The organism is Nocardioides sp. JS614, assembly GCF_000015265.1.
In the GTDB taxonomy this organism is placed as follows: domain Bacteria; phylum Actinomycetota; class Actinomycetes; order Propionibacteriales; family Nocardioidaceae; genus Nocardioides.
In genome coordinates, this window is the sequence record NC_008699.1 from 2,715,287 (window position 1) to 2,769,874 (window position 54,588).

Below are 54,588 nucleotides of genomic sequence, written 5' to 3' on the forward strand. Positions count from 1 at the left end.
CCAGCCCCCGTCCGGTGAGCTGGAGGAAGACGTCCTCGAGGTTGCGCTGTCCCAGCGTGAGGGACTCGGGGAGCACGTTGTTCTCCTCGCACCAGCGCGAGACCTTGGCGAGCGTGGAGGCGTCGGCCGGGCCCGTCACCATCAGGCTGAGAGCGTCGAGCTGGGTGACCTCGGTGTGCTCGCCGAGGGTGTGCGCCAGCGAGTCCGGCGAGCCCGGGGGGAACGGCCTGGTCACCACCAGCCGGATCGTGGCGTGGGTGCCGCCGCGGGTCAGCTCGAGCGGCGTCCCGGAGGCGATCAGCCGGCCGTGGTCGATGATGTGGATCCGGTCCGCGAGCCGCTCGGCCTCGTCCATGTAGTGGGTGGTGAGCACCACGGTCACGCCGTCGCCGCGCAGCTCCTCGAGCAGCTCCCAGGTGGTGCGCCGTGCCTGGGGGTCCATGCCCGCGGTGGGCTCGTCGACGAACACGACCTCAGGCCGGCCGACCAGCGCCATCGCGAGGCCGAGGCGCTGCTGCTGCCCGCCGGAGAGCCGGCGGTAGGGCGTGCGCCCGCAGTCGGCCAGGCCGAGGCGTTCGGAGAGCATCTCGGTGTCCAGCGGGTGGGCGTGCAGCTTCGCGACGTGGTCGAGCATCTCCCGGGCCCGCACGCCGCTCCAGGCACCGCCGCCCTGGAGCATCACGCCGATCCGGGGCAGCAGCTCGGCCCGGTCGCGGATCGGGTCCAGACCGAGCACCCGCACTGTGCCGGCCTGCGGGCGGCGGTAGCCCTCGCAGGTCTCGAGCGTCGTGGTCTTCCCTGCCCCGTTCGGGCCGAGGACGGCGGTGATGGTGTGCCGCTCCACGTTCAGCGAGAGCGCGTCGACGGCCACCTTGTCGCCGTAGCGCATCTCCAGGCCGTCGACCGAGACCGCGGGAACGGTGGGGTCGGGCGCGGGCACCGCACCAGTCTAGGGAGAGCGAGTGGTGGCCGCTCTGACGGGTCAGGCCCTGCGTCGGCGCACTTCACGCAGGATCTCCGGCTCGTTGGTGATCACGCCGTTCGCGCCGAGCCCCACGACGCGGTCGAGCCACTCGAGGTCGTCGATCGGCCAGGTCATCACGACCTCGACGGCGCCCCGCAGCCGGCCGACCAGGTTCGCGTCCAGCAGCGAGCGGTGCAGCGAGACGCCGTACGGCGCCGGCCGGTCGGACCGGTCAGCCCGGTCGATCCAGCGGAGCAGCGCGGCGCGCTCGGCGCGGTTGCGCGCGGAGAGGACGGGACGGACGTAGGGCAGCCGGGCGACGGCCTCCACCGCCGGCCAGAACCGTCCGCAGGCGAGCACGGGGTGTTGGTGCGCGCGCTCGTGCAGCAGCCCGGCCACTGCCAGGCCGGTCGACACCGAGCGTCCCTTCAGGTCGAGCATGAACGTCGTCCCGCGCCGGTCGGCGTCGAGGAGCTCGGCGAGCCCGAGACGAGGGGCCGCGGCGGAGGCGAGCTCCCATCGGTCCCACAGGAAGGGCAGCGGTCCGGCCGTCTTGAGGTGCCGCACCTCGAGACGCCCCCGGTGGGCGTGCACGTCGCACTCGATCACGTCGGCGCCGAGCAGGTTCGCCTCGTGCAGGCCGGCGAGGGAGTTGCCGGCCCGGTGGGCGATCGCGAGCGGGCTCATCCGACCGGCTGCCGGTTCTCGACGCGCGCCGGTCGTTCGCGTCGGCGCGCGAGAAGGATCGCCGCGAGATGACCGATGAGGGCGAGTCCGAGGCCGGCCACGACGTCGAGGACGTAGTGGTTGGCGGTGGCCACGACCGAGAGCGCCATCAGCGCCGGGAGCACGAACCCCACCCACCGCAGGGCGAGCGTGGTCGCGGCCGTGGCGATCGCGAGGCCGACGAGCAGGTCCCAGCCCGCGTGCAGGCTCGGCATCGCGGCGTACTGGTTGACGAAGTTCGGCGGCTGCAGCACCCGGTAGGCGTGGGAGCTCTCGGTGACGGTGTCGACCAGGTCCGGGTCGACCAGCCGCGGCGGGGCCACCGGGTAGGTGACATAGACGATCAGCCCGAGCCCCCCGGAGACCAGCATCCCGTCGCGCAGGCGCAGGAACGCCGGACGGTGGTGCCACACCAGCCACGCCATGGTCAGCACGATCACCGGCCAGTGCCCCCAGATGTAGACCCAGTTCGCCGCCGTCTCCAGCACGGGGGACAGGGTGACCGGGGCTTGGATCGCCCCCTCGACGTCGATCCCGAGCCGCTCCTCGACCCGCACGATGTCACGGGCATGGGCCTCGGCCGTCGACGGCTCGGTCGCAGTCAGGCCGCGCACCTGGAAGTAGCAGAAGAGCCCGAGCAGCACGATCGCGACCTGGCCGAGGACCCAGCGCACCCTGCGGCGCCGGAGCACGCTGGGGTGCGGCATGAACATTCCCCTGGCCTCCTGCCTGCGCTCGGGTGTCGGCGTCGGGGTGGCCCACGATCGATGCTGCCGTGCCGGCGCCCCCGCGTCGTGGGGCGAAGGTCCCGAGTTGGCTCGGACCGGGGCCGGGTCAGGCCGCCACGGTCGCCGTCCGGCGACCGGCGAGGAGGCTGGTGCCGCCGAGCGCCAGTGCGGGCAACCAGGCGACCGAGGCCTTGAGGGTCACCGCGGCGGCGGCCGCCGCGAGGGGTACGCCGGCGGCGACGAGCGCGACCACGAGCGCGCCGTCGCGCGGACTCGCGCCGTTGGGGCCGGGGACCGCTCCGGCCAGCTGGCTGGCCCCGAACGCGCCCAGCACGGCGAGCGGGGACACGGTGTTCCCGGTGGCGGCCACCGCGCCGAGGAGCAGCGCGGCGATCGAGAGCTGGTAGCCCGCGGAGAGCACCAGCCCGTGGAGCAGGGTGCGCCACGGGGGCAGCGGGCGGCTGGGGAGCAGGTCGGGCCGGACCCGGCGCAGCACCAGGACGGCTACGACGGCGGCCAGGGACAGGAACGCCACCGGCAGGATCAGGTCCAGCGGCAGCGCCGTACCGGCGCACGCGACGAACGCGGCGAGTCCCAGGGCGCCGACCAGGCGGTCGGTGCCCACGCTCAGGACCGCGTCGCCGCGACCGAGCCCGGTGCCGGTGAGCCGCTTGAGCCGCCACAGGTCGGCGCCGACGTGGCCGGGGGTGAGCAACCCGAGGAGCTCGGACTCGGCGTAGGCACGCAGGTGCCAGCGGCGCGACAGGTCGGCGTCCGTGAGCGCCCGCCAGCGGAGCGGGCAGAGCAGGTACTTGCCGACCACCCACGGGAGCAGCCCGGCGAGCACCGGCCAGAGCGAGACCTCCGGGAGCCGGGGGAGCGTGAGCACGGGGACGAGGATGCTGACGAGCACCCCGAGAGCCAGCACGGTGCGGGAGCCGAGAACGGCGCGAAGACGGGCGATCATGCGGGAGGCAGGAGACCTTCGGGTCGGCGTGGTCGCGGCGTCGTTGCGGCGTGGATCTCCAGTGTCACCCACGGGAGGCGGATGGCAAAACAGGGTTAGGCTCACCTTACTTGAAGCGTCCCGGTCAATAACGGCACACTGGCGTTGTGGAATTCCACGAGGTCCCTCCTGACGCGGCGTCGGCCGGGCACGACCAGCCCACCCGCCAGCGCGTGGCGCGGTCGATCCTCGACAACGGACCGTCCACCGCCGCGGCGCTCGCCGAGCGGCTCGACCTGACGCCCGCCGCCGTGCGGCGCCACCTCGACCAGCTCCTCGAGGAGGGCGCGGTCGAGGCCCGGGAACCGCGGAGCCTGACCGGCCGTGGCCGGGGTCGACCGGCGAAGGTCTTCGCCCTGACCGAGTCCGGCCGGGACGGCTTCGACCAGCAGTACGACGACCTCGCCGTGCAGGCGCTGCGCTTCCTCTCCGAGACGGGCGGCACCGACGCGGTCCGCGAGTTCGCGGTCCGCCGGGCCTCCTTCATCTCCGAGCGCTTCGAGCACCTCCGTGCCGACCGGCCCGAGCTGGCCCCGGCCGAGATCCTGGCCCGGGTGTTCACCGAGGAGGGGTACGCCGCCGCCGTGCGCGACGTGCCCGTGGGGGAGCAGCTGTGCCAGCAGCACTGCCCGGTCTCCCACGTCGCCCACGAGTTCCCCCAGCTGTGCGAGGCCGAGACCGAGGCGATCAGCAGGGTCCTCGGCCGGCACGTCCAACGCCTGGCCACGATCGCCCACGGCGACGGGGTCTGCACCACCTCCATCCCCGATCTTCCCGCATCCGCCGAGAAGCCCATGACCACCGAGAAGAAGGAGCACGTCAGCAGATGACCTCCATCGAAGAACTCAACCCGGAGCTCAAGGGCATCGGTCGCTACGAGTTCGGCTGGGCCGACTCGGACGCCGCCGGCGCCACCGCGCAGCGCGGCCTCAACGACGCCGTCGTGCGCGACATCTCGGCCAAGAAGGGCGAGCCGCAGTGGATGCTCGACCTCCGGCTGAAGGGCCTGAAGCTCTTCGACCGCAAGCCGATGCCGTCGTGGGGCTCCGACCTCTCCGACATCGACTTCGACAACATCAAGTACTTCGTGCGCTCCACGGAGAAGCAGGCGACCTCGTGGGAGGACCTGCCGGAGGACATCAAGAACACCTACGACCGGCTCGGCATCCCGGAGGCGGAGAAGCAGGCCCTGGTCGCCGGTGTCGCCGCGCAGTACGAGTCCGAGGTCGTGTACCACCAGATCCGTGGGGACCTGGAGGAGCAGGGCGTGATCTTCGTCGACACCGACACCGCACTGCGCGAGCACGAGGACCTGTTCAGGGAGTACTTCGGGACGATCATCCCGGTCGGCGACAACAAGTTCGCCGCGCTGAACACCTCGGTGTGGTCGGGCGGCTCGTTCGTCTACGTGCCGCCGGGCGTGCACGTGGAGATCCCGCTGCAGGCCTACTTCCGGATCAACACCGAGAACATGGGCCAGTTCGAGCGGACCCTGATCATCGTCGACGAGGGCGCGTACGTGCACTACGTCGAGGGTTGCACGGCGCCGGTCTACAGCTCGGACTCGCTGCACTCCGCGGTGGTCGAGATCATCATCAAGAAGGGCGGCCGGTGCCGCTACACGACCATCCAGAACTGGTCGAACAACGTCTACAACCTGGTCACCAAGCGGGCCACCTGCGAGGCCGGCGCCACCATGGAGTGGGTCGACGGCAACATCGGCTCCAAGGTGACCATGAAGTACCCCGCCGTCTACCTGATGGGCGAGCACGCCAAGGGCGAGACCCTGTCCATCGCGTTCGCCGGCGAGGGCCAGCACCAGGACGCGGGCGCCAAGATGGTGCACGCGGCGCCGCACACCTCGTCCTCCATCCTGTCCAAGTCGGTCGCGCGGGGCGGTGGGCGTACGTCGTACCGCGGCCTGATCCAGGTCAACGAGGGCGCCCACGGCTCGAAGTCGAACGTGCTCTGCGACGCGCTCCTGGTCGACCAGATCAGCCGCTCCGACACCTACCCCTACGTCGACATCCGCGAGGACGACGTCTCCATGGGCCACGAAGCGAGTGTCTCGAAGGTCTCCGACGACCAGCTCTTCTACCTGATGTCGCGCGGCATGGAGCAGGACGAGGCGATGGCGATGATCGTGCGCGGCTTCGTCGAGCCGATCGCCAAGGAGCTGCCGATGGAGTACGCCCTGGAGCTCAACCGGCTGATCGAGCTCCAGATGGAAGGAGCCGTGGGCTGACGCGTCGGCTTCGCCGCCGCGCCGGCCCCCGATCCTGTTCCGCGGGGGGAGTCAGTCCCCAGCCTTCCGCACGTAGTAGAGAAAGTAGACGTAGTCACGTGACAGTTACTGAGACCGCTATCGAGAGTCTGTCCGCTGCTCTCGAGGTGGATCGGGTGGAGAGCCACCTGAACCCGCCCGCGTCCTACGACCTCGAGGACCACCCGGTCCCGAGCGGTCGCGAGGAGATCTGGCGGTTCACGCCGCTCAAGCGGCTGCGCGGGATCCTCGACGGCGCGGCGTCCGAGGCGCACCTGACCTGGGAGACCACGGTGCCCGACGGGGTCACCCTGCGCGAGGTGGCGGCGGAGGAGGTCCTGGCGCTCGGGGAGCTCGCCCCCAACGACCGCCCGTCGGCCCTGGCCGCCGCCAATGCCGGCCGGGCAATGCTGCTGGAGGTGCCCGCCGAGGCGGCGATCACCGATCCGGTCGTGCTGCACCTGCACGGCGAGTCCGTCGAGGACCTGGTCTGGGGTCGGCTGCTGGTCCGGGTCGGCGCCAACGCCGACGTGACGATCGTGGTCAACCACACCGGCTCCGCGCGCTACGCGGCGATCACCACGGTCCTCGTGGGCGACGGCGCGCGGGTCAACGTGCTCACCCTGCAGGACTGGGACGACGACGCGGTGCACCTGGGCCGCGACGCCATCCGGGTCGGCCGCGACGCGAGCGTCAAGCACACCTCGATCTCCTTCGGCGGCGACCTGGTCCGGATGCACGCCAACGTCGAGTACGCCGGGCCCGGCGGCGAGGCCGAGCTGCTCGGGCTCTACTTCGCCGACGAGGGTCAGCACCTCGAGCACCGCCTGTTCGCCGACCACACGGCCCCCAAGACCAAGAGCCACGTGCTGTACAAGGGCGCGCTCCAGGGTCAGGGGGCGCACACGGTCTGGATCGGCAACGTGCTGATCCGCAAGGTCGCGGAGGGGATCGAGACCTACGAGGAGAACCGCAACCTGGTGCTCACCGACGGCTGCCAGGCCGACTCGGTGCCCAACCTCGAGATCGAGACCGGTGAGATCGACGGGGCCGGACACGCCTCGGCGACCGCCCGCTTCGACGACGAGCAGCTGTTCTACCTGCGCTCGCGGGGCGTGTCCGAGAAGGAGGCCCAGCGCCTGGTCGTGCACGGCTTCTTCAACGACCTGATCCGCAAGGTCGGGATCCCGTCGGTCGAGGAGCGGCTGCTCGCCACGGTCGAGGTCGAGCTCACGAAGAACGTCCTGCACGCCGGCGCCGACGGCCCGGCCGAGGAGGCGTCGTGAGCTTCGAGCGTGCCTGCGCCGCCGACGAGGTGCCGACCGACGAGGCCCTCGCGGTCACGATCGGTGCGTACGCCGTCGCGGTGGCGCGCCACGAGGACGAGTTCTTCGCGGTCCAGGACCTCTGCTCCCACCAGGCCGTCCCGCTCAGCGAGGGCGAGGTCAGCGACTGCACCGTCGAGTGCTGGCTGCACGGCTCCCGCTTCGACCTGCGCACCGGCAAGCCCACCAGCCTCCCCGCCACCGAGCCCGTCTCGACCTTCCCCGTGGAGGTCCGGGCGCTGCCCGACGGCACCCACGACATCTACGTCGACACCACCACCACCCTGAACGGAGTCACCCCTACATGAGCACGCTCGAGATCAAGGACCTTCAGGTCTCGGTCCACACCGAGGACGGTCCCAAGGAGATCCTCAAGGGCGTCACGCTGACCATCAAGGCCGGCGAGACGCACGCGATCATGGGGCCCAACGGGTCGGGCAAGTCCACGCTGGCCTACTCGATCGCCGGCCACCCGAAGTACACCATCACCGGCGGCAGCGTCACCCTCGACGGCGAGGACCTGCTCGCGATGACCGTCGACGAGCGAGCCCGCGCGGGGCTCTTCCTGGCGATGCAGTACCCCGTCGAGGTGCCCGGCGTCTCGGTCTCGAACTTCCTGCGTACGGCCAAGACGGCGCTGGACGGCGAGGCGCCGAAGCTGCGCACCTGGGTCAAGGACGTGAACAGCGCCCTGGCGAACCTGAACCTGGACCCGTCGTTCGGCACCCGGTCGGTCAACGAGGGGTTCTCCGGCGGCGAGAAGAAGCGCCACGAGATCGCCCAGCTCGAGCTGCTGAACCCGCAGGTCGCGATCCTCGACGAGACCGACTCCGGCCTGGACATCGACGCGCTGAAGGTCGTCTCCGAGGGCGTGAACCGGTTCCGCGCCCAGGAGGGCAAGGGCGTCTTGCTGATCACCCACTACACGCGGATCCTGCGCTACATCACCCCCGACCAGGTCCACGTCTTCGTGGACGGCAAGGTCGCGGAGTCCGGCGGCCCCGAGCTCGCCGAGCACCTTGAAGCCCACGGCTACGAGAAGTACGTCGCTGGGGCGGCGGTCTGAGATGACGACGACCCAGCTGGCCGGCCTGCTCCCCGAGCTGGAGGTGATCCGCGCGGACTTCCCGATCCTGGATCGGACCCTCGCGGGTGGTCTGCCGCTGGTCTACCTCGACAGCGCCAACACCTCGCAGAAGCCGCAGGTCGTGATCGACACCATGGTCGACCACCTCGAACGGCACAACGCGAACGTCGCCCGGGCCATGCACCAGCTCGGCGCGGAGTCGTCGGAGGCGTTCGAGGCGGCGCGGGACAAGGTCGCGGCGTTCATCAACGCGCCGAGCCGGGACGAGGTGATCTTCACCAAGAACGCCTCCGAGGCGCTCAACCTGGTGGCCAACACCCTGTCCTGGGCGCGGGGCGACCGGGTGAACGGAGTCGGGGCTCTCGGCGCGGGCGACGAGGTCGTCATCACCGAGATGGAGCACCACTCCAACATCGTGCCGTGGCAGCTGCTGACCGAGCGCACGGGCGCGACCCTGCGCTGGTTCGGTCTCACCGACGACGGCCGGCTCGACCTCTCGAACATCGACTCGCTGATCACCGAGCGGACCAAGGTGGTCGCCCTCACCTGGGTCTCGAACATGCTCGGCACGATCAACCCGGTCGCCGAGATCGCTCGGCGGGCCCACGAGGTCGGCGCGCTCGTGGTGGTCGACGCCTCCCAGGCCGCTCCTCAGCTGCCCGTGGACGTGGTCGCGTCGGGTGCCGACCTGCTGGCGTTCACCGGCCACAAGGTCGTCGGGCCGACCGGCATCGGCGTGCTCTGGGGCCGCCGCGAGGTGCTCGACCAGCTACCGCCCTTCCTCGGTGGCGGCGAGATGATCGAGACGGTGCGGATGGAGCGCTCGACGTACGCCCCGATCCCGCACAAGTTCGAGGCCGGTACGCCGCCCATCGTCGAGGCCGTGGGCCTCGGCGCAGCGGTCGACTACCTCTCGATGATCGGCCTGGACGCGATCCACCGGCACGAGCAGGCGATCACGGCGTACGCGCTCGACGGGCTCGCCACCGTGCCCGGCCTGCGAGTCCTCGGTCCGCTCTCCGCGAAGGACCGCGGCGGAGCGATCGCCTTCGAGATCGACGGGGTGCACCCGCACGACGTCGCGCAGGTGCTCGACTCGCGCGGGGTCGCGGTCCGGGCCGGCCACCACTGCGCGAAGCCCGCGCACGCCCGCTTCGGCGTGCAGAGCTCCACCCGGATGTCGTCGTACCTCTACACGACGCCGGCGGAGATCGACGCGCTCGTCGAGGCCCTGGAATACACCCGCTCGTACTTCAAGTTGGGTTGAGTGATGAGCCAAGATCTCGACTCCCTGTACCAGGACATCATCCTCGACCACGCGAAGCGTCGGCTGAACTCCGGCCTGCGCGAGCCGTTCGAGGCCGAGGTCCACCACGTCAACCCGACGTGCGGCGACGAGGTCACCCTCCGGTTGCACCTCGACGGCGACGTCGTGCGCGACATCTCCTACGACAACCAGGGCTGCTCGATCTCGTCCGCGTCGGCGTCGGTGATGTCCGACCTGCTGATCGGCAAGACGACGGCCGAGATCCGACCGATCTTCGACGCCTTCCTCGAGATGATGCGGGGGAAGGGCCGGGTCGAGCCCGACGAGGACGTCCTCGAGGACGCGATCGCCTTCGCCGGAGCGGCCAAGCTCACGGCCCGCATCAAGTGCGCACTACTGTCGTGGATGGCTTACCAGGACGCCCTCGCCCGAGCCCAGGAGGATTCCCATGTCTGACCACTCTGACCTGCCCGAGGTCCCGGAGGCGACCGGAGGGGTCGCCACCTCCACCGTCTCCGTGGATGACGTCACCGAGGCCATGAAGGACGTGATCGACCCCGAGCTGGGCATCAACGTCGTCGACCTGGGCCTGGTCTACGGCGTGCACGTGGACGAGACCACCAACGTCGTCCTGGACATGACGCTCACCTCGGCGGCCTGCCCGCTCACCGACGTCATCACCGACCAGACGGTGGGTGCCCTGGAGGGCCTCGTCAACGACGTCGCGATCAACTGGGTGTGGATGCCGCCGTGGGGTCCCGACAAGATCACCCCCGACGGCCGCGAGCAGCTGCGCGCCCTCGGCTTCAACGTCTGAGGCGTGAGGCAGAGCGAAGCTCTGCCTCACGACCCGAAGTGGTCGGGCGCCGCGTCACTAGGCTTGCTCCGGTGAACACGGTCCGGGTGCCCGCTGAGCGCCTCGAGCGTTGGGTCGCGAACTTCACGACCCGGCACGGCACGACGCTGTTGAGCGTCGATGACGGCGCGCTGTGCGGTGCGGCCGAGGACGGCTCCACGTTCGACGCGCGGCTGCCGTTCGCCACGGCGTACGGCGGCCCCGCCGACCCGGCCGTGTTCGCGGGCAGCGTCTCGGTCCCCGGCGACTGGGGCGTGCTGCTGGTCCGCAAGGGCGGCTTCGCCGTCGCCCGCCTGGCTGGGCTCCGGATGACCGACAGCAAGGTCGGGCAGCGCCACGTGCAGGGCCGCACCAAGGCCGGCGGCCAGAGCCAGCAGCGGTTCGCCCGCCGCCGCGACAACCAGGCGCGGCAGGCCTACGAGGCCGCGGCCGACCATGCCGCCCGGATCCTCGCGGGTCTGCGCGGACCGCTCGCCACGGGCGGGGACCACACCGCCGTCGAGGAGGTGCTCGCCGACCCACGCCTGCGCGGCCTGGAGGTGACCGGGCCGTGGCTCGCCGTACCGGACCCGCGCCGGTCGGTGCTCGAGGAGGCGGTTCGGGAGGCGTGCGCCGTGGGCGTCGACGTCGTCAACGCCTGACCGGGACCGCTCAGAGACCCAGCTCCTTGACCCGGGCCGCCCACCGCTCGTTCATCGCGGCGAGCTCGTCGAGGATGAAGCTGAGGAACTCGTCCGAGAGCCGCAGCCGCCGGTGGGCCGGATCCTCGGGCGCGAGCTCCTCCAGTGCCCGTCGCAGGGCGGCCCGCATGGGAGCGTAGATCTGGTCGGCGCGCATCAGGGTGTCGTGCCAGGCGTCGTCGTCGACCACGAAGATGTCACGCCGAGAGCCGCGGTCCCGCTCCCGACGGATCATGCCCACACCGTCGAGGTAGCGCACCGCGCCGGAGACCGAGGCCGGGGAGACCCCGAGGACCGCGGCCAGCTCGGCCGCCGTCATCCGGCCGTCCTCGTCGATGAGCAGCGCGGCGAACATCCGTGAAGGGAGGCGCGCGAGCCCGGCCGAGGCCAGCGCGCCGCCCATCCGCTCCACGAACCGGTCCCGCTGGTGGTCACTCGCCATGTCCTGATGTTACTAGATTCAGAATAAACTGAAACGGGTGTACCGTCGGCGGCGTGACCGAGAGCGTGATCGAGATCCGCGGCCTGGTGAAGGAGTTCGGGAGCCTGCGGGCGCTCGACGGCCTCGACCTCACGGTCGAGCGCGGCGAGGTGCACGGCTTCCTCGGACCGAACGGCGCCGGGAAGTCCACGACCATCCGGGTGCTGCTCGGCCTGCTGCGCAAGGACGGGGGCGAGGCCCGGCTGCTCGGCGGCGACCCGTGGCGTCAGACCGCCGAGCTTCACGCCCGGCTCGCCTACGTGCCCGGTGACGTCAACCTGTGGCCGAACCTGACCGGCGGGGAGGTGATCGACCTGCTCGGGCGGCTCCGCGGCGGGCTCGACGAGCGGCGCCGGGCCGACCTGCTCGAGCGCTTCGACCTCGACCCGACGAAGAAGGGCCGCAGCTACTCCAAGGGCAACCGGCAGAAGGTCGCCCTGGTCGCCGCCCTCGCCTCCGACGTGGAGCTGCTGCTGCTCGACGAGCCGACCTCCGGGCTGGACCCGTTGATGGAGGCCGTGTTCCGCGACTGCATCGACGACTTCCGAAGCGAGGGCCACTCGGTGCTGCTGTCGAGCCACATCCTCGCGGAGGTCGAGCACCTGTGCGACCGGGTGAGCATCATCCGGGCGGGTCGCTGCGTGGAGTCCGGTACGTTGGCCGAGCTCCGGCACCTGACCCGTACGTCGATCACCGCCGATCTCGCCACCGTCCCCGCCGGTCTGCCCGACCTGCCGGGCGTGCACGACGTGGACATCGACAACCACCGGGTCCATCTCGAGGTCGACACCACCGAGCTCGACGCCGTCCTGGACCTGCTGCAGACCGGCGGGGTGCGCTCGCTGGAGAGCCAGCCGCCGACCCTCGAGGACCTGTTCCTGCGCCACTACGGCGACCACGTGACGGCCGACCCCACGGACCCGGCGAGGGAGGACCTGCGCTAGTGACCGGGACGCTGGAGCTCCTGCGGGCGTTCCTCCACAGGGACCGCTGGATGTACCTGTGGTGGCCCGTGGGGATCGCGATCCTCTACGTCAGCCAGGGGTGGAGCGTGGACGGGCTCTATCGGACCCAGGCGGAGTTCGACCAGGCGGCCGCGGACATGGAGGGCAACGCCGCGCTGATCGCGATGGCCGGACCGGCGCGCGCGCTCAACACGACGGGGGGCCAGGTCGCCTGGCAGGCCGCCGCGTTCGGCGCGATCCTCGTCGGCCTGATGAGCATGTTCCTGGTGGGTCGGCACACCCGGAGCGAGGAGGAGTCCGGGCGCGACGAGCTGCTCCGGGCGGCCCCGGTGGGCCGGTATGCGGCCCTGGCGGCGACGGTCCTGGACGCGGTCCTGGCGAACCTGGTCGTGGGCCTCCTGACCGCGGCCGCGCTGGCGGCGTACGGCCTGGCGGTCGCGGACTCGTTCGGCCTCGGCCTGGGACTGACGCTCTGCGGATGGTTCTTCACAGGCGTCGCGCTGATCGCCGCCCAGCTGACGACCACCACCCGCGCCGCCTACGGGCTGACCGGCACCGTGCTCGGGCTGTCCTACGCCCTGCGCGCCTTCGGGGACGTGAGCGCGGAGGCGCTGAGCTGGCTCTCACCGATCGGCTGGTACCAGGCGATGCACGCGTTCTCGGGTCTGCGCTGGTGGCCCGCGCTGCTGCTCCTGGTCGGCGCCCTCGCCGGGCTGCTGGCGGCGTACGCCGTCTTCGACCGGCGCGACTACGGGTCGGGCGTCCTGCCCGCCCGCCCCGGACCCGCGCGCGCCGGGCGCGGCCTCGCCAGCGGCCTCGGCCTGGCCTGGCGGTTGCAGCGTCCTGCCGTGCTCGCCTGGACGCTCGGACTGCTGCTCGGCGGCCTCGGCTTCGGCACCATGGGGGACGACGTCGGCGACCTGATCGGGGACTCCCAGAGCTCGCGCGACCTGATGGTGCAGGGCAGCGCCGACCTGGTCGACGGCTTCTACGCCACGCTGATGCTGATGCTCGCCCTGCTCGCCGCCGGCTTCACGATCTCCTCGGCGCTGCGGCCACACGGTGAGGAGGACGGCGGCCGGGTGGAGACCCTGCTGGCGACCGCGCTCCGACGGCCGACCTGGCTGGGCGGTCACGTCGTGGTCACGATCGCCGGCACGGCGGCGACGATGACCGCCGCCGGTCTCGGCCTCGGCACCAGCTATGCGCTCGTCACCGGTGACGGGGGAGCGGTGCTGCGGATGACCTGGCAGGTCCTCTCGCTGACACCCGCCGTGCTGGTGCTCGGCGGCTTCGCCCGGCTGGTCTACGGCGCCCTGCCTCGCGCCGTCCTGGTCTCGTGGCTGGCGCTGCTGCTGGCGTGCGTGGTGCTGTTCTTCGGCGAGCTGCTCCGGCTGCCGCAGTGGTTCCAGGACCTCTCGCCGTTCGAGCACCTCGCGCTGGTGCCGCTGGAGCCGTTCCGGTGGGCGCCGTTCCTGGTGCTCACCGGTGCCGCAGCCGCCTTGAGTGTCGCGGGCCAGATCGCCTTCAGTCGGCGCGACGTGCACTAGCGTCGGGGCCATGTGGCAGCCCGAACCGGGGTGGCTCGCCCTCCCGGGCAGCTCGAGCGCCTCGACGGTAGGCGTGTGGCGCACCGTGCTCGGTGACCAGCCCGTCGTCGTCAAGCGCCTCGCCGCGCCCCTCGAGCACGATCCGGCGGAGCTGAGCAACCCGCGGCACTTCGCCTACTGGCGGCGCGCCGCGGACGTGGTCACGAGTGGGCTCGTGGTCGCCACGCCCGGTGTGCGCGCGCCCCGTTTGGCGGCCGTCGACGAGGACATCGAAGGGATCACGATCACCGAGGAGTGGGTCGAGGACGCCGCGACCAGCGGCCTGTTCGTCGCCCATGCGCTGGGCCGGTTCGCGGGCGCCCGGCTGAGCCCCACTCCGTGGCTGGCCCGCAACCAGCTGCGGGACCGGATGGTGCGGGTCGAGCACCGCGGCGGCTGGCGGACCTTGGCGCGTACGACGGTCGCGGACGTCGCCACCCAGCTGTGGGAGCGCCGCTCGGAGCTGTTGGCGGCCGCAGACGCCCTCGTCCAGGTGCCCATGCACGGGGACGCCGTGCCGGCGAACCTGCCCGGGCGTGAGGACGACGACGTGGTCGCCATCGACTGGTCCACCCTGGGCACCGGGCCGGTCGGCGCCGACCTCGGCTACTACGCGCTGGCCGCCCGTGAGGACCTCGAGCCGCTGCTCGACGCCTACCTGATGGGCCTGCCGGACGGCCTGGCGACCCGCGACGAGGTCACCCTCGGCGCCCGGGTCACCGCGGTCTACACGGTGCTCAACCGGGCCGAGTGGGCGCTGGCGCGCGTCGCGGGCGGTGAGGGCGCCCTGGCCGGCAAGTTCCGCCACCCGTCCGTCGCGCCGCACCTGCGCGCCCTGCAGCGCCAGTTCGCCCACATCGAGGCGCTCGTAGAGGGATGATCAGAGCGCTCCGGCCGCGAACGTGTCGCACGCGTCGAGGTCGCCCTGGCGGTAGCCGGTCGTGAACCACTCGACCCGCTGCTGGGCCGAGCCGTGCGTCCACTGCTCGGGGTTGACCCGGCCGCCGCCGCGCTGCTGGATCCGGTCGTCGCCGACCGCCGTGGCCGCCTCGATCGCCTGCTGGATGTCCTGGTCGGTCAGCGAGGAGAACAGCGCCTCGCCGGTCGCGTCGGTCGTCGTGGTCGCGGCCTTGGCCCACATGCCGGCGTAGCAGTCGGCCTGGAGCTCCAGGCGCACCGAGTCGCTGGTGGGGCCCTGCTGGGTCTTCACCTTGCCCATGGTGCCGAGCAGGTTCTGGATGTGGTGGCCGTACTCGTGCGCCAGCACGTACGGCTCGACGAACCCGCCCTCGGGGCCGCCCAGCTGGCGCTCGAGGACGTCGTCGAAGAACGTCGTGTCGAGGTAGATCGTCTCGTCGACCGGGCAGTAGAACGGCCCGACGTCCGAGGAGGCCTGCCCACAGCCGGTGCTCGTGGCGCCCGTGAACGTGTCCACCTCCTTCTCCGGGCGGAACCTCGAGCCGAGCTCGTCGCTCCAGAAGTCGTAGAGCGAGTTCTCGACCGCCACCCGGGCGCAGTCGGCGCTCTGGTTGGCGTCCTCGCCGGTCCGGCAGGACGCGTAGCGGTCGGTGCCGCTCATCCGACTGTCGTCGAGCGGGCCGCCGCCGGTGCCGAGGCCGCCGCCGTCGCCGAGGCACTGGGTCAGGACCAGGAACAGCACGACGACGATCACCCCGGTGATGCCACCGCCGCCGAGCAGCCCACCGGGAATCGGCATGCCACCGCTGACGCCGGCTCCGCGGCCGCCGCCGCTCCCGCGGCCCCGGTCGCGCACGCGGCTGGTGTCCAGCCGGGCCTTGGGGTTGAACCTCATGCGTCCTCCTGGGGTCGCCGCCGATGTCTGGACGGACCGTACCCACATCTAGGATTCAAGCCTCATGATCTGCACGCCACAGAATCGCGAGGCTCCCTCGCTTCGCTCCTCCACCTCGCGATTCCGCGGGGACCCCGAATGATCACCACCCACCACCTGGAGGTCCGAGCCGGCGCGCGCCTGCTGATGGAGGACGTCAGCTTCCGGGTCGCCGCGGGCGACAAGGTGGGCCTGGTCGGTCGCAACGGGGCCGGGAAGACCACCCTCACCAAGATCCTCGCGGGTGAGGCGCTGCCCGCGAACGGCACCGTCCAGACCACCGGGGAGGTCGGCTACCTGCCGCAGGACCCGCGGATCGGCGACCCCGAGGTGCTCGCGCGCGACCGGATCCTGTCCGCGCGCGGCCTGGACGACGTCGTACGCCGGCTCCGGCAGGCGGAGGCCGACATGGGCAGCGAGGATGCGGGGGTGCGCGAGCGGGCGATGCGCCGCTACGAGCGGGCCGACGCCCAGCTGCACGCGGGCGGGGGCTACGCCGCGGAGTCGGAGGCCGCGCAGATCGCGCACAGCCTCGGCATCGAGGACCGGCTGCTCGCCCAGCCGTTGCGGACCCTCTCCGGCGGGCAGCGGCGCCGGGTCGAGCTGGCCCGGATCCTGTTCTCCGGCGCCGAGACGCTGCTGCTCGACGAGCCGACCAACCACCTGGACGCCGACTCCGTCGTCTGGCTGCGCGACTTCCTCAAGGCCCACAAGGGCGGCCTGATCGTGATCAGTCACGACACGGGACTGCTCGAAGCGACGGTCAACCGGGTGCTGCACCTGGACGCGAACCGTGCGGAGATCGACGTCTACAACATGGGCTGGAAGGCCTACCTCTCCCAGCGGGAGACCGACGAGAAGCGCCGCAAGCGGGAGCGGACGAACGCCGAGAACAAGGCGAAGACGCTCACCGACCAGGCGAACAAGATGCGGGCCAAGGCCACCAAGGCACAGGCCGCGCAGTCGATGCTCAAGCGCGCCGAGAAGCTGCTCGCCGGGGTGGAGTCGGAGCGCCACGCGGACAAGGTGGCCCGGATCAAGTTCCCCGCGCCCGCCCCGTGCGGGAAGACCCCGCTCACGGCCACGGAGCTGTCGAAGTCCTACGGATCGCTCGAGGTGTTCACCGACGTCGACCTCGCGATCGACAAGGGGTCGCGGGTCGTGATCCTCGGTCTCAACGGCGCCGGGAAGACCACCCTGCTGCGGATCCTGGCCGGGGTCGACCAGCCCGACACCGGATCCGTGGTGCCCGGGCACGGCCTCAAGGTCGGCTACTACGCCCAGGAGCACGAGACGCTCGACGTGGACCGGACCGTCCTGGAGAACCTGCAGAGCGCGGCACCACAGCTCACCGACACCGAGGCCCGCTCGGTGCTCGGGTCCTTCCTGTTCTCCGGGGAGGACGCGCACAAGCCGGCCCGGGTGCTCTCCGGTGGCGAGAAGACCCGGCTCGCTCTGGCCGCGCTCGTCGTGTCCAGCGCCAACGTGCTGCTGCTCGACGAGCCCACCAACAACCTCGACCCCGCGTCCCGCGAGGAGGTGCTGGCCGCGATCCGCACCTACGAGGGCGCGATCGTCCTCGTCACCCACGACGAGGGTGCGGTGTTCGCGCTCGAGCCGGATCGGGTGCTGATCCTCCCCGATGGTGTCGAAGATCTCTGGAACCCCGAGTACGCCGACCTCGTCTCGCTGGCCTGACGGCGGGTCCGGGTCACTAGGGTCTGGACATGAGCACGAGCACGGGCGCCGACGCCCTCGAGCAGGCGGGCCTCCGCTACGACGTCACCGGTCCGGTCGCCACCATCACGCTGCACCGGCCCGAGGTCCGCAACGCACAGACGCCCACCATGTGGCGCGCCCTGGCGGCCCTGGGCGAGCAGATCCCCGACGACGTACGCATCGTGGTCCTCCGCGGGTCGGGCCAGGCCTTCTCGGCCGGCTTGGACCGCTCGATGCTCGACCCCGCCGACACCTCCGGCCGGGAGTCGGTCGCCGGGCTGCTCGTGCTCTCCGACGAGGAGGTCTCGGCGACCATCGACGCCTACCAGCAGGGCTTCACGTTCCTGCGCGACCCGCGGTTCGTCTCCATCGCCGCGGTCCAGGGCTATGCGATCGGCGCGGGGTTCCAGCTCGCTCTCTCGTGCGACCTGCGGGTCGTTGCCGACGACGTCCAGTTCTGCATGAAGGAGTCCGCGCTCGGGCTGGTGCCGGACCTGACGGGAACAAAGCCGCTGGTCGAGTGCGTTGGCTACGCCAGGGCGCTGGAGATCTGCGCGACCGCCCGCATGGTCGGGGCCGCCGAGGCCGTGGCGATCGGGCTCGCGCTGACCGCGGTGCCGGCCGACGAGCTCGACGCCACGGTGGCCGACCTGATCGGCGCCCTGACCGCCCCGCTCGCCGGTGCGGTGAGCGAGACCAAGGCGCTGCTCCAGGGCGCGGCGGACCGGAGCCTCGACGACCAGCGTCGGCTCGAGCGCGAGGCGCAGACTCGCCGGTTCCGCGAGCTGGCGGCGCTGATGGGGGCTGGGCAGCAGTAGCAAGGCCCGGACGGGCAGGACAGGGAGGCAGATCGTGTCGGGGATGCACGGAGGCGGGGCCGCCTGGCGACTGCTGCGGTCGGACCGCAGCATCGTCCACAACCGGCTCGAGCGCGGCACGGTACGCCGCGTGGTCGGCTTCGCCCGACCGCACCGCAGGCTGATCGGCGTCTTCCTGGTGCTGACCGTGATCGACGCCGGCCTCGTCGTGGTCAGCCCGCTCCTGGCCAAGAGCATCATCGACGACGGGATCAAGCAGGGCGACCGCACCCTGATCACGCTGCTCGCGCTCGCGATGGCCGCGACCGCCCTGGTCAGCGCCGTGCTCGCGGTCGGTGTGGGCTGGCTCTCGTCCCGCATCGGTGAGGGCCTGATCTACGACCTGCGGACCCGCGTGTTCGCCCACGTGCAACGTCAGTCGCTCGCGTTCTTCACCCGCACCCAGACCGGGGCCCTGGTCTCCCGGCTGAACAACGACGTGATCGGGGCGCAGCGCGCCTTCACCTCGACGCTCTCCACGACGGTCGCCAGCACCATCTCGGTGGTGGTCGTCGGCATCACCATGGTCGCCCTGAGCTGGCAGGTGACCCTCCTCTGCCTGGCGATCTTCCCGCTCCTGGTGCTGGTCTCGCGGTGGGTGAGCGCCCGCCTCGCCGGCCTGACCCGTGACCAGATGGACGGCAACGCCGACATGGGCAACGCGATGACCGAGCGGTTCAACGTCGGCGGCGCGATGTTGCTCAAGCTGTTCGGGCGCCGAGCCGACGAGGATGCGCTGTTCGCCGTCAAGGCCGCCCGGGTCCGCGACCTGGGGGTCCGGATCACGCTGCTCACCCGCCTGTTCGGGGCCTCGATGATGGCCGTCCCGGCGCTGGCGACCGCACTGGTCTACGGGCTCGGCGGACAGCTCGTCGTCGACGAGACGCTCACGGTCGGCACCCTCATCGCCCTCGCCACCCTGCTCCTGCGGCTCCTCGGGCCGTTGCAGAGCCTCTCGAACGTCCGGATCGACGTGATGACCGCGCTCGTGAGCTTCGAGCGGGTCTTCGAGGTGCTCGACCTGCCCTCGCTGATCGAGGAGCGGCCGGACGCGACGAGGCTGCCTCCGGGCGCCGCCCGCCTGGAGTTCGACCACGTCGCGTTCGCCTACCCCCGCGCGGACGAGATCTCGCTCGCCTCGCTCGAGGTGGTCGCCCGCAGCGAGTCCCGGGACACCGGCCAGGTGCTCACCGACATCAGCTTCACCGCCGAGCCGGGCCAGATGGTCGCGCTCGTGGGTCCCTCCGGTGCCGGCAAGACCACCGTCACCCACCTCGTCGCCCGCCTGTACGACGCCGGCGCCGGGTCGGTGCGGGTCGGCGGCCACGACGTACGTGACGTGACCCTGCAGTCGCTGGAGGACGCCGTCGGCTACGTCACCCAGGACGCGCACATGTTCCACGACACGATCCGCGCCAACCTGCTCTACGCCCGCCCGGGCGCCACGGACCCGGAGGTCTGGGCGGCGCTGGAGGCCGCTCAGATCGCCACCCTGGTGCGCGGGCTGCCGGACGGCCTGGACACGGTCGTCGGCGACCGCGGCTACCGGCTCTCCGGAGGCGAGCGGCAGCGGCTGGCGATCGCGCGGCTCCTCCTGAAGGCCCCGGCGATCGTCGTGCTCGACGAGGCGACCGCGCACCTGGACAGCGAGTCCGAGGCCGCGGTCCAGCGGGCGCTGGACGCGGCGCTCGAGGGCCGCACGTCGCTGGTGATCGCGCACCGGTTGTCCACGATCCGCGACGCCGACCAGATCCTCGTGCTCGACGACGGCCGGATCGTCCAGTCCGGCACTCACGCGGAGCTGCTCGCCCGGGGCGGCCTGTACGCCGACCTGTACCGCACCCAGTTCATCGAGGACCAGCCGTCCGCGACGGTCTGAGACAGACCGGTCGGCCGGGGCCTCAGCGGGAGCCGGCGCCCCGGTCGCGCTGACGCCGCTCTTCCTCCCAGGCCCGCTCGTAGGCGGCCCGCACGGCCTGCTTCCTGGCGTTCTTGGCCGACCGGCGTCGCGCCTTGTCGGTTGTCTTGTCGATTGGCTCGTCGGCTGTCGTCTCGGCTGGCGTGTCGGCGCCGGCCGGGTCTGCGTCCCGGTGGCGGCTGCGCCACTCGTCGAAGGCGAGGTAGAGGAAGCCGAAGACGGCGAGGACGCCGAAGAACCACCACTGGAGGCCGTAGAAGAAGTGCGGGCCGTTGTCGAGCTCGGGGAGCTCGACCGGCTCGAGCTCGGCCGCGGGCCGGCCGTCCTCGGACTTGAGGACGACGAAGCCGCCGTACACCGTCCGGTCGAGCGCGGCGCCGATCCGCTCGCTGGAGATCGCCCGCGTCGAGTTGTCGTCGACCACGGTGCTGTCTCCCTCGGCATCGGCGCGCACCCATCCCTCGACCGTCACCCGGCCCTCGGGCGGAGCGGGCACAGCGCCGGGCCCGGCACCCTGGTTGTCGGTCGGCATCCAGCCGCGGTCGACCAGCAGCGCGGTCCCGTCGGGGGTCACCAGGGGGACGACGATGTCGATGCCCGAGGACCCCTCGCGGGTGCGGTAGCGGACGATCACGGTGTCCTCGGTGGCGTAGGTCCCGGTGGCGGTGACCACCCGCCACTCGTGGGCCTCGTCGACCGCTCGGCCGGGCGCGAGGACGTCCGCGACCGGCGCCGGCTCCTTGTGCTCGTTGGCACGGACCACCGCATTGCTGTCCTTGCGGTCGGCGAGCCGGCCGAACTGCCACTCGCCCAACCACCACGCGGCGTAGCCGAGCAGCACCACGATCAGGGCGAACGCCAACCAGCGTCGACTGAGCAGGAACCGCAACGAACGCACTCGCCGAGGCTATCCGGCGACCGTGGTCCGCCTAGACTGCAGGGGTGCCGCATCCCAGAACGCTCTCGGACCGCTACGGGCGGGTCGCGACGGACCTGCGCGTCTCGCTGACGGACCGCTGCAACCTGCGCTGCTCCTACTGCATGCCCGCCGAGGGCCTCGACTGGTTGCCGGACGAGTCGGTGCTCACCGACGACGAGGTGGTACGCCTGGTGCGGATCGGCGTCGAGCTGCTCGGGATCCGCGAGGTCCGCTTCACCGGCGGCGAGCCGCTCGTGCGCCGCGGACTGGTCGACATCGTGCGGCGCACCCACGAGATCGACCCGACGGTCGAGACCTCGCTGACGACCAACGCGCTCGGGCTGGCCCGGGTCGCCGACGCGCTCGCCGAGGCCGGCCTGGACCGGGTGAACGTCAGCCTCGACAGCATCCGGCGGGAGACCTTCCACGCCATCACCCGTCGCGACCGGCTGCCGGACGTGCTCGCCGGACTGAGCGCCGCTCGCGACGCCGGGCTCGGCCCGGTCAAGGTCAACGCGGTCCTGATGCGCGGCCAGAACGACCAGCAGGCACCCGAGCTGCTGCGTTGGGCGATCGCCGAGGGCTACCAGCTCCGGTTCATCGAGCAGATGCCGTTGGACGCCCAGCACGTCTGGAACCGCGAGGAGATGGTCACCGCCGACGAGATCTTCGCGTGGCTCGAGGCGGAGTTCGACCTCCAGCCCGTCGACGAGCCGCGGGGGAGCGCGCCGGCGGAGCTGTTCCGGGTCGACGGTGGCCCCGCCACCGTGGGCGTGATCGCGTCGGTGACCCGGCCCTTCTGCGGCGACTGTGACCGGGTCCGGCTGACCGCGGACGGCCAGATCCGCAACTGCCTGTTCGCCCGGGAGGAGTCCGACCTGCGCACCGCGCTGCGGACCGGCGCCTCCGACGACGTGATCGCCGACCGTTGGGTCGTCGCGATGCGGGGCAAGCGGGCCGGCCACGGCATCGACGACCCGTCCTTCCTCCAGCCGGACCGGCCGATGTCCGCGATCGGCGGCTGAACCGGCGCCGGGCGTCCCTGTCGCGGGCCCCTCGCCACCGGCCGGCGGTGTCTGGGCAACCGAACCCGGACCCGGAACGGTTGCTGGGCCACCGCCGACCCGGCCCCGGCACGCGCGGGCCGGCACGCGGGACGATCAGCCCTCGACGTGGGGGACGACGTCCTTGAGGAACTGACGCGCGCCGAGGAACGACGAGAGCTGCTCGCGGTGGTCGTCGCAGGCCAGCCAGACCTTGCGCCGGTCCGGGGTGTGCAGCTTCGGGTTGTTCCAGAGCAGCTGCCACGTTGCGGAGGCCTGGCAGCCCCGGGCCGAGCAGATCGCGGGCCCCTCGATGACGTCGGCTTGCGGGTGGCTCACGATGCTCCTCCAGCAGAGATGAACGGTGCCGGACAGCCACGGGGGAAGCCGTCCGGCACCGCTGCCAACCGAGACGGGGGAGACTCGGCTTGCGCGGGCGATTCTGTCACGGGTGGCCGGGTTCTCAAAGCACCCCGCCCCCGGGTTCGTCCTCGGAATCGGTGGCCGGCCCGAGCTGGTGGGGCCCGTACTCGTTGTCCAGCAGCTCGATCCCGTCGGATCTCGAAACGGTGGCGTTGGCCATCACCACGGCGACGTACGGCAGCAGGACCGCCGCCGCGACCAGCACCCAGCGCAGCCATCCGGGTCCGACGACGATCGCCGCCACGAAGCAGAGGGTGCGGATCGCCATCGAGAACACGTAGCGCCGCTGGCGCGCCGAGATCTCCTCCTGCCGGGTGGCGGGTGCCGTGGTGATGCGGACGGCTTCGTCGCGATGTCGACGAAGGTCCCGGCCCATGCCGCCAGCCTACGTCGGTAGGCTCGGTCCCCTACGTCCGCACCGGGAGGCAACCATGACCAACCGCACCTACCGCGTCACCGAGATCGTCGGCACCTCGCCCGACGGCATCGAGGAGGCCATCCGCAACGGCATCGAGCGGGCCAGCCGCACGTTGCGCCACCTCGACTGGTTCGAGGTCACCCAGGTGCGTGGCCAGGTCAAGGATGGCACCGTGGAGCACTTCCAGGTCGGGATCAAGCTCGGGTTCCGCATGGAGGACGACTAGCGGCCCGACCACGGGCTCGCGGCCGCCGGGACGGGACCGACGGCCGGGACCGACGCGCGCCGGCTCGGCGTACCGAGCAGTAGTCGCTAGCGTCACCTGACGTGACCCAGACCCACGAGCCCAGGTCCGTCCTGGTGACCGGCGGCAACCGCGGGATCGGCCGCGCGATCGCGGAGGCGTACGTCGCCCAGGGCGACCGCGTCGCCGTCACCACCCGCAGCGGCGGTGCCCCCGACGGCGCCCTCGACCTGCGCTGTGACATCACCGACCCCGCGCAGGTGGACACGGCGTTCGCCCGGGCCGAGGAGGCTCACGGCCCGGTCGAGGTGCTGGTCGCGAACGCCGGGATCACCGCGGACACGCTGCTGCTGCGGATGAGCGAAGAGGACTGGTCCTCGGTCCTCGACACGAACCTCACCGCCTCGTTCCGGCTGGCGAAGCGCGCCGCCAAGGGCATGCTCCGGCTGCGCCGGGGGCGGATCGTCTTCATCTCCTCGGTCGTCGGCCTGCTCGGCTCGGCCGGCCAGGTGAACTACGCGGCGTCCAAGGCCGGTCTGGTCGGCATGGCGCGCTCGATCGCGCGGGAGCTGGGCTCCCGGTCCATCACCGCGAACGTGGTGGCCCCCGGCTTCATCGAGACCGACATGACGGCCGTGCTGACCGAGGACCAGCGGGCCGCGATCAAGGCCCAGGTGCCGCTGGGGCGCTACGGCACGACGGAGGAGATCGCGAAGACGGTGCTGTGGCTGACCGGCGACGGCGCGGCGTACGTCACCGGGGCCGTGATCCCGGTCGACGGTGGACTCGGAATGGGGCACTGATCATGGCAGGCATTCTCGACGGCAAGCGGATCCTGGTCGCCGGGGTCACGATGGACACCTCCATCGGCTTCGCGACGGCCAAGGTGGCCCAGGAGCAGGGGGCGACCGTGCTGATCTCCAACTTCGGGCGCGCGCTCGGCATCACCCGGCGGATCGCGAAGCGGCTGCCGGTGGAGCCGCCGGTTCTCGAGCTCGACGTGACCGACGAGGCCCACCTCGCCCGCCTCCCCGACCTGGTTCGCGAGCACGTCGACGGCCTCGACGGGGTGGTGCACTCGATCGCCTACGGCAACCCCGAGACGCTGCTGGGAGGCCGGTTCCTCACCGGGCCGTGGCCCGATGTCGCGCAGGCGGTGCAGATCTCGGCGTACTCCCTGAAGTCGCTGACCGAGGCCTGCCGGCCGCTGATGGGCGACGGCGGCTCGGTGGTCGGCCTCACCTTCGACGCGACGGTCGCCTGGCCGGCGTACGACTGGATGGGCGTCGCGAAGGCCGCCCTCGAGTCCTGCTCGCGCTACCTGGCGCGGGACCTGGGCCCGGAGGGCATCCGGGTCAACCTGGTCTCCGCCGGCCCGCTGAAGACCCTGGCCGCCAAGGCGATCCCCGGCTACGAGGCGCTCGACCGGATGTGGGGCGAGCGAGCACCCCTCGGCTGGGACAACGCCGACCAGGTGCCCACCGCCAACGCCGTGTGCGCGCTGCTCTCGGACTTCTTCTCGGCGACGACGGGAGAGATCGTCCACGTCGACGGCGGCTTCCACGCCATGGGTGGCTGAGCCCGAGCCCGGGCATGACAGCCGGGCCGGCGGCTGCGAGAGTTGCCCCGTGCAGCCCCAACCCGGATCGACGTCGCGCCTGATCTCCGTGATGCGCCACGCCAAGGCCGAGCAGGCGGGGCCGACGGACTTCGACCGCCCGCTGGCGGCCCGCGGGCACCGCGACGCGGCGGCCGCCGGGACCTGGCTCGCGGCGTCCGGGTTCGAGCCCGACCACGCCATCGTCTCGGCCGCGCTGCGCACCCGGGAGACGTGGCACAGCCTCGCCGCGGCGGCCGGCTGGGACCTGGAGCCCGACCTGGACCGTGGCTTCTACGCCGCCGGCTCGGAGACCGCACTGGACCTGGTGCGCCTGGTCGACGACGACGTGCGCCGGCTGCTGCTGGTCGGCCACAACCCGACGGTTGCGGTCCTCGCCCAGCTGTTGGACGACGGGGACGGCGACCCCGGGCTCGCCGCGGAGCTCCTGAGCGGCTACCCGACGGGCGCGGTGGCGGTCTTCGAGTACGACGGCGCCTGGGCCGATCTCGCCGGCGCCAGCGCCCGCCTCGTGGCCTTCCACGTCGGCCGCGGCTGACGCCCGGCCCGGACCTCAGACCGGCGGTGCCGGGGTGACGAAGCCCGCCTCGGCGTCGGCGGCCTCGATCTCCTCGCGGGAGATGCCGAGGAGATAGAGGATCGCGTCGAGGTAGGGCACGTTCACCGCGGTGTCGGCGGCGTCGCGCACCAGCGGCTTCGCGTTGTAGGCGATGCCGAGGCCCGCCGCGTTGAGCATGTCCAGGTCGTTGGCGCCGTCGCCGATGGCGATCACCGCGGCCTCCGCGACGCCCGCGGTGGCCGCGAACTCCCGCAGCGCAGCGGCCTTGCCGGCGCGGTCGACGACCGGACCGACGATCCGGCCCGTCAGGCGTCCGTCGACGATCTCCAGCTCGTTGGCCCGGGAGTAGTCGATGCCGAGGTCGGTGGCCAGCCGGTCGGTGATCTGGCTGAACCCTCCGGAGACGATCGCGAAGTGGTAGCCGAGCCGGCGCAGGGTGCGCACCATCGTGCGCGCGCCGGGGGCGAGCAGGATGGCGTCGTACACCTCGTCGAGCGCGCTCGCCGGGACTCCTTCGAGCAGGGCCACTCGCGCTCGCAGCGAGGCCTCGAAGTCGATCTCACCGCGCATCGCGGCCTCGGTGACCCGCGCGACCTCCGCCTCGCACCCGGCGTGCGCGGCCAGCATCTCGATCACCTCGCCCTGGATCAGGGTGGAGTCGACGTCCATCACGATCAGGCGGGCACCTCGCCGCAGGAGGTTCGCCGGCTGCACCGCGATGTCGACGCCCTGCCGGGACGCCTCGGCTGCGAGCACGGTGCGCAGCGCCGCGGTGTCGACCCCGGAGACGTGCAGGTCGATCGCCGTGACCGGGTAGCGGGCCATCCGCTCGATCCGGTCGATGTTGGCGCCGGCGTCGGCGATCCGGCCGGCGATCGCGCCCATCGCCGCAGCTCGCAGCGGGGAGCCGATGATCGTCACGTGCGAGCGGCCGCCCCGCCGCGCCTTGTTGTCGCCCACGCCCCGCTCGACGTCCACGCTCATGCCGAGGGCCGCCGCAGTCTCCTGGACCGCCTCCGTCACCCGGCGCGGGTGGTGGGGTGCGGTGACGAGGACGCCGAGGATGAGCCGGCCGCGCAGCACGATCTGCTCGATGTCGACGACCTCCACGCCGGCCCCGGAGAGCGTGGCGAACACCGAGGACGTCACGCCGGGGCGGTCCTTGCCGGTCAGCGTGATGAGGAGGGTCTCCGGCTTGCGGCCGGCCTGCGCGTTAGTCATGTCAGTCGCCGAGGCTATCGCGGCGGCCGACCTCATGCCGGAGGCCACGCCTCCGGTGAGCAGGCCGCTACCAGGGCCCGCCGGCCAGCGCGCGCGAGCGACACCAGGGCACCGCGGCGCTCCGCGATCTCGTACGCCGTCAGGGCGCCGCCCACGTCCTCGAGCGCGAGCTCGACGATCTCGGTCGCCTGCAGACCGCGGCCGGCCAAGTCGGTGCAGCGCGCCGGGACTCCGGCCGGCGCCGCCGGGACCGGCCGGTGGCGCAGGTTCATCAGGCGGTCCGCCACCTCCGGCCGCCACCGGGCGACGTCGAGCCGGGCCAGCGACTCGGCCGCCTCGAGCAGGGCCGCGCGCAGCTCCCGGTCCGCCTCGCCCACGTCGGGGAGCTGGCGGCGGTCCGACGCCGGGTGGACGGTCCAGCCGGTCGCCGCGCCGGTGCGGTGCGGCACCAGGCCGAGCCCGGCGCCGAGGACGACGACGGCCTCGCCGGCCTCGAGAGCCTCCGAGTTGAAGGTGGGCGGGCCGCCGAGGCCCACCGGGTCGCCGTCGACCGGGAACGTCGCCCCGAAGCCGGTGGCGCCCAGGGCTCGCAGCCGGGCCAGCGCACCGACGAGGGTCTCGGTCCCTTCCGCACCGGGAACTCCCGCGACCGCATGGGTCGCATCCTCGGCCAGGACGGCGTCGACCACCAGGTCCGTGACCACGTGCCCACGCAGCCACGCCGTACCCCACCAGGCCAGGCGCGCGGAGGCCGGCAGCACAAGCGTCACGGCGGGTGAGGATACGCCGCGGAGGCGCCGAGGCCGGTCGATAGGGTGAGTCACATGACCGCCGTGCTCGACTTCGCCGAGGTGACCATCCGGCGTGGGCAGGCGACGCTCCTGGACGCCGTCTCGTGGCGGGTGGAGGAGGGCGACCGCTGGGTCATCCTCGGGCCGAACGGCGCCGGCAAGACCACGCTGCTCCAGGTGGCCTCCGCCCAGATCCACCCGACGTCCGGTGTCGCGGGCATCCTCGACGAGGTGCTCGGCACCGTCGACGTCTTCGAGCTGCGGCCGCGGATCGGGCTCACCAGCGCCGCCCTGGCCGAGCGGATCCCGCGCAGCGAGCGCGTGCACGACGTGGTCGTGTCGGCGTCGTACGGCGTCGTCGGTCGCTGGCGCGAGGCGTACGACGAGCTCGACCACGAGCGGGCCGGCCTGCTGCTCACCGAGGTGGGTGCGAGTCATCTGGTGGACCGCACCTTCGGGACCCTGAGCGAGGGTGAGCGCAAGCGGGTCCAGATCGCGCGGGCCCTGATGGCCGACCCGGAGCTGCTGCTGCTCGACGAGCCCGCGGCAGGGCTGGACCTCGGCGGCCGGGAGGACCTCGTCTCGACGCTGTCGGTCCTGGCGGCCGACCCGGCGTCACCGGCCACCGTCCTGGTCTCCCACCACGTCGAGGAGATCCCGCCCGGCTTCACCCACGCGCTGCTGCTGCGTCGCGGCCGGGTGGTCGCGGCGGGCCCGGTCGGCGAGGTGGTGACCGAGGCGAACCTCGCGGCGACCTTCGCGATGCCGCTCGTTTTGGCCCACCAGGACGGCCGCTGGAGCGCCCGGCGGCGCACCCGTCATCTGTAGCGTGGTTCGGCGGGCTCGCGGGCGGAACGGGGTCGACCGGGGATAGGGTCGAGCCATGGACTGGCTGGGCGAGCACGCATGGGCGGCTTGGCTGGGGGTCGCCGCGGTGCTGGGCATGGCCGAGCTGGTGAGCCTGGACCTGGTGCTGATCATGCTGGCGGTCGGGGCGCTGGCCGGAATGGTCACTGCCGCCCTCGGTGCTGCCGTGGTCCTGCAGGTCCTGGTCGCGGGCGGCGCCGCCGTCGCGATGCTGGCGCTGGTCCGCCCCTCGCTGGTCGAGCGGCTGCACCGGGGGCCCGAGCTGCGGCTCGGCACCTCGAAGCTGGTGGGGCAGCGGGCCCTGGTCACCCAGCGGATCACCGGGCTCAGCGTCGGTCGGATCAGGCTCGCGGGGGAGACCTGGTCGGCAGCGCCGTACGACGAGCACGTCACGATCGAGCCGGGCGCCACCGTGGAGGTCTTCGAGATCCGCGGCGCGACGGCGTACGTCCACCCCGTGTCCGAGCTCGAGGAGTGACCCGCGAGTGAGCTGCGAGTGAGAAGGAGCCTGCTGTGCCTCCCGTGATCTTGATCCTGCTGGCGATCCTGGTCCTGTTCGTGATCGTGATGCTCGCCAAGACCGTGCGGATCATCCCGCAGGCCCGGGCCGGCATCGTCGAGCGCTTCGGCAAGTACAAGGAGACGCTGCCCGCGGGCCTGAACATCGTGGCGCCGTTCATCGACCGCGTCCGCTACATCATCGACCTGCGCGAGCAGGTGGTGAGCTTCCCGCCGCAGCCGGTGATCACCGAGGACAACCTCGTGGTGTCGATCGACACTGTCATCTACTTCCAGGTGACCGACCCGGTCGCCGCGACGTACGAGATCGCCAACTACATCCAGGCCATCGAGCAGCTCACGATGACCACCCTGCGCAACATCGTCGGCGGCATGGACCTCGAGGAGACGCTGACCAGCCGCGACTCGATCAACTCCGGACTGCGCGGCGTACTGGACGAGGCCACCGGCAAGTGGGGCATCCGCGTCAACCGGGTCGAGCTCAAGGGCATCGATCCGCCGCCGTCGATCAAGGACTCGATGGAGAAGCAGATGCGCGCCGACCGCGAGAAGCGCGCGGTGATCCTCACCGCCGAGGGCCAGCGGCAGGCCGCGATCCTGACCGCCGAGGGCGCCAAGCAGTCCTCGATCCTGAACGCCGAGGGTGCCCGGGAGTCCCAGATCCTGCGGGCTCAGGCCGACCGGGAGTCCTCGATCCTGCGTGCCCAGGGTGAGGGGCAGGCGATCCAGACGGTGTTCCAAGCGATCCACGACGGTCGCCCGGACCAGTCGCTGCTGGCCTACCAGTACCTCCAGATGATGCCGAAGATCGCCGAGGGCGACGCGAACAAGGTGTGGATCGTGCCGAGCGAGATCGGCCGGGCGCTGGAGGGCCTGGGCTCGACGATGAACAGTCTCCAGGGCATCCCGCAGCACGTCGACGGGCCGGCCAAGCGGGTCGACATGGGCCCCTCGGAGCCCGCCGTCCCGGGCCCGGACGCGCAGCTGCGCCAGACCAACGCCGCCGTCGAGGCCGCGATCGCCGAGGCGGGCCGGGCGGCCAATCCGGGGAAGGGCGCCGACGCGGAGACGCCGACCGCGACCGACCCGGCCGTCGACCCCGGTGAGGTGCCACCCGCCCAGTGACGGCGTACGAGATCGTCGCGGTCCTGCTCGCCGGGGTCGCGGCCGGCACCATCAACACCGTGGTGGGGTCGGGAACGTTGATCACGTTCCCGACCCTGCTGGCGTTCGGCGTGCCCCCGGTGACCGCGAACGTGTCGAACACCATCGGCCTGGTCCCGGGATCGATCTCGGGCGCGGTCGGCTATCGCCGCGAGCTCGCCGGGCAGCACTCCCGCGTGCTGCGGCTGTGCGTCGGCTCGCTGGTCGGTGGGCTGGCCGGTGCCGTGCTGCTGCTGGTGCTCCCCGACGACGCGTTCGCCGCGATCGTCCCGGCGCTGATCCTGCTGGGCTGTGTGCTGGTGGTCTTCCAGCCCCGGATCTCCGCCTGGGTCGCGCGCCGCCACGAGGCCATCGGCGGCCTGCCGCACCACGGCACCTGGTGGGTCTGGCCCGGTGTCCTGCTCACCGGCGTGTACGGCGGCTACTTCGGCGCCGCCCAGGGCGTGCTCCTGATGGCGGTCCTCGGCACCGGCCTCGACGAGTCCCTCCAGCGCCTGAACGCGGTCAAGAACGTGCTCGCCGCCGTCGTCAACGGCGTGGCCGGACTGCTGTTCGCGATCGTCGCGGACGTCGACTGGCGGATCGTGCTGCTCATCGGCGTCGGATCCGTCATCGGCGGCCAGGTTGGTGCCACCGTCGGCCGCCGCCTGCCCGGCTCGGTCCTGCGCATCGTCATCGTCTGCGTGGGCGTGATCGCCCTGGTGGCGTTCCTGGTGGGCTGAGACTCGCCCGTCGCCGCGCCGAAACGCCTTGCGGTTTGGTCACCAACGACAGATTCAGAGCGGAAATCGCTGTGGTTGGTGACCAAACGACAACGACGGGTGCGCCGCGGCGGGTGCCGCTTTGGTGGCGTCAGCGGCGGAACAGGCCGGAGATGCCTGATCCGACCGCTCCGACGGCGGGAGCGATCAGGGTCAGGGCGGTCTTCTTCGACACGGTCCCGTCCTGCATGGCCAGGTAGCCGGTGGCGGCGTCCGCGGCGTCCACCAGGATGCCGGCGAGCACCAGGTTGCGGCGTGAGGTGTCGCGGGCCAGCAGGGTGACCAGGCCGAGCGCGACCTCGCGGGAGCCGAAGAGCCGGGTGAGGTAGGGCAGCTGCGGGTTGGTCGCCGGGTCGAGCTGGAACAGCTTGACGGCGAGGCCGGGGTTCGCGAGCGCCACGGCCCCGACCGCGACTCGACCGAGGGACAGACCGATCACTGGGTTCATGGCGGGCACGCTATCGCTCGCCCTGGCCGGGGCTCCGTGACAGGCTCGACGCATGGACCTGTACGACGTCATGCGGACCACCCCGGCGGTCCGCGAGTTCACCGACGACCCGCTGCCGGACGAGACGCTGCACCGGATCCTCGACCACGCCCGGTTCGCGCCGAGCGGCGGGAATCGCCAGGGCACCCGGGTCATCGTGGTCCGCGACCAGGAGACCCGGCGCCGGCTGGCTGAGCTGAACGGCCCCGCGGTGCGCCGCTACGTCGCGCAGTCGAAGGCCGGCCAGAGCCCCTGGAACCCGCTCGAGGCGCCGGCCCCCACCGCCGAGGAGATCGCGGCGACCGCGGTCCCCGAGGCGTTCACCGCCCCGCTGCTGACCGCCGGCGCGGTGCTCGTGGTGTGCGTCGACCTGGCGCTCGTCGCCGCTATGGACCAGGACCTGGACCGCGTCGGGCTGGTCTCCGGCGCCTCGGTCTACCCGCTGGTGTGGAACATCCTGCTGGCCGCACGCAACGAGGGGTACGGCGGCACCATCACCACGATGGCCGTCGCCCAGGAGGACCGGGTCAAGGAGCTGCTCGGCATCCCCGAGCGGTTCGCGCTCGCCGCGGTCGTGCCGTTGGGCCGGCCGGTCCGCGAGGTCACCCGGCTGCGCCGCCACCCGGTGGAGGAGCTCGCGTCCCTGGAGAGGTTCGACGGCGAGCCGCTCCGGTCGCCGGATCAGGCGCCGGGCGTCGAGCCTGGCTCCCCGGAGCCCAGGTAGGCCGCCGCCCAACGCTCGAGCTCGGCGTACGCCTGGGCGCGGGGCTCCGGCAGCGAGAGGACGACGTCGTGGCGGGCGCCCTCGATCGCGATGTAGGTCACGTGCCGGCCCAGGGCCACGGCCCAGCGGCGGATCTGGGGCACCTCGAGGACGGTGTCGAAGTTGTGGACGTCCGGGCCCATCTCCTTGGGCCAGTGCGTCCCGCCGGAGGACAGCACCAGCACCGGGCAGCCCACCTCCAGGCCGCGGTGCAGGGCGTCGTGGCCGAGCCGGATCGCCCGGAGCCAGCCGAAGTAGACCGGCCCGGGGTCGATCGGCTTCCACTCGGTGTTGAAGTCCCACTCGCCCTCGTGGTCGATGTGGAGGCTGCGGGCGTAGAAGCCCTCGACCTTGCGGGGGACGATCCGCTTCGGCTGCCGCGATCCCACCCGCTTGACGACCTGGGTGCCGAGAGTCCGGATCATCAGGCCGCCCTGCATGTCCAGCCAGGGGGAGTTCAGCACCATGCCGTCGAGAGCGGGCCGCCGGGCATCGGCCCAGAGGGCGACGATGAGCCCGCCGGTCGAGTGCGCGCTCACCACCACGTGGTCGTGCGCGTCCCGCTCCACGATCCGGTGCCAGGCCGCGTCGAGGTCGGCGAAGTAGGACCGCAGGTCGGTCACGTAGTTCGGGGTCTGGTGCGGCCGGATCGAGCGGCCGTACTTGCGCAGGTCGATCGCGTAGAAGTCGTAGCCGCGCTCGTTCCACCACTCGGCGTACTGGGTCTGGAAGAAGTAGTCCGCGAACCCGTGGACGTGCAGGACCGCGCGGCCGGTCCGCCGCTCGGCCCGGCGTACGACGAGGGTCGCGACGACCGGGCCCTCCTCGTCCGGCGGCAGGCCGATGGTCTCGGCCAGGTAGGCCTCGCCCAGGACGTCGGGGTGGAGCTCGTCGAAGGCGCCACTGGTCATGCGCGCAGTCTTCCAGCCCGCAGGTCGAGCGCGACCTGTGGTTGGTTCGTGGTGACCAGCCAGGCGCGGCCCGGCCGCATCCAGTGGGCCAGCGAGCGCGGGGTGTCCACCGTCCACACGACCAGCGGCAGCCGGTGTCGGCGGGCGAAGCGGCGCACCCGGAGCCGGGCGAGCCAGTGGTGCGCGACCACCACGTTGGCGCCCGCAGCCCGGTAGCGGACTCCGGGGAACAGCTCGGACGCGCGCACCCGGATCGCGTGCCAGAGCGAGAACCCCTTCACCCCCTGCCCCAGCGAGAGCCCCACCTGGAGGTCGTGGCCCTCGCGGTCGGCCCAGGCGCGCAGCGCGCGCACGGCCTCGTCGTGGTGGGTGGTGACCAGCAGCCGGTCCGTGCCGAGGCGCGCGATCGCCTCGGTGACGATCGGGATCTCGCCGCCGCGCAGCTTGAGGTCGAGGTGGGCCCGGGCCCGTCCGGCGAGCAGCGCGAGCGCCTCGTCGTAGCGCAGGGTGCCCGCCGGCGGATCGTCGACCAGGTCGTGCAGCAGCACGAGTGAGCCGTCGGCGATGCGCTGCACGTCGAACTCGACGTAGTCGGCCCCGAGCGCGATCGCGGCCTCGATCGCCGCGTGGGTGAGGCAGCGGTGCGCGCTGACCAGGGTCATCGGGTGCTCATCGGGCGGGTCATCGCTCCTGGGCGTACGTCGCAGCCGCGCGCACCAGCCCCGCGAGCAGCCCGACGTCCGCGGCGGTCTCGGGGTGCCACTGGACCCCGACCACGAACCGGTCGCCCGCCCGCTCGATCGCCTCGAGGGTCCCGTCAGCGGCGTGCGCGGCGCCGACGAAGCCGGGGTGCTCGCCCACCGACTGGTGGTGGTGGCAGTTCACCGTCACCTGCTCGCCCAGCAGTCCTGCGACGCGGGTCCCGGGGGTGGTCGCCACCTCGACGGCGCCGAACTCGTCGCCACCCGGACTGTGTCCCTCGTGACCGACCAGGTCGGGGACGTGCTGCTCGAGCGTGCCGCCCGCGTGCACGGCCAGCACCTGCATGCCGCGGCACACGCCCAGCACCGGCAGCCCGGCCGCGTCAGCAGCGTCCAGGAGCGCGACCTCCCAGGCATCCCGGTCCGGTCGCCAGCCGGCGGTCCGGGGGTGCGGGTCGGCGCCGTACCGCCCGGGGTCGACGTCCGCACCGCCGCTGACGACCAGCCCGTCGAGCCGGGCGACCAGCGCGTCGGCGGCCTCCGGACGGCCGACGGGTGGGAGCAGCACCGGCACGCCGCCGGTCTCCTCGACCGCGGCGGCGTACTGCGTGGGGAGCAGGTCGGCGCGCTGGCGCCAGACCCCCCACGCCGCCTCCTCGCGGTAGGTGGTCAGGCCGATGACCGGGGCGACCACGTCAGAGCGGGGTGACGTAGGCGCCGGAGATGCCGCCGTCGACCAGGAACGTGCTCGCGGTCATGAACGAGGAGTCGTCCGAGGCGAGGAACAGCACCGCCGACGCCATCTCCTCGGGCTCCCCGAACCGCCCCATCGGCACGTGCACGAGCCGTCGGGCGGCCCGCTCGGCGTCCTTGGCGAACAGCTCCTGCAGCAGCGGCGTGTTCACCGGTCCCGGGCACAGCGCGTTGACCCGCACCCCCTGGCGCGCGAACTGGACGCCGAGCTCCCGGGTCATCGACAGCACCCCGCCCTTCGACGCCGAGTAGGAGATCTGGCTGGTCGCGGCCCCCATCACCGCGACGAACGACGCCGTGTTGATGATCGAGCCCCGGCCCTGCTCGAGCATGTGGGGGAGGGCGGCCTTGCAGCACAGGTAGACCGAGGTCAGGTTGACCTCCTGCACCTTGCGCCAGGCGTCCAGGTCGGTGTCCAGGATCGAGTCGTCCTCCGGCGGGCTGATGCCGGCGTTGTTGAACGCGATGTCGACCGACCCGTAGGCGTCCTTCGCGGTCTGGAACAGCGCGTCGACCTGCTCCTTGCTGGTGACGTCGACGTGGACGTACGTCGCCACGTCTGCGCCGCCCAGCTGCTCGACCAGCTGGTGCCCCCGCGCGTCGTCGATGTCCCCGATGACGACCTTCGCGCCCTCCTGGACGAAGCGCTGCACCGTCGCGAGACCGATGCCGGAGCAGCCGCCGGTGATGACCGCGACCCGGCCCTGGATGCGTCCTGTCACTCTCTCGATCTCCTCACGGTTGGGGGTCTGGGGGCGGAGCCCCCAGTGGGGGTACTAGGGGCGGAGCCCCCTAGTGTGCAATGAAGACGTTCTTCTCCTCGGTGAACGCCATCGGCGCGTCCGGGCCGAGCTCACGCCCGAGCCCGGACTGCTTGTAGCCGCCGAACGGGGTCCAGTACCGCACGGAGGAGTGGGAGTTCACGCTGAGGTTGCCGGCCTCGACGGCGCGGGCGACCCGCAGACCCCGGCCGAGGTCGCTGGTGAAGATCGAGCCGGACAGCCCGTACTCGGTGTCGTTCGCCTTCGCGACGGCGTCCGCGTCGTCGTCGAAGGGCATCACCGCGACGACCGGCCCGAAGACCTCCTCGCGCCAGATCCGGGTGGCGGGGTCGTCGACGGTGACCACCGAGGGCGGCACCCAGAAGCCCTCGGCCACAGGGCCGCCGGGGACCGACCCGGCGAAGGCGACCTCGACCTCGTCGAGGTAGCCGGTGACCGCGGCCTTCTGCTGCGCCGAGATGAGCGGGCCCATCTCGCTGGCCTCGTCACCGGGATCGAGGACCCGCAGGCCCTCCACGGCCGGCTGGAGCTTGCTCAGGAACTCGTCATAGGCCGAGCGCTCCACGAGGATCCGCGAGCGGGCGCAGCAGTCCTGGCCGGCGTTGTCGAAGACGGCGTACGGCGCGCTCGCGGCCGCCGCGTCGATGTCGGCGTCGGCGAAGACGATGTTGGCGCTCTTGCCGCCGAGCTCGAGCGTCACCCGCTTCACCTGCTCGGCGCAGCCGGCCATGATCCGCTTGCCGACCTCGGTCGAGCCCGTGAAGCACACCTTGCGGACCAGGGGATGGGTCACGAACCGCTCGCCCACCACCGAGCCCTTGCCGGCCACCACGGACAGCACGTGCTCGGGCAGTCCGGCCTCCAGGGCGAGCTCGCCGATCCGGAGCGCGGTGAGCGGTGTGAGCTCGGCCGGCTTCAGGACGACGGTGTTTCCGGCCGCCAAGGCCGGAGCGAAGCCCCAGCCGGCGATCGGCATCGGGAAGTTCCACGGCACGATGATCCCGACGACGCCGAGCGGCTCGTGGAACGTGACGTCGACCCCGCCCGGCACCGGGATCTGGCGGCCGAAGAGCCGTTCCGGGGCGCCGGCGTAGTAGTTGAGGCAGTCACGGACGTTGCCGGCCTCCCACCGGGCGTTGCCCCAGGTGTGCCCGGCGTTGCGGACCTCCAGCTCGGCGAGCTCGTCGACGTGTGCGTCGACGACGGCCGCGAAGCGGCGGAGCAGGCCGGCGCGCTCACCGGGGGGCAGCGCCCTCCACGCCGGGAACGCGGCATGCGCGCTCTCGATCGCGGCGTCCGCATCCGCCAGGGACGCCAGCGGGACCTCGGTGACCGGCGCGGCGGTCGCGGGGTTGAGGACGACATGCCGGTCGGTGCGGGTCTCGGTCACTTACAGCCTCTCGAATCCACGGCGGAGCTCCCAGTCGGTGACGGCGGCGTTGTACGCCGCGAGCTCCACCTCCGCCATGTTGACGTAGTGGTCCACGACGTCGTCACCCAGGGCGGCGCGTGCCACGGCCGACCCCGCGAACCGGTCCCGCGCCTCCGTCATCGTGCGCGGCACCTGCGGCCGGCCCGACGTGTAGGCGTTGCCGACGAGCTCGTCCTCGAGCGGGAGCTCGTTCTCGATGCCGTGCAGCCCGCCGGCCACCATCGCGGCCAGGGCGAGGTAGGGGTTCACGTCGGCGCCGGGGATCCGGTTCTCCATCCGCGCGGACGCGCCGTGGCCGACGAGCCGGACCGCACAGGTGCGGTTGTCCAGCCCCCAGGCGATCGTGGTCGGAGCGAACGAGCCGTCGGCGAACCGCTTGTAGGAGTTGATGTTCGGCGCGTACAGCAGCGTGAAGTCCGGGATCGTGGCCAGCACGCCGGCGACGAACCTGTCGTACAACGGCGTCCTGGTGCCGGTCTCGCGGTCCCAGAAGACCAGGGAGCCGTCCCGACCGCGCAGGGACAGGTGGATGTGGCAGGAGCTGCCCTCGCGCTGGTTGTACTTCGCCATGAAGGTGATCGCCTTCCCCTGCTGGGCGGCGATCTCCTTCGCGGCAGTCTTGTAGACCGCGTGGTTGTCCGCGGTGGTGAGCGCGTCGGCGTACAGGAAACCGACCTCGTGCTGGCCCAAGTTGCACTCGCCCTTGGCGCCCTCGACGTCCAGGCCCGCCGCGTACATGTGGTTGCGCAAGGCCCTGAGCAGGGGTTCGACCCGGCTGGTCCCGAGGATCGAGTAGTCGACGTTGTACTGGTTCGACGGGACCAGGTCCCGGTAGCCGTCCGCGTGCGCCTGCTCGTAGGTCGTGTCGAACGCGATGAACTCGAGCTCGGTGCCGGCCAGGGCCGTCCAGCCGTGCTCCGCGCACCGGTCGAGCTGGCGGCGCAGGATGCCCCGCGGGGACTGGGTGACCGGCGAGTCGTCGGGCCAGACCAGGTCGCACTGGATCATCGCCGTCGCGGGGAGGTGCGTGAGGACGCGGATGGTGCGCTCGTCGAGCCGGAACTCCATGTCGCCGTAGCCCTTCTCCCACGAGGAGTTGGCGTAGCCGTCGACGGTGTTCATGTCCACGTCCACCGCGAGCAGGTAGTTGCAGCCCTCGGTGCCATGGCGGGCCACGTGCTCGACGAAGTACTTCCCGTGCAGCCGCTTGCCCTGGAGCCGCCCCTGCATGTCGGTCATCGCGACGACCACGGTGTCGATCACGCCGCTCTCGATGCGGTCGACGAGCTGGTGCATCGTCAGGTGCCGGCTGTTGCGGAGCCCGGACTCGTCCTGGGTCTCGTTCTGGGCCAACGCTTCCCCTATCCCACGAGGCCGCGCAGGAGCGCGGCCGTGTCGTCGCAGTGCTCTTCCATGACTCGGCGGGCGCGATCGGCGTCCCCCGTGAGGATCGCCTTGACCAGCGCACCGTGCTGCCGGTCCGAGTGGGCGATGTTCCTGCCCAGGACCGGGATCGCCAGCAGCATCTCGTGCAGGGTGGCCTGCACAGACGTCACGGCCTCGACCACTCGCGGCGAGTCGGCCAGGGACGCGACCGTCAGGTGGAACCGCGAGTCCGCTTGGCGGTGCGCAGCGGGCTTCCTGGCGGCGGTCACCTCCGCGAGCGCAGCCTCCAGCCGGTCGCGTGCGGACGCGTCCAGGTCGGTGCGGGCCGCGAGGTACGCCGCGCCCGGCTCGACGATCCGCCGGAACTCGAGCGCGTCGAGCCAGTCCCGGCGTTGGGTCGCGGTGAGGCGCGCAGCCCGACGGCCGCTGGGGGAGCGGGCCTTGAGGGTGACGACGGTGCCACCTCCGCGCCCGCGCTTGGTCTCGACCAGCCCCGCCTCGCGCAGCGCCGCCATCGCCTCGCGGAGCGTCGCGCGCGAGACGGCCAGCTGCTCGGCGAGGTCACGCTCCGCGGGCAGCGTCGCGCCGAGCGGGTAGACACCCAGCCGGATCGCGGTCGCCAGCTGCTCGACGCACGCCTCGAACGCGTGGTGTCCGCGCACCGGACGCAGCACCGCGACAGGCAGGCGATCGTCGGGGGAGGCAGTCACGGGCTCAACCATCGACGCCCCCCAGGCGACCTGTCAATGCGCAATGGTCTGAGTTCATACCAATTTTCCGGTGGCCATTTACACCCGGATCGGGTCGGGTCTAGCGTCCGTTCACATTCGCACGATCCTCCCCCCGGAAGGTGTCGCATGCCCGAAGCACACGAGCCCATCGAGGCTCATCACCTCAATGCGGACGAAGCCCACCTGGCGCGACTCGGGTACAAGCAGGAGCTCAACCGCTCCTGGTCCGGCTTCTCCAACTTCGCGATCTCGTTCTCGATCATCTCGATCCTGGCCGGCTGCTTCACGACGTTCGGCCAGGCGTGGAACAACGGCGGCCCGATCGCGATCTCATGGGGTTGGCCGATCATCTCTGCCTTCATCCTGATCATCGGGTTCACGATGTCCGAGCTGGTCTCGGCGTACCCGACCTCCGGCGGCATCTACTGGTGGGCCTCCAAGATGGGCGGGCCCGCCGCCGGCTTCTTCACCGGCTGGCTCAACCTGATCGGGCTGCTCGCCGTCACCGCCTCCGTCGCCTACGGTTGCGCCACCTTCTTCGACCTCACCCTGAACACGCTCTCGTCGAGCTGGGCCGAGAACTACTCGCTCACCCGGGTCTTCGTGATCTTCGTGGTGATCCTGGCGGTCGCGGCGCTCCTCAACATCTTCAGCGGCCACCTGATGGCGGTGCTCAACAACATCTCGGTGTGGTGGCACGTCGCCGGCGCAGCTGCGGTCGTCCTGATCCTGGTGCTCGTCCCGGACGTCCACCAGAGCCTGGACTTCGTGTTCACCGACCGGGTCAACAACTCCGGATACGCCGAAGGTGCCGGCGGTGGCGGCACCTACTGGTTCCTGGTGCTGCCGCTCGGCTTCCTGCTCACGCAGTACACGATCACCGGGTTCGATGCGTCCGCCCACCTCTCGGAGGAGACGCAGGCCGCGTCGGAGGGCGCCGCGAAGGGCATCTGGAGGTCGATCTTCTACTCGGCGGTCGGCGGCTGGATCCTGCTGCTCGCGTTCCTCTTCGCAGTCCAGGACCCCGAGGCCGTGACCGCCGGCGGAGGCGGTGTCGACCTGATCTTCGGCCAGGCACTCGGCCAGAACTGGCACGTGCTCGTGCTGGCCATCTCGACGGCCGGACAGTTCTTCTGCACCATCGCCTGCCTGACCAGCGCCTCGCGGATGACCTTCGCGTTCAGTCGCGACGGAGCGATCCCGGGCTCGCGTGTGTGGTCGAAGGTCTCCTCGACGAAGGTCCCGGCGAATGCCGTGCTGTTGGTGGCCGTCATCGGTGCACTGATCACGCTGCCCGCGTTGATCGAGGTCGACATCAACGGCGCCCCGGTGCCGATCGCGTTCTACGCGGTGGTCTCGGTGGCGGTCATCGGGCTCTACCTGGCGTTCCTCATCCCGATCTGGCTGCGCTGGCGGATGGGCGATGCGTTCGAGCCGGGGAGCTGGACGCTCGGCAAGAAGTACAAGTGGATGAACCTCATCGCGGTCGTCGAGATCGCCATCATCTCCGTGTACTTCATCCTGCCGTTCACCCCCGCCGCCGCACCGTGGAACGAGGACTTCTCCTGGAAGTTCGTGAACTACGCGCCGATCCTGACGTTCGGCACGCTGCTCCTGCTGACGATCTGGTGGCACGCGTCGGCGAAGAAGTGGTTCACCGGGCCCAAGCACACGATCGACCTGGAGGTCGTCGAGGCGTTCGACGACTGAGTGGACCAGACACCTGCCCTGGACCGCCTCGCCTGCCTGGCGGGGCGGTCCTGGCGGCTCGAGGAGCTGCCCGGCGGGCTGACCAACGTCAACCTCCACGTCGTCACCGAGGACCGGGGGCCTCGGCTCGACCTGGTGGTGCGGTGCTCCCAGGGCGACCCGGAGCTGCTCGGGATCGACCGCGACGCCGAGGCCGCGCACACCGAGGTCGCGGCGGCGACCGGGGTGGCCGCCGGAGTGGTCGAGTACCGGCCCGACCTCGGCCTGCTGGTGATCGAGTTCCTCGAGGGGAAGGCGCTGGTGAACGCCGACTTCGCGGACCCCGGCGTGGTCACGCGCGCTGCCGCGTCCTGCCGGGTGCTGCACGCCGGCCCGGCCTTCGGCACCGACTTCGACATGTTCGCTCGGCAGGCCGACTACCTGCGCACGGCCCGCGACCACGGCTACCGCGTCCCGGCGGACTACGAGGACCACGCCGACGCGTGGGCCGACGTACGCCGCGCCCTCGCGGCGACACCGCACCCCCGGGTTCCCTGCAACAACGACCTGCTGGCCGCGAACTTCATCGATGACGGCGACCGGGTCTGGCTGATCGACTACGAGTACTCCGGCAACAACGAGGCCGCCTTCGAGCTCGGCAACACCGCGACCGAGTGCGGCTTCTCGCTCGACCAGGTCGAGGCGTACGTGGCGGCCTACTTCGGGTCGCCGACGCCCGCCGACCTGGCCCGGGTCCGCCTGCAGATGCTCTGCAGCGAGTACGGGTGGTCGCTGTGGGGCTTCATCCAGGAGGCCGTGAGCCCGATCGAGTTCGACTTCCACGCCTGGGGCATGGAGCGCTACGAGAAGGCGGTCGCGACCTTCCGCGGACCCGATCTCGCGGGACTGCTGGCCGACGTGGCCCAGGACGGTGGTTGAGGTGCGAGCGAAGCGAGCCTCGAGACCACCGGCCCACCGTGTCGCGCGAGGGGCCGGTACCGGTGGCTGACCTTCCTGGGCGGGCCCGCGTCGTGGTCGTCGGCGGTGGCGTGATCGGTGCCTCGGTCGCCTATCACCTCACCGGGCTCGGCTGGACCGACGTGCTGCTGCTCGAGCAGGGCACCCTCTCGTGCGGCACCACCTGGCACGCGGCCGGGCTGGTCGGGCCGCTGCGCGCGTCCGAGAGCGGCACCCGGCTGGTGCAGTACTCGGCCGAGCTGTACGCCGCCCTCGAGGCGGAGACCGGCCTCGCGACCGGCTACCGCAACGTCGGTGGGGTGATCGTCGCGCGGACGCCCGAGCGGCTGGTGCAGCTGCGCCGGACGGCAGCGAACGCCGCGGCCTACGACCTGCCCTGCGAGCTGGTGTCGCCGGCCCGGGCCCAGGAGCTCTGGCCACCGATGCGGGTCGACGACCTGCTCGGCGCGATCTGGCTGCCCGGCGACGGCAAGGTGAACCCCACTGACCTCACCCAGTCACTGGCGAAGGGCGCCCGGCAGCGCGGCGCACGGATCGCCGAGCGGACCCGGGTCACCGGCTTCACCGTGGCGGAGGGCGCCGCCGGCCGCCGCGTCACCGGGGTCGTCACCGACCGCGGGACGATCGAGGCCGAGGTGGTCGTCAACTGCGCGGGCCAGTGGGCCAAGGCGCTCGGGGACCTGGTCGGCGTCACGATCCCGCTGCACTCCGCCGAGCACTTCTACGTGGTGACGGAGGCGGTCGCGGGCGCCCACCCCGACCTGCCGATCATGCGCGACCCCGACGGCTGGACGTACTTCAAGGAGGAGACCGGCGGGCTCGTCGTCGGCGGCTTCGAGCCGGAGGCCAAGCCGTGGCGCTCGCCCGACGACCTGCCCCACCCCTTCGAGTTCCAGCTGCTCGACGAGGACTGGGAGCACTTCTCGGTGCTGATGGACGAAGCCCTGCGGCGGATTCCCGTGCTCGAGGAGACCGGCATCCGGAAGTTCTACAACGGCCCGGAGTCGTTCACGCCCGACAACCAGTTCCTGCTCGGCGAGGCGCCGGGACTGCGCGGCTACTTCGTGGGAGCGGGCTTCAACTCGGTCGGCATCGCCTCGGCGGGCGGCGCCGGTCGGGCGCTCGCGGAGTGGATCGTCGCCGGTGAGCCGCAGGACGACCTGGTGGGGGTCGACATCCGCCGGTTCGCGCCGTTCCAGGCCGACACCGGGTGGCTGCGCTCGCGGGTCGCCGAGGTGCTCGGGCTGCACTACGCGCTGCCGTGGCCCAACCGCGAGCTCGAGACCGGCCGGCCGCAGCGCTGCTCCCCGTTGTACGAACGCACTGCGGCCGCGGGCGCGCTGTTCGGCACCCGGATGGGCTGGGAGCGGCCCAACGTCTTCGGCCCGCCGGGAGCCCGGCTGGACTACTCCTGGGGGAAGCCGGCCTGGCTGCCGTGGTCGGCGGCCGAGCAGCGAGCCGCCCGGACCGGCGTGGCCGTGTTCGACCAGACCTCGTTCTCGAAGTACGTCGTGGCCGGGCCGGGCGCCCTGGCCGGCCTGCAGTGGGTGTGCGCCGCCGACGTCGACGTTCCGGTCGGCCGTTGCGTCTACACGCCGTTCCTGAACGAGCGCGGCACCTACGAGGCAGACCTGACGGTCACCAGGACCGGACCGGAGGAGTTCCTCCTCGTCTCCAGCTCCGCGACCACCGTCCGCGACCTGGACTGGCTGGCCCGGCACGGCGTCCCTGCCGAGGACGTCACCGAGCGGTACGCCGTGCTGGGCGTGATGGGCCCGCGGGCCCGGAGTCTCCTGGCCGCGTGCTCGCCGGACGACTGGTCCGAGGAGGGCTTCGCGTTCGCGACCAGCCGCGAGGTCACCGTCGGCGGTGTGCTGCTGCGCGCGACCCGGATGACCTACGTCGGTGAGCTCGGCTGGGAGCTGACGATCCCGGTCGCGGATGCGGTCACCGTCTACGACGCCGTCCGGGCGGGCGGAGCAGTGGATGCCGGCTACTACGCGATCGAGTCGCTACGCCTCGAGAAGGGCTACCGCGCGTTCGGTCGCGAGCTCACCCCGGACCTGGGGCCGGTCGAGGCGGGCCTGGTCTTCGCCACCGGGCTGGCCGGCGACGGGGACTTCCTCGGCCGGACGGCTCTGAGGGAGCACCGCGCGGCGCTGGCGGACGGGGGTCCCCGGCGACGGGTGGTCTCCCTCGTCCTCGAGTCGCTCGAGCCGATGCTCTGGGGTGGCGAGCTGCTGCTGCGCGACGGCGACCCCGCGGGCCAGGTCACCAGCGCCGCGTGGGGCGAGACCGTCGGCTCCTGCGTCGGGCTCGCCCTCCTGCGGGCCGACGGCCCGGTGACGGCCACCACGCTGGCGAGCGGCGGGTTCGAGGTCGACGTCGCGGGGGAGCGGTACGCCGTGCGGGTCTCGCTGCAGGCACCGCTGGCCTGACCGCTCGGGCCGGGATGTGGTACCGGTCGCCGCCCGCATGGCCGGCAGCGTAGGTGCCGTGCCGTGGTTGCTGGTGCAATGGGGTGATGACGACGCGGTCCCGGCCGGCACGGGTCGAGGACGTGCACGAGCTGGCGCGCGCCATGCCGCACGTGACCGTGTACCCCGGCACCGAGCACAAGCCCGTCTACCAGGTCGGCGGCAAGTCGTTCGTGTTCTTCCGCAACCCACGGCCCGACGCCACCGACCCCGAGACAGGGGAGCGGTACGACGACGTCATCGTGTTCTGGGTGGCCGACGAGGGCGACAAGCTCGCCTTGGTGCAGGACGACTCCTCGCCGTTCTTCACGACGCCGCACTTCGACGGTCACCTCTCGGTCCTGCTGCGGGCCGGCCGCCTCGGCGAGATCACCTATGACGAGCTCGCCGAGGTGGTGCAGGACGCCTGGCTCTCGCGGGCCTCGGCCGCCCGGCGGTCGCGTTGGCTCAGGGAGCACCCACCGGGCTGAGGTCCTCCGTCGGTCGCAGCGCGACGACGGCCGCCAGGATCAGGACACCCCCGGCGAGCGCCGGCCAGGGCAGCCGTTCGCCCAGCAGCACCGCGGCGAGCAGGGCCGCCGAGAGCGGCTCCACCAGGGTCGCGATGGTGGCCGCCGAGCCCGACGTGGTGCGCAGTCCGGCGTACAGGAGGCCGTACGACAGCGCCATCGTCGCGACGCCGAGGTAGATCAGCAACGTCGTGGAGACCGGGTCGGAGCTGAGCACCGGCTCCCCCCGCGCGGCCGCGACCGCGAAGAACGGGAGCAGGAGGATCGCACCGGCACCGGTCGCGCAGGTGGTCAGGGCGACCGGGTCGACCCGCTTGGCCAGGGTGTGCCCGAGCACCGTGGTCGCGGCGTAGGTCACGCCGGCCAGCACCGCGAGCAGCAGCCCGAGGGTGGGGTCGTCGCCGGGGGCGTCGGCGCGGTCGCCGGCCGTGCCGCTGATCAGGAGCAGCCCGCCGAGTGCCGCAGCCAGCACGAGGACCTCCCGGGCCGACGGGGTCGACCGTTCGACCAGGTGCTCCCAGCCGGCGGCCAGGACCGGCGCGAGGCCCAGGGAGACGACGGTGGCCACGCTGACGCCGACCATCAGCACGGAAAGGAAGTACAGGCCCTGGTAGGCGGCGGTGCCGCCGCCCACGAGCACGGCCAGGACGGGGTGCGCGCGCAGCGCCGCGCGCGTCCTGGCCCACCGGCCGGTGAGGGCGGAGAAGGCGATCAGCGCCGCCGCGGCGAGCGCCATCCGCCAGGCGCTCACCGTCATCGCCCCGAGCCCGTCGCGCTCGTGCAGGACGGTGACGACCAGGCCGCCCGTTCCCCACAGCACCCCGGCCGCGAACACCTGCAGCAGCCCGATGCGCACGCTCGGCAGCTCGCGCCGCAGGGTCGCCGTCACGGGGGAAACCTAGTCGCTGCGGCGACCCCGGCCCCGGAACCGGGGTTCGTCGGGGGCCGGGTATCGGCCTGCAGCCCTCCGACGACTCCTTCGCCACCGCCGGCGTGACCCACCACTGGTATAGACCAGTGGACCAGACCGGGACGAGCAGGTTTCCGGGGAGTAACAACCGGCAACACCACCTCCGTCGGGGGACGAACCGCCGCACCGCGGCCTGGACAACGGAGCACACGATGGGGAACTCGGTACGCCTGCGCGCTCTCGCGCTGGTCACCACGGGCCTGCTCGGGCTCGGCTCGCTCGGGGGCGTGGCCCTCGCCGCGGCCGCTCCCACGGGTGACCCCGCCGACCAGGGTAGGCACCTCGGCCAGGGCCAGGATCCGGGACCCGGCCACGCGGTGGGCGACCAGTCGGGCCAGGATCGGAGCGACCAGGCGAAGGGCGATCGCGGCAACCACGGCCGCCCGGGCGACCCCGGCCACCAGGGCAAGCACGCCGGCCAGTCGCACGCGCCCGGCCAGCAGGGCGAGCGCGGCGGGTCCGGAGCCGCCGGCGACGACCCGCTGGGCAACAACGGGACCGTGAAGATCGCCGAGCTCGGCGAGCTCGACGGGATCCCGAACAACACCGCGCACCCCGGCTGCACCTTCCAGGTCGAGTGGTACGGGTTCGACGGCGGCTCCGACGTCGTCTCGACAGTCACCTTCGCGATGCAGGCACCGACGTCCGACGCGATGGTCACGGTCGACGGACCCAGCCAGGTGCCGGTCGGCGAGGACGCCGCGACGGGCGCGGGCACGGACACCGGTCTCGACGCGGCCCAGGCCTACACCCTCTCCTTCGACGGCGCCCCGCACTCGAAGCAGGGCTACCACGTGCGGCTCACCGTCGCGACCCCGCGCTCGCGGGGCAACGACACCAAGTCGAAGCTCTTCTGGGTCGCGCCGTGCGCGCCGGCGACCTCCGGCTCGGTCGCCGGTGCCGGTGCTGGCCTCGAGGGCAGGGCGCCCGGCGTGGCCAGCGGCACCGCGGCCAACGGTGGTCGCGGGGTCGGCGCCGTCCAGGGCGTGCTCGGCGAGACGTACGCCGCCGACAGCGCCGCCGGGAGCGTTGCCGCCGCGGCCGCCGACGAGACGGCCGTCCCGACGGCCGTCGAGGCGGGCGAGGACTCGCTGCTCCCGACGTGGGCGCAGAACCCGCTCCCGCTGACCCTGGTCTCGCTCGTGCTCGTGCTGGCCGGCGCGGGGATCGTGCTGCGGAACCGGTCGCGTGTCTGACTCCAGCGCACCACGGCTGACCCCGCCCGACCATGCCTGAGCTCGGGACGCGGAGGGCGCCCACCCGCCGCCACCCCGCGTGGGTGGCGGCGGCCGGCGCCGCGCTGCTGGCCGCCGGCGCCGCCCTCTGGTGGGCGCAGGCGACCCGCACCCAGGCCCTGACCGCGGACCCGGCTGCCCGGGCGGCCGAGCGGCCGGCCACCGGCGCCGTCGCCGAGCCGGTCCGCGCTCCCCGCGAGCCGGGGGCGCCGCAGCGCATCCGGATCCCGGCCCTGCGGGTGGACGCCCCGGTGCTCCCGGTGCGGGCGCCCGGACGAACACTGGTGCCGCCCAGCGACCCGCTCCGGCTCGGCTGGTGGGCCGACGGCGCCAAGCCGGGCGCGACCACCGGCAGCGCGCTGGTGGCCGGGCACACGGTCCACGACGGAGGCGGAGCACTCGACCACCTCGAGGACCTCGAGCGCGGTGACGCGGTCGTGGTCCGCACCGACAAGAGCACGATCCGCTACGAGGTGCGCCGCGTCCGGGTCTACAGCAAGGGGGCCATCGCCGAGCACGCCACCGAGCTGTTCAGCCAGCGGGTGCCCGGCCGCCTGGTCCTGGTCACCTGCGAGGACTGGGACGGCGAGCGCTACCTGAGCAACGTCGTGGTCACCGCGACGCCGGCCGGGTAGCCCCCGGGTCCCGCGAGGCGCGCGCGACGACGAGCCCGGCGACCAGCGCCCCGAGGGTCCCGAGCGTCTCGTCGCCGAGGGTGTCCTCGTAGGCCGTGTCGATCTCGGTCCCGTGCCGGATGAACGTGTACCACTCACCGAGCTCCCACCCGATGGCGAGGACGGCGCCGAGCCCGGTGACGAGCACGACCACCGCCCAGGTCGGCTGCACCCGCCGGCAGAGGATCAGCCCGAGGCCGCTGAGCAGCAGCGCCCAGTTCGCGAAGTGGTTGAGGTCGTCCCACCACCCGAGCGCGTCGTACAGGTCGAGGCTGTTGCCGGTCACGTCGACCAGGAACGGGAGCATCACCAGCGTGAAGGCACCGTACGGCGCCTCCTCGCGCGACCACCCGCGGTGCCGCGCCACCAGGAACCAGATGGCCGGCGTGAGCAGCATCAGCAGGGGGTAGGCGACCAGCCGCGCCCCGAACGCCTTGTCGGCGAACCGGTCGATGCCCGGGACCCATTCGGCGACGGCGAGCTGCGTGACGGTCAGGACCAGGACGAGTGCGGGCAGCCAGGGTGGGCAGCGACGGGTCGGCACGGGAGCATGGTGCCAGCAGGGACCGGAATACCCGGGGAGCCGCCCGGGTTGCAGGGGTAGTTCGAGATTCAACCACCCCTGTCTGAGGAGCGAATGGCCATGCAGTTCGGGATCTTCTCCGTCGGCGACGTGACGACGGACCCCACCACCGGACACACGCCGACCGAGCACGAGCGGATCAAGGCGCAGGTGGAGATCGCGAAGAAGGCCGAGGAGGTCGGCCTGGACGTGGTCGCGGTCGGCCAGCACCACAACCCGCCGTTCGTCGCCTCGTCCCCGACCACGACGATGGCCTACATCGCCGCCCAGACCGAGCGGATCCTGCTCTCGACCTCGACCACGCTGATCACCACCACGGACCCGGTGCGGATCGCCGAGGACTACGGCACGCTCCAGCACCTCACCGACGGCCGGATGGACCTGATGCTGGGCCGCGGCAACACCGGCCCCGTCTACCCGTGGTTCGGCAAGGACATCCGCGAGGGCATCAACCTCGCCATCGAGAACTACGCGCTGCTGCACCGGCTGTGGCACGAGGACGTCGTGAGCTGGGAGGGCCGGTTCCGCACGCCGCTGCAGGGCTTCACCTCGACGCCGCGGCCGCTGGACGGCGTCGCGCCGTTCGTCTGGCACGGGTCGATCCGCAGTCCCGAGATCGCCGAACAGGCGGCGTACTACGGCGACGGCTTCTTCTCCAACCACATCTTCTGGCCCGCCTCCCACACCAAGCAGATGATCGCGCTCTACCGGCGCCGCTTCGAGCACTACGGCCACGGCACCGCTGCGCAGGCGATCGTCGGCCTCGGCGGCCAGTTCTTCATGCGCAAGAACAGCCAGGACGCGGTGCGCGAGTTCCGTCCGTACTTCGACAACGCACCGGTCTACGGCCACGGCCCGTCGATGGAGGAGTTCACCGCGCAGACGCCGCTCACCGTCGGCTCCACCCAGCAGGTGCTCGAGCGCACGCTGAGCTTCCGCGAGTACGTCGGCGACTACCAGCGCCAGCTGTTCCTCGTCGACCACGCCGGTCTCCCGACGAAGATCGTCCTCGAGCAGCTCGACCTGCTCGGCGAGATCCTCCCCGACCTGCGGGCCGGCTTCGCGGAGGGCCGCCCCGCGGACGTGCCGGACGCGCCCACCCACGCCGCCCGGGTCGCCGCCGCCGGCGGTCCGCACGACTCCACGCTGCACGCCGTCGACGACGTCACCGGGGTGTCGGTATGAGCACCCGCCTGGTCGTCGTCAGCGCCGGCCTGAGCGTGCCGTCCTCGACCCGGCTCCTGGCCGACCGGCTCGCCTCCGCGGCAGTCGCCGCCGTGCACGAGCCGGTCGAGGTCGACGTGATCGAGCTGCGGCCCCTGGCGCACGCCCTGGCCGACAACCTGCTCACCGGCTTCCCCTCCGGTGAGCTGGCCGACGCCATCGAGACGGTCCGCCGCGCGGACGCCGTGATCGCCGTGACACCGGTGTTCTCCGCGTCCTACAGCGGCCTGTTCAAGTCGTTCTTCGACGTGCTCGACAGCGACGTGCTGGAGGGCTTGCCGGTCCTGGTGGCGGCAACGGCGGGCACGGCCCGGCACTCACTGGTGCTCGAGCACGCGCTCCGGCCCTTGTTCACCTACCTGCACGCGGTGGTGGTCCCCACCGGTGTCTTCGCGGCGAGCGAGGACTTCGGGGGGCCGGGGCTCGAGGCCCGGATCCAGCGGGCGGCCGGCGAGCTGGCCGCGCTGCTGGCCGGAGCGCCGCGCCGGCGGGCGCGGACGATCGAGGACGAGTTCGCAGACCCGACGCCCTTCGAGGAGCTGCTGCGCGGCGCCTGAGGGCGCGGCGTACGCCCGTGACCCGCCCCGACGCTCAGTGCTGGTACGTGCCGTGCAGGATGGCCCGGCCCGCGGTCTTGAACGCGAGGTTGAACGAGACCACCGCGGGCGAGGCGTCGGAGTCGACGCCGAGCGAGTCCTCCTGCACGGCGTGCACCACGAAGAAGTAGCGGTGCACCTGGTCGCCCTGCGGGGGAGCCGCCCCCATGAACGCCTTCGGGCCGCCGTCGTTGCGGCACATGAAGGCCCCGCCCGGGAGGGTCGCGCCCTCGGCGCCCGCCCCGGCGTCGAGCGAGGTCACCTCGGCGGGAAGGTCGACCAGCACCCAGTGCCAGAAGCCGCTCGGCGTCGGCGCGTCCGGGTCGAAGCAGGTGACGGTGTAGCTCTTGGTGCCCTCCGGGGCGCCCTCCCAGGACAGCTGGGGCGAGGTGTTGCCCGCCGCGGCGACCTGGTCGTCCTTCAGCGGCCGGCCGTCGGTGACGTCCGCACTGGTCACCGTGAACGAGGGGACGGCGGGCAGCAGGTCGTACGGGTTCGGACTGACGGGCCGGTCGAGGCTCATGACGCTCCTACCTGGTAGCTCAGGGTGCGGGACCACTTCAACGTAGTCCGGTGGCTGAACGCGCGCCACAGCCGCAGCGGCCGGGGCCGCGATGATGTCCGGATGGACGAGTACTCGACGTACCCCTCGGGGCTGCGGCTGTCCGGACGCCGGGTCGTGGTGGTCGGCGGGGGGCAGGTGGCCCAGCGCCGCGTGCCGCACCTGATCGCAGCGGGCGCCGACGTGCACGTGGTCAGCCCGCAGGTGACGCCGGCGATCGAGGGCATGGTCGGCTCGGGCGAGGTGACCTGGCACGAACGCGGCTTTGCAGACACCGACCTCGACGAGGCGTGGTACGTCGTCGCCGCGACCGACGACCACGCGGTGAACGAGCAGGTGTCGGACGCGGCCGAGGCGCGGCGCGTGTTCTGCGTGCGGTCCGACGACGCCAGCCGCGCGAGCGCGTGGACGCCGGCGGTCGGGCGGCACGCGGGCGTCACGGTCGCCGTGCTCGGCCAGCGCGAGCCGCGACGGTCGGCGGCGGTGCGCGACGAGATCCTCGAGGGCCTGCGCGAGGGCACGATCGTCGCCCGGCACCAGCGCGACCGCAGCGCCGGCGTGGTCCTGGTGGGCGGGGGCCCGGGCGACCCCGAGCTGATGACCGTGGCCGGCCGCAAGGCACTGGTCGAGGCGGACGTCGTGGTCGCCGACCGGCTGGCGCCGCGCGAGCTGCTCGGCGAGCTGCCCGCCGACGTCGAGCTGATCGACGTCGCGAAGCTCCCCCGGGGCCGGTCGGCCCTGCAGGAGGAGATCAACCGCGTCATCATCGAGCGGGCCCGGGCGGGCAAGCGGGTGGTCCGCTTCAAGGGCGGCGACAACTTCGTCTTCGGGCGCGGGTTCGAGGAGGTCATCGCGTGCCGCGAGGCCGGCGTGCCGGTCACGGTCGTGCCGGGGCTGACCAGCTCGATCGCCGTACCCGCGGTCGCCGGGATCCCGGTGACCCACCGCGGGGTGGCGCACGAGTTCACCATCGTGTCCGGGCACCTGCCACCCGGACACCCGCAGTCGCAGGTCAACTGGACAGCGCTCGGCGCGCTGCGCGGCACCGTCGTGCTGATGATGGCGGTCGAGAACGCACCCCGGATCGCGACCGCACTCGTCGCGGGCGGCCGGGCGGGCTCGACGCCGGTGGCCGTGGTCTGTGAGGGCACGATGCCGGGGGAGCGGACCGTCCTCGCGACCCTCGACACCCTGGCCACGCGTCTGGAGGAGGAGTCCGTGCGGCCGCCCGCGGTCATCGTGGTGGGCGAGGTGGTCCGGGTGGCCCATCCGCGACACTTTGCGTGATGGCCACCCTGCTCGAGATCACCGACCCGACCGACCCGCGCCTCGCGGACTACCGCGACCTGCGCGACGTCGAGCTGCGCAAGCACCTCGAGGCCACCCACGGGCTGTTCCTCGCCGAGGGGGAGAAGGTGGTGCGCCGCTCGGTCGAGGCGGGCTTCACCCCGCGCTCCTTCCTGATGGCGCCGCGCTGGCTCGACGGCCTGGCCGAGGTCCTCGACCGCTCCGACGCGCCGTGCTACGTGGTCTCCGCGGCGCTCGCCGAGGAGGTCACCGGGTTCCACGTCCACCGCGGCGCCCTGGCCTCCCTCGAGCGCCGACCGCTGCCATCGGTCGACTCCGTGCTGTCCGGCGCCCGGTCGGTCCTGGTGCTCGAGGACATCGTCGACCACACGAACATCGGCGCGATCTTCCGGTCCGGCGCCGCCCTCGGGTTCGACGCCGTGCTGCTCGCGCCACGTTGCGCCGACCCGCTCTACCGACGCTCGATCAAGGTCGCGATGGGCGCGGTGTTCGCGGTGCCGTGGACCCGGCTGCCGGACTGGTACGGCGCGCTCCCGGAGCTCTCCGCCGCCGGGTTCACCACCGTGGCGCTCACCCTGGCCACCGACGCCGTGCCGATCGAGTCGGCCGTCGCCGGGCTGGACAAGGTCGCGCTCGTGCTCGGCTCCGAGGGCCATGGGCTCTCGCCGCGCTGGGAGCAGGCCGCCGACCGCCGGGCGATCATCCCGATGCGCGAGGGCATCGATTCGCTCAACGTGGCCGCCGCCACCGCCGTCGCCTGCTACGTCACTGCCCGCCGCTGACCCGCCGCTGACCCGCCGCCCGAAGGCCGTGGGGTTTGGTCACCAACGACAGCCCGAACCGGCCCAGGACTGTCGTTGGTGACCAAACGGCAACACATCTCGACCCGGCGCGAGGCCCGGCTCAGCCTGCGGGCCACTCCAGCGGGTAGTCCTCGACCGCACGGTCGTGCGCCTTCTGCAGCCGTTTGCGCAGCTTGGTGGAGAGCCGATCGCCGAAGACCGTGCCCCGGGTGTGGTCGGTCTCGTGCTGGAGGCAGCGCGCCAGCAGTCCGTCGCCGGAGAAGCTGACCGGCTCGCCGTCCAGTCCGGTGCCGGTGACGGAGGCCTGGTCGGGCCGGGCGCACTCGACATGCGCGCCCGGGAAAGAGAGGCAGCCCTCCTCGGACTCGTCGAGCTGGCGGTCCCGGCCCTCCGGGAGGGTCAGCTGCGGGTTGCACACGACGCCGACCGTGTGGACGCCGGAGTCGTCAGGACAGTCGAAGACGAACATCGCGAGGTCGACGCCGATCTGGCAGGCGGCGAGCCCGACTCCGTCCGCGGCGTACATGGTCGCGACCATGTCGGCGGCCAGGGCGCGGAGCTCGTCGTCGTACGTCGTGACCGGCTGCTGCGCCCGGTGCATGACCGGCGTCCCCCAGCGGGTGATCGACCGCGCGGTGCCGCCCTCCGGCAACGGACCGTGTGGGGCGTGCGGCGGTCCTTGGTCGTCGGGGGAAGACATGGGGAGCAGCGTAGCCAGCGTGTGACTCGACGCACGCAGCCGCCTGTAGCGTCGGGTGTAACTCCGAGTTACATTTGCCGCATGTCCCCTACATCGGCCAACCGCCTGCGACCCGGCGGCAAGCATGGACTGTCCACCAAGGAGACCCGCGACCCGATCGGGTACGCCGTCGCCGCGCTCAGCCGGCTGGCCCAGAGCGACGTGCTGGACCGGCTGGGCCTGCGCAAGCAGGCCGAGCGGGGCGTCTTCACCGTGACCCGCACCGGGTTCCGGGCCGCAACCGCCGCGAGTCGCCAGTTCGCCCGCGCCGGGAAGGCCGGAGGAGCCGGGACCCGACCCGTGCCCGCGGCCGGGTCGGGCGTCTTCGACCTGACCCCGAGCGAGGACGAGCAGCTGCTCGTGGACGTCGTCAGCGAGCTCGCCGACGAGGTGTTCCGGCCCGCGGCCGCCGAGGCCGACGAGGCCTGCGCCGCCCCCGAAGCCGTCCTCAAGGCGGGACTCGAGGTGGGGCTGCCGATCCTGGGCGTGCCGGAGGCGCTCGGCGGGATCTCGGAGGAGCGCTCCGCGGTCGCCGGCACCCTTGTGGCGGAGGCGCTCGCGCGCGGCGACCTCGGCCTCGCGGTCGCGTCGCTCGCGCCCGGGTCGGTCGCGACCGCGCTCGGCCTGTGGGGCACCGACGCGCAGCAGCAGACCTACCTGCCGGCGTTCACCGGCGACGCCGTACCGGCTGCCGCGATCGCGCTCACCGAGCCGACCGTCCTCTTCGACGTCCTGGCGCCGGCCACCACCGCCGTGCGCACCGAAGACGGCTTCGTGCTCAACGGCGTGAAGTCGGCGGTGCCGCGCGGCGCCGACGCCGAGCTGTTCGTCGTCGGCGCCCTGCTGGACGACGCCCCGGTGCTGTTCCTCGTCGAGTCGAGCACCCCGGGCCTCGAGGTGGTTGCCGACCCGGCGATGGGCGTCCGCGCGGCTGGACTGACCCGCCTCGTCCTCACCGACGTGGCCCTGCCCTCCGACTCGGTGCTCGGCGCGGTCGACGGCTCGACGTACGCCGAGTGCGTCCGCCTGTCCCGGCTCGCCTGGTGCGCGCTCGCCGTGGGCACCGGCCAGGCCGTGCTCGACTACGTGACGCCGTACGTCAAGGAGCGTCAGGCCTTCGGGGAGCCCGTGGCCCACCGCCAGTCGGTGGCCTTCATGGTCGCCGACATCGCGATCGAGCTGCAGGCGATGCGGCTGCTGACCTGGAAGGCCGCGGCCAGGGCCGCGGCCGGCAAGGACTTCGCACGAGAGGTCGCCCTCGCCCGTCGGCTGTGCGCCGAGAAGGGCATGCAGATCGGCAACGACGGCGTCCAGCTGCTCGGCGGCCACGGCTACGTCAAGGAACACCCGGTGGAGCGGTGGTACCGCGACCTCCGGGCCATCGGTGTCATGGAAGGCGCGGTGCTCGTGTAATGGCGATCAATCTGGACGATCCGAAGAAGTTCCGGCCGCTGGTCGGCCAGGC

At 72.2% G+C, this 54,588-nt stretch carries 60 protein-coding genes (2 of these 60 only partly in view); 37 read left to right on the forward strand and 23 right to left on the reverse strand.

Annotated elements, in window-relative coordinates:
- The 4 genes from NOCA_RS14375 to NOCA_RS14390 all read right to left on the reverse strand — a co-directional run.
- Window positions 1-940, reverse strand: partial view of an ABC transporter ATP-binding protein gene (locus NOCA_RS14375; RefSeq protein WP_011755989.1) — the 5' portion only. It extends 8 nt beyond the left edge of the window; 940 of the gene's 948 nt are visible here — the first part of the coding sequence; its start codon is at window positions 938-940; its stop codon lies beyond the left edge, outside the window.
- A 42-nt stretch (window positions 941-982) separates the two neighbouring features.
- The gene (locus NOCA_RS14380) at window positions 983-1,651 is read right to left on the reverse strand and encodes a glycerophosphodiester phosphodiesterase (RefSeq protein WP_011755990.1); all 669 of its coding nucleotides are present in this window, start codon (window positions 1,649-1,651) and stop codon (window positions 983-985) included.
- Complete coding sequence (locus NOCA_RS14385) at window positions 1,648-2,397, reverse strand: phosphatase PAP2 family protein (protein WP_140403833.1); 750 nt, start codon at window positions 2,395-2,397, stop codon at window positions 1,648-1,650. The genes NOCA_RS14380 and NOCA_RS14385 overlap by 4 nt, the downstream gene beginning before the upstream one ends.
- Before the next feature lie 127 nt (window positions 2,398-2,524).
- Window positions 2,525-3,385, reverse strand: coding sequence for a lysylphosphatidylglycerol synthase domain-containing protein (locus NOCA_RS14390; RefSeq protein ID WP_011755992.1), 861 nt, complete (start codon window positions 3,383-3,385; stop codon window positions 2,525-2,527).
- Window positions 3,386-3,531: 146 nt separating this feature from the next.
- On the opposite strand from NOCA_RS14390, the gene NOCA_RS14395 reads away from it, so the two are divergent.
- The 9 genes from NOCA_RS14395 to NOCA_RS14435 all read left to right on the forward strand — a co-directional run bounded on the left by NOCA_RS14395 (window position 3,532) and on the right by NOCA_RS14435 (window position 10,863).
- A complete protein-coding gene (locus tag NOCA_RS14395; RefSeq protein ID WP_011755993.1) occupies window positions 3,532-4,254 on the forward strand; it encodes a helix-turn-helix transcriptional regulator in 723 nt (240 codons plus the stop codon).
- Window positions 4,251-5,669, forward strand: coding sequence for a Fe-S cluster assembly protein SufB (gene sufB / locus NOCA_RS14400; RefSeq protein ID WP_011755994.1), 1,419 nt, complete (start codon window positions 4,251-4,253; stop codon window positions 5,667-5,669). Before NOCA_RS14395 ends, sufB begins: the two co-directional genes overlap by 4 nt.
- Window positions 5,670-5,824: 155 nt before the next feature.
- Window positions 5,825-6,973 (forward strand): Fe-S cluster assembly protein SufD, encoded by a 1,149-nt coding sequence (sufD, locus tag NOCA_RS14405; RefSeq protein WP_238383354.1) that lies wholly within the window; start codon window positions 5,825-5,827, stop codon window positions 6,971-6,973.
- On the forward strand, window positions 6,970-7,320 hold the full coding sequence (locus NOCA_RS14410) for a non-heme iron oxygenase ferredoxin subunit (protein ID WP_011755996.1): 351 nt from the start codon (window positions 6,970-6,972) through the stop codon (window positions 7,318-7,320). Before sufD ends, NOCA_RS14410 begins: the two co-directional genes overlap by 4 nt.
- Entirely contained in the window at window positions 7,317-8,078 is a 762-nt protein-coding gene (gene sufC / locus NOCA_RS14415) for a Fe-S cluster assembly ATPase SufC (RefSeq protein ID WP_011755997.1), read from the forward strand. The genes NOCA_RS14410 and sufC overlap by 4 nt, the downstream gene beginning before the upstream one ends.
- A 1-nt stretch (window position 8,079) precedes the next feature.
- A complete protein-coding gene (locus tag NOCA_RS14420) occupies window positions 8,080-9,366 on the forward strand; it encodes a cysteine desulfurase (protein ID WP_011755998.1) in 1,287 nt (428 codons plus the stop codon).
- A gap of 3 nt (window positions 9,367-9,369) precedes the next feature.
- Window positions 9,370-9,822, forward strand: a complete 453-nt coding sequence (gene sufU, locus NOCA_RS14425) for a Fe-S cluster assembly sulfur transfer protein SufU (protein WP_011755999.1) — start codon at window positions 9,370-9,372, stop codon at window positions 9,820-9,822.
- The gene (locus NOCA_RS14430; RefSeq protein WP_011756000.1) at window positions 9,815-10,183 is read left to right on the forward strand and encodes a metal-sulfur cluster assembly factor; all 369 of its coding nucleotides are present in this window, start codon (window positions 9,815-9,817) and stop codon (window positions 10,181-10,183) included. The genes sufU and NOCA_RS14430 overlap by 8 nt, the downstream gene beginning before the upstream one ends.
- 71 nt (window positions 10,184-10,254) lie before the next feature.
- Complete coding sequence (locus NOCA_RS14435) at window positions 10,255-10,863, forward strand: acVLRF1 family peptidyl-tRNA hydrolase (RefSeq protein ID WP_011756001.1); 609 nt, start codon at window positions 10,255-10,257, stop codon at window positions 10,861-10,863.
- Between the two features lie 10 nt (window positions 10,864-10,873).
- Here NOCA_RS14435 and NOCA_RS14440 read toward each other — a convergent pair whose 3' ends face one another.
- Window positions 10,874-11,344 carry a GbsR/MarR family transcriptional regulator gene (locus NOCA_RS14440; protein WP_011756002.1) on the reverse strand — a complete coding sequence of 157 codons (471 nt, stop codon included), beginning with the start codon at window positions 11,342-11,344 and terminating at the stop codon, window positions 10,874-10,876.
- A gap of 53 nt (window positions 11,345-11,397) precedes the next feature.
- Between NOCA_RS14440 and NOCA_RS14445 the strand changes: the two genes are divergently transcribed.
- Genes NOCA_RS14445 through NOCA_RS14455 form a run of 3 tightly spaced genes read left to right on the forward strand, consistent with a single transcriptional unit; the run spans window position 11,398 to window position 14,817 of the window.
- Window positions 11,398-12,327 carry an ABC transporter ATP-binding protein gene (locus tag NOCA_RS14445; protein ID WP_011756003.1) on the forward strand — a complete coding sequence of 310 codons (930 nt, stop codon included), beginning with the start codon at window positions 11,398-11,400 and terminating at the stop codon, window positions 12,325-12,327.
- Entirely contained in the window at window positions 12,327-13,898 is a 1,572-nt protein-coding gene (locus NOCA_RS27590) for an ABC transporter permease (RefSeq protein WP_011756004.1), read from the forward strand. The genes NOCA_RS14445 and NOCA_RS27590 overlap by 1 nt, the downstream gene beginning before the upstream one ends.
- 10 nt (window positions 13,899-13,908) lie before the next feature.
- Complete coding sequence (locus NOCA_RS14455; protein ID WP_011756005.1) at window positions 13,909-14,817, forward strand: phosphotransferase; 909 nt, start codon at window positions 13,909-13,911, stop codon at window positions 14,815-14,817.
- On the opposite strand, the gene ypfJ is transcribed toward NOCA_RS14455, so the two are convergent.
- A complete protein-coding gene (gene ypfJ / locus NOCA_RS14460) occupies window positions 14,818-15,750 on the reverse strand; it encodes a KPN_02809 family neutral zinc metallopeptidase (protein WP_011756006.1) in 933 nt (310 codons plus the stop codon).
- A 138-nt stretch (window positions 15,751-15,888) separates the two neighbouring features.
- Between ypfJ and NOCA_RS14465 the strand changes: the two genes are divergently transcribed.
- Genes NOCA_RS14465 through NOCA_RS14475 form a run of 3 tightly spaced genes read left to right on the forward strand, consistent with a single transcriptional unit; the run spans window position 15,889 to window position 20,244 of the window.
- A complete protein-coding gene (locus tag NOCA_RS14465) occupies window positions 15,889-17,487 on the forward strand; it encodes an ABC-F family ATP-binding cassette domain-containing protein (protein ID WP_011756007.1) in 1,599 nt (532 codons plus the stop codon).
- Between the two features lie 29 nt (window positions 17,488-17,516).
- Window positions 17,517-18,326: an enoyl-CoA hydratase/isomerase family protein gene (locus tag NOCA_RS14470; protein ID WP_011756008.1), complete on the forward strand. Its 810-nt coding sequence runs from the start codon at window positions 17,517-17,519 to the stop codon at window positions 18,324-18,326.
- 43 nt (window positions 18,327-18,369) lie between these two features.
- The gene (locus NOCA_RS14475; protein ID WP_041546553.1) at window positions 18,370-20,244 is read left to right on the forward strand and encodes an ABC transporter ATP-binding protein; all 1,875 of its coding nucleotides are present in this window, start codon (window positions 18,370-18,372) and stop codon (window positions 20,242-20,244) included.
- 22 nt (window positions 20,245-20,266) lie between these two features.
- Here the strand turns inward: NOCA_RS14475 and NOCA_RS14480 are convergent, their stop codons facing one another.
- Window positions 20,267-21,181 (reverse strand): SURF1 family cytochrome oxidase biogenesis protein, encoded by a 915-nt coding sequence (locus NOCA_RS14480; protein WP_011756010.1) that lies wholly within the window; start codon window positions 21,179-21,181, stop codon window positions 20,267-20,269.
- 44 nt (window positions 21,182-21,225) lie between these two features.
- Here NOCA_RS14480 and moaA point away from each other — a divergent pair, with 44 nt between their 5' ends.
- Window positions 21,226-22,227 (forward strand): GTP 3',8-cyclase MoaA, encoded by a 1,002-nt coding sequence (gene moaA, locus NOCA_RS14485; RefSeq protein WP_011756011.1) that lies wholly within the window; start codon window positions 21,226-21,228, stop codon window positions 22,225-22,227.
- Window positions 22,228-22,362: 135 nt separating this feature from the next.
- On the opposite strand, the gene NOCA_RS14490 is transcribed toward moaA, so the two are convergent.
- Entirely contained in the window at window positions 22,363-22,584 is a 222-nt protein-coding gene (locus tag NOCA_RS14490; RefSeq protein WP_011756012.1) for a hypothetical protein, read from the reverse strand.
- Window positions 22,585-22,708: 124 nt separating this feature from the next.
- Window positions 22,709-23,044: a DUF3099 domain-containing protein gene (locus NOCA_RS14495; protein WP_011756013.1), complete on the reverse strand. Its 336-nt coding sequence runs from the start codon at window positions 23,042-23,044 to the stop codon at window positions 22,709-22,711.
- A gap of 55 nt (window positions 23,045-23,099) precedes the next feature.
- Here NOCA_RS14495 and NOCA_RS14500 point away from each other — a divergent pair, with 55 nt between their 5' ends.
- The 4 genes from NOCA_RS14500 to NOCA_RS14515 all read left to right on the forward strand — a co-directional run bounded on the left by NOCA_RS14500 (window position 23,100) and on the right by NOCA_RS14515 (window position 25,486).
- Window positions 23,100-23,312, forward strand: a complete 213-nt coding sequence (locus NOCA_RS14500; RefSeq protein WP_011756014.1) for a dodecin — start codon at window positions 23,100-23,102, stop codon at window positions 23,310-23,312.
- Window positions 23,313-23,413: 101 nt separating this feature from the next.
- Window positions 23,414-24,133, forward strand: coding sequence for a 3-oxoacyl-ACP reductase FabG (gene fabG, locus NOCA_RS14505; RefSeq protein ID WP_011756015.1), 720 nt, complete (start codon window positions 23,414-23,416; stop codon window positions 24,131-24,133).
- A 2-nt stretch (window positions 24,134-24,135) separates the two neighbouring features.
- Window positions 24,136-24,909 (forward strand): enoyl-ACP reductase FabI, encoded by a 774-nt coding sequence (gene fabI, locus NOCA_RS14510; RefSeq protein ID WP_011756016.1) that lies wholly within the window; start codon window positions 24,136-24,138, stop codon window positions 24,907-24,909.
- A 49-nt stretch (window positions 24,910-24,958) separates the two neighbouring features.
- Window positions 24,959-25,486: a SixA phosphatase family protein gene (locus NOCA_RS14515; RefSeq protein ID WP_041546554.1), complete on the forward strand. Its 528-nt coding sequence runs from the start codon at window positions 24,959-24,961 to the stop codon at window positions 25,484-25,486.
- A 15-nt stretch (window positions 25,487-25,501) separates the two neighbouring features.
- Here NOCA_RS14515 and serB read toward each other — a convergent pair whose 3' ends face one another.
- Both serB and NOCA_RS14525 read right to left on the reverse strand, forming a co-directional pair.
- Window positions 25,502-26,728, reverse strand: coding sequence for a phosphoserine phosphatase SerB (serB, locus tag NOCA_RS14520; protein ID WP_041546555.1), 1,227 nt, complete (start codon window positions 26,726-26,728; stop codon window positions 25,502-25,504).
- 32 nt (window positions 26,729-26,760) lie between these two features.
- Window positions 26,761-27,498, reverse strand: coding sequence for a hypothetical protein (locus tag NOCA_RS14525; protein WP_011756019.1), 738 nt, complete (start codon window positions 27,496-27,498; stop codon window positions 26,761-26,763).
- A 54-nt stretch (window positions 27,499-27,552) separates the two neighbouring features.
- On the opposite strand from NOCA_RS14525, the gene NOCA_RS14530 reads away from it, so the two are divergent.
- Genes NOCA_RS14530 through NOCA_RS14545 form a run of 4 tightly spaced genes read left to right on the forward strand, consistent with a single transcriptional unit; the run spans window position 27,553 to window position 30,791 of the window.
- The gene (locus NOCA_RS14530; protein WP_011756020.1) at window positions 27,553-28,347 is read left to right on the forward strand and encodes an ABC transporter ATP-binding protein; all 795 of its coding nucleotides are present in this window, start codon (window positions 27,553-27,555) and stop codon (window positions 28,345-28,347) included.
- Window positions 28,348-28,402: 55 nt separating this feature from the next.
- Window positions 28,403-28,864: an NfeD family protein gene (locus tag NOCA_RS14535; RefSeq protein ID WP_011756021.1), complete on the forward strand. Its 462-nt coding sequence runs from the start codon at window positions 28,403-28,405 to the stop codon at window positions 28,862-28,864.
- Between the two features lie 35 nt (window positions 28,865-28,899).
- Complete coding sequence (locus NOCA_RS14540; RefSeq protein ID WP_011756022.1) at window positions 28,900-30,030, forward strand: SPFH domain-containing protein; 1,131 nt, start codon at window positions 28,900-28,902, stop codon at window positions 30,028-30,030.
- Window positions 30,027-30,791: a sulfite exporter TauE/SafE family protein gene (locus tag NOCA_RS14545; RefSeq protein WP_011756023.1), complete on the forward strand. Its 765-nt coding sequence runs from the start codon at window positions 30,027-30,029 to the stop codon at window positions 30,789-30,791. The genes NOCA_RS14540 and NOCA_RS14545 overlap by 4 nt, the downstream gene beginning before the upstream one ends.
- 130 nt (window positions 30,792-30,921) lie before the next feature.
- Here the strand turns inward: NOCA_RS14545 and NOCA_RS25880 are convergent, their stop codons facing one another.
- A complete protein-coding gene (locus tag NOCA_RS25880; RefSeq protein ID WP_049774363.1) occupies window positions 30,922-31,278 on the reverse strand; it encodes a DUF4267 domain-containing protein in 357 nt (118 codons plus the stop codon).
- Between the two features lie 52 nt (window positions 31,279-31,330).
- Between NOCA_RS25880 and NOCA_RS14555 the strand changes: the two genes are divergently transcribed.
- Complete coding sequence (locus NOCA_RS14555; protein WP_011756025.1) at window positions 31,331-32,041, forward strand: nitroreductase family protein; 711 nt, start codon at window positions 31,331-31,333, stop codon at window positions 32,039-32,041.
- Here NOCA_RS14555 and NOCA_RS14560 read toward each other — a convergent pair.
- From NOCA_RS14560 to NOCA_RS14590, 7 genes are all read right to left on the reverse strand, one after another.
- Window positions 31,999-32,991 carry an alpha/beta hydrolase gene (locus tag NOCA_RS14560; RefSeq protein WP_011756026.1) on the reverse strand — a complete coding sequence of 331 codons (993 nt, stop codon included), beginning with the start codon at window positions 32,989-32,991 and terminating at the stop codon, window positions 31,999-32,001. The genes NOCA_RS14555 and NOCA_RS14560 overlap by 43 nt on opposite strands.
- The gene (locus NOCA_RS14565; RefSeq protein ID WP_011756027.1) at window positions 32,988-33,653 is read right to left on the reverse strand and encodes a glycerophosphodiester phosphodiesterase; all 666 of its coding nucleotides are present in this window, start codon (window positions 33,651-33,653) and stop codon (window positions 32,988-32,990) included. The genes NOCA_RS14560 and NOCA_RS14565 overlap by 4 nt, the downstream gene beginning before the upstream one ends.
- Window positions 33,654-33,672: 19 nt before the next feature.
- On the reverse strand, window positions 33,673-34,386 hold the full coding sequence (locus NOCA_RS14570; protein WP_011756028.1) for a gamma-glutamyl-gamma-aminobutyrate hydrolase family protein: 714 nt from the start codon (window positions 34,384-34,386) through the stop codon (window positions 33,673-33,675).
- Window position 34,387: 1 nt separating this feature from the next.
- A complete protein-coding gene (locus tag NOCA_RS14575; RefSeq protein ID WP_011756029.1) occupies window positions 34,388-35,167 on the reverse strand; it encodes a 3-oxoacyl-ACP reductase in 780 nt (259 codons plus the stop codon).
- A 70-nt stretch (window positions 35,168-35,237) separates the two neighbouring features.
- On the reverse strand, window positions 35,238-36,617 hold the full coding sequence (locus NOCA_RS14580; protein WP_011756030.1) for an aldehyde dehydrogenase family protein: 1,380 nt from the start codon (window positions 36,615-36,617) through the stop codon (window positions 35,238-35,240).
- On the reverse strand, window positions 36,618-38,012 hold the full coding sequence (locus tag NOCA_RS14585; protein WP_011756031.1) for a glutamine synthetase family protein: 1,395 nt from the start codon (window positions 38,010-38,012) through the stop codon (window positions 36,618-36,620). It lies immediately after the preceding gene.
- 8 nt (window positions 38,013-38,020) lie between these two features.
- Entirely contained in the window at window positions 38,021-38,755 is a 735-nt protein-coding gene (locus NOCA_RS14590; protein ID WP_197687648.1) for a FadR/GntR family transcriptional regulator, read from the reverse strand.
- Between the two features lie 147 nt (window positions 38,756-38,902).
- On the opposite strand from NOCA_RS14590, the gene NOCA_RS14595 reads away from it, so the two are divergent.
- The 4 genes from NOCA_RS14595 (at window position 38,903) to NOCA_RS14610 (ending at window position 44,390) form a co-directional block, all read left to right on the forward strand.
- Window positions 38,903-40,486: an amino acid permease gene (locus NOCA_RS14595; RefSeq protein WP_011756033.1), complete on the forward strand. Its 1,584-nt coding sequence runs from the start codon at window positions 38,903-38,905 to the stop codon at window positions 40,484-40,486.
- On the forward strand, window positions 40,487-41,404 hold the full coding sequence (locus tag NOCA_RS14600) for a phosphotransferase (RefSeq protein ID WP_011756034.1): 918 nt from the start codon (window positions 40,487-40,489) through the stop codon (window positions 41,402-41,404).
- A 62-nt stretch (window positions 41,405-41,466) separates the two neighbouring features.
- On the forward strand, window positions 41,467-43,881 hold the full coding sequence (locus NOCA_RS14605) for a GcvT family protein (RefSeq protein ID WP_041547666.1): 2,415 nt from the start codon (window positions 41,467-41,469) through the stop codon (window positions 43,879-43,881).
- An 86-nt stretch (window positions 43,882-43,967) separates the two neighbouring features.
- The gene (locus NOCA_RS14610; protein ID WP_011756036.1) at window positions 43,968-44,390 is read left to right on the forward strand and encodes an MmcQ/YjbR family DNA-binding protein; all 423 of its coding nucleotides are present in this window, start codon (window positions 43,968-43,970) and stop codon (window positions 44,388-44,390) included.
- On the opposite strand, the gene NOCA_RS14615 is transcribed toward NOCA_RS14610, so the two are convergent.
- The gene (locus NOCA_RS14615) at window positions 44,368-45,318 is read right to left on the reverse strand and encodes a DMT family transporter (protein ID WP_011756037.1); all 951 of its coding nucleotides are present in this window, start codon (window positions 45,316-45,318) and stop codon (window positions 44,368-44,370) included. The two genes, NOCA_RS14610 and NOCA_RS14615, sit on opposite strands and share 23 nt — an antisense overlap.
- 233 nt (window positions 45,319-45,551) lie before the next feature.
- Between NOCA_RS14615 and NOCA_RS14620 the strand changes: the two genes are divergently transcribed.
- Window positions 45,552-46,595: a hypothetical protein gene (locus NOCA_RS14620; RefSeq protein WP_011756038.1), complete on the forward strand. Its 1,044-nt coding sequence runs from the start codon at window positions 45,552-45,554 to the stop codon at window positions 46,593-46,595.
- A 32-nt stretch (window positions 46,596-46,627) separates the two neighbouring features.
- Window positions 46,628-47,269: a class F sortase gene (locus tag NOCA_RS25885; protein ID WP_011756039.1), complete on the forward strand. Its 642-nt coding sequence runs from the start codon at window positions 46,628-46,630 to the stop codon at window positions 47,267-47,269.
- Here the strand turns inward: NOCA_RS25885 and NOCA_RS14630 are convergent.
- Complete coding sequence (locus NOCA_RS14630; protein ID WP_011756040.1) at window positions 47,247-47,852, reverse strand: hypothetical protein; 606 nt, start codon at window positions 47,850-47,852, stop codon at window positions 47,247-47,249. The genes NOCA_RS25885 and NOCA_RS14630 overlap by 23 nt on opposite strands.
- Before the next feature lie 99 nt (window positions 47,853-47,951).
- On the opposite strand from NOCA_RS14630, the gene NOCA_RS14635 reads away from it, so the two are divergent.
- Both NOCA_RS14635 and NOCA_RS14640 read left to right on the forward strand, forming a co-directional pair.
- Entirely contained in the window at window positions 47,952-49,076 is a 1,125-nt protein-coding gene (locus NOCA_RS14635; protein ID WP_011756041.1) for an LLM class flavin-dependent oxidoreductase, read from the forward strand.
- Window positions 49,073-49,672 carry an FMN reductase gene (locus NOCA_RS14640; protein WP_011756042.1) on the forward strand — a complete coding sequence of 200 codons (600 nt, stop codon included), beginning with the start codon at window positions 49,073-49,075 and terminating at the stop codon, window positions 49,670-49,672. The genes NOCA_RS14635 and NOCA_RS14640 overlap by 4 nt, the downstream gene beginning before the upstream one ends.
- 34 nt (window positions 49,673-49,706) lie before the next feature.
- On the opposite strand, the gene NOCA_RS14645 is transcribed toward NOCA_RS14640, so the two are convergent.
- On the reverse strand, window positions 49,707-50,234 hold the full coding sequence (locus NOCA_RS14645; protein WP_011756043.1) for a YbhB/YbcL family Raf kinase inhibitor-like protein: 528 nt from the start codon (window positions 50,232-50,234) through the stop codon (window positions 49,707-49,709).
- A 102-nt stretch (window positions 50,235-50,336) separates the two neighbouring features.
- Between NOCA_RS14645 and cobA the strand changes: the two genes are divergently transcribed.
- Together cobA and NOCA_RS14655 are read left to right on the forward strand one after the other, a co-directional pair.
- The gene (gene cobA / locus NOCA_RS14650; protein WP_011756044.1) at window positions 50,337-51,560 is read left to right on the forward strand and encodes a uroporphyrinogen-III C-methyltransferase; all 1,224 of its coding nucleotides are present in this window, start codon (window positions 50,337-50,339) and stop codon (window positions 51,558-51,560) included.
- The gene (locus tag NOCA_RS14655) at window positions 51,560-52,363 is read left to right on the forward strand and encodes a TrmH family RNA methyltransferase (protein WP_011756045.1); all 804 of its coding nucleotides are present in this window, start codon (window positions 51,560-51,562) and stop codon (window positions 52,361-52,363) included. Before cobA ends, NOCA_RS14655 begins: the two co-directional genes overlap by 1 nt.
- A gap of 121 nt (window positions 52,364-52,484) precedes the next feature.
- Here the strand turns inward: NOCA_RS14655 and def are convergent, their stop codons facing one another.
- On the reverse strand, window positions 52,485-53,084 hold the full coding sequence (def, locus tag NOCA_RS14660) for a peptide deformylase (protein ID WP_011756046.1): 600 nt from the start codon (window positions 53,082-53,084) through the stop codon (window positions 52,485-52,487).
- An 81-nt stretch (window positions 53,085-53,165) separates the two neighbouring features.
- Between def and NOCA_RS14665 the strand changes: the two genes are divergently transcribed.
- Both NOCA_RS14665 and NOCA_RS14670 read left to right on the forward strand, forming a co-directional pair.
- Window positions 53,166-54,536, forward strand: coding sequence for an acyl-CoA dehydrogenase family protein (locus NOCA_RS14665; protein WP_011756047.1), 1,371 nt, complete (start codon window positions 53,166-53,168; stop codon window positions 54,534-54,536).
- A protein-coding gene (locus NOCA_RS14670) for an acyl-CoA dehydrogenase family protein (RefSeq protein ID WP_011756048.1) crosses the window boundary here: on the forward strand, window positions 54,536-54,588 show its start. Its footprint extends 1,165 nt past the window's final position; 53 of the gene's 1,218 nt are visible here — the first part of the coding sequence; the start codon lies at window positions 54,536-54,538; its stop codon lies off the right edge, out of view. Before NOCA_RS14665 ends, NOCA_RS14670 begins: the two co-directional genes overlap by 1 nt.

Bases quoted from the DNA above. Each gene is read 5' to 3' on its own strand.
- NOCA_RS14380 (WP_011755990.1), bottom strand. From the start codon at position 1,651: ATGAGCCCGCTCGCGATCGCCCACCGGGCCGGCAACTCCCTCGCCGGC.
- NOCA_RS14385 (WP_140403833.1), bottom strand. From the start codon at position 2,397: ATGCCGCACCCCAGCGTGCTCCGGCGCCGCAGGGTGCGCTGGGTCCTC.
- NOCA_RS14390 (WP_011755992.1), bottom strand. From the start codon at position 3,385: ATGATCGCCCGTCTTCGCGCCGTTCTCGGCTCCCGCACCGTGCTGGCT.
- sufB (WP_011755994.1), top strand. From the start codon at position 4,251: ATGACCTCCATCGAAGAACTCAACCCGGAGCTCAAGGGCATCGGTCGC.
- sufC (WP_011755997.1), top strand. From the start codon at position 7,317: ATGAGCACGCTCGAGATCAAGGACCTTCAGGTCTCGGTCCACACCGAG.
- NOCA_RS14420 (WP_011755998.1), top strand. From the start codon at position 8,080: ATGACGACGACCCAGCTGGCCGGCCTGCTCCCCGAGCTGGAGGTGATC.
- sufU (WP_011755999.1), top strand. From the start codon at position 9,370: ATGAGCCAAGATCTCGACTCCCTGTACCAGGACATCATCCTCGACCAC.
- NOCA_RS14430 (WP_011756000.1), top strand. From the start codon at position 9,815: ATGTCTGACCACTCTGACCTGCCCGAGGTCCCGGAGGCGACCGGAGGG.
- NOCA_RS14440 (WP_011756002.1), bottom strand. From the start codon at position 11,344: ATGGCGAGTGACCACCAGCGGGACCGGTTCGTGGAGCGGATGGGCGGC.
- NOCA_RS14455 (WP_011756005.1), top strand. From the start codon at position 13,909: ATGTGGCAGCCCGAACCGGGGTGGCTCGCCCTCCCGGGCAGCTCGAGC.
- ypfJ (WP_011756006.1), bottom strand. From the start codon at position 15,750: ATGAGGTTCAACCCCAAGGCCCGGCTGGACACCAGCCGCGTGCGCGAC.
- NOCA_RS14465 (WP_011756007.1), top strand. From the start codon at position 15,889: ATGATCACCACCCACCACCTGGAGGTCCGAGCCGGCGCGCGCCTGCTG.
- NOCA_RS14470 (WP_011756008.1), top strand. From the start codon at position 17,517: ATGAGCACGAGCACGGGCGCCGACGCCCTCGAGCAGGCGGGCCTCCGC.
- NOCA_RS14475 (WP_041546553.1), top strand. From the start codon at position 18,370: ATGCACGGAGGCGGGGCCGCCTGGCGACTGCTGCGGTCGGACCGCAGC.
- NOCA_RS14495 (WP_011756013.1), bottom strand. From the start codon at position 23,044: ATGGGCCGGGACCTTCGTCGACATCGCGACGAAGCCGTCCGCATCACC.
- NOCA_RS14500 (WP_011756014.1), top strand. From the start codon at position 23,100: ATGACCAACCGCACCTACCGCGTCACCGAGATCGTCGGCACCTCGCCC.
- fabI (WP_011756016.1), top strand. From the start codon at position 24,136: ATGGCAGGCATTCTCGACGGCAAGCGGATCCTGGTCGCCGGGGTCACG.
- serB (WP_041546555.1), bottom strand. From the start codon at position 26,728: ATGACTAACGCGCAGGCCGGCCGCAAGCCGGAGACCCTCCTCATCACG.
- NOCA_RS14530 (WP_011756020.1), top strand. From the start codon at position 27,553: ATGACCGCCGTGCTCGACTTCGCCGAGGTGACCATCCGGCGTGGGCAG.
- NOCA_RS14535 (WP_011756021.1), top strand. From the start codon at position 28,403: ATGGACTGGCTGGGCGAGCACGCATGGGCGGCTTGGCTGGGGGTCGCC.
- NOCA_RS25880 (WP_049774363.1), bottom strand. From the start codon at position 31,278: ATGAACCCAGTGATCGGTCTGTCCCTCGGTCGAGTCGCGGTCGGGGCC.
- NOCA_RS14555 (WP_011756025.1), top strand. From the start codon at position 31,331: ATGGACCTGTACGACGTCATGCGGACCACCCCGGCGGTCCGCGAGTTC.
- NOCA_RS14560 (WP_011756026.1), bottom strand. From the start codon at position 32,991: ATGACCAGTGGCGCCTTCGACGAGCTCCACCCCGACGTCCTGGGCGAG.
- NOCA_RS14565 (WP_011756027.1), bottom strand. From the start codon at position 33,653: ATGACCCTGGTCAGCGCGCACCGCTGCCTCACCCACGCGGCGATCGAG.
- NOCA_RS14595 (WP_011756033.1), top strand. From the start codon at position 38,903: ATGCCCGAAGCACACGAGCCCATCGAGGCTCATCACCTCAATGCGGAC.
- NOCA_RS14610 (WP_011756036.1), top strand. From the start codon at position 43,968: ATGACGACGCGGTCCCGGCCGGCACGGGTCGAGGACGTGCACGAGCTG.
- NOCA_RS14620 (WP_011756038.1), top strand. From the start codon at position 45,552: ATGGGGAACTCGGTACGCCTGCGCGCTCTCGCGCTGGTCACCACGGGC.
- NOCA_RS25885 (WP_011756039.1), top strand. From the start codon at position 46,628: ATGCCTGAGCTCGGGACGCGGAGGGCGCCCACCCGCCGCCACCCCGCG.
- NOCA_RS14635 (WP_011756041.1), top strand. From the start codon at position 47,952: ATGCAGTTCGGGATCTTCTCCGTCGGCGACGTGACGACGGACCCCACC.
- NOCA_RS14640 (WP_011756042.1), top strand. From the start codon at position 49,073: ATGAGCACCCGCCTGGTCGTCGTCAGCGCCGGCCTGAGCGTGCCGTCC.
- NOCA_RS14645 (WP_011756043.1), bottom strand. From the start codon at position 50,234: ATGAGCCTCGACCGGCCCGTCAGTCCGAACCCGTACGACCTGCTGCCC.
- cobA (WP_011756044.1), top strand. From the start codon at position 50,337: ATGGACGAGTACTCGACGTACCCCTCGGGGCTGCGGCTGTCCGGACGC.
- NOCA_RS14655 (WP_011756045.1), top strand. From the start codon at position 51,560: ATGGCCACCCTGCTCGAGATCACCGACCCGACCGACCCGCGCCTCGCG.
- def (WP_011756046.1), bottom strand. From the start codon at position 53,084: ATGTCTTCCCCCGACGACCAAGGACCGCCGCACGCCCCACACGGTCCG.
- NOCA_RS14665 (WP_011756047.1), top strand. From the start codon at position 53,166: ATGTCCCCTACATCGGCCAACCGCCTGCGACCCGGCGGCAAGCATGGA.